Below are 42,143 nucleotides of genomic sequence, written 5' to 3' on the forward strand. Positions count from 1 at the left end.
TCACCTACGTCAACAGCGTCTATTTCGGCGGCGACCAGGCGACCTTCAACGCACGCATGGCGAGCCTGGGGCAGGCCGACAACCAGTGGCCCTACACCTTCACGCAGCAGCCTTCGCAGGTGCCGACGGTGGTGAAGACGGTGTCGCTGACGCAGCGCCCCACCGCGGTGAAGACCAGCGCGTTCGGTGGCGCGAGCCGGGCCTGGGTCGCGACGCAGGACGGCACGCTGCACATCTACGCCCTGGACGGCTACGCCAACGGCGCTTCGCCTCCGGCACCGGCGGCGAACGCCCTGACGGAGGTCGGCTCGGTCACGGGCATCGGCCGCAACCCGACCTCGATCGCCCTCTCCAAGGGCGAGCCGAGCGGCAACACGCAGACGCAGGTGCTGGTGAATTCGCGCACTGACCGCAAGGTCTCGTGGGTGCGCTTCTCGAACAACGGCAACAACAGCGGCAGCATCGTGCGCACCTTGCAGGACACGCGCCTGGCCGACCCGATCGCGGTCGAGGACGCGGACAACTTCGCCACCATGGGCTACGTGGTGAGCGTGGCCGACTACGCCGGCAGGGCACTGCGCAACTACCGCTACGGCCCGGTCGTCTTCGCCGACGGCAAGGCCTGCCCGACCACGACCAGCTGCCCGGTGACGCCGACCGGCAACGTGGCGATCGAGTACGCCGGCGCCATGGCCTACCCGGGCAAGCCGTTCCAGATCAAGACGGCCAACGTGCCCTGACCGGCAGAGCCTGCCCATCGGCAAGCACCACGAAAAACGGCCCGCTTCCAGCGGGCCGTTTTTTTTGCGAGACGCGGCCGTGTCGCGTCGCTAGCGCATCGGGAAGCGCCTCAGCATGGTGCGGCCGAGCGAGGTGATCTCGTTGACCATTGCCGGCGGCTGCGCATAGCCGTCCAGCGTGCGCATCGGCTTGGGAATCGCCGCCTTCACATGCCCGGCCATGCTGAGCACGCGCAAGGCGTCGATGTCAGCGCCGCCAGCGACGGCGACGGGCAGCTCTTCGGCTGCCAAACGATGAAGTAGGTACATGGCCACGGCCACAGTATGCCGCGTGCGCCCCGGCCGGCTGCTTAAACTCGCCCGACCCACTTCAAGCACAGCGCCATGCAGATCCAGGAAGCCGTCACCAGCCGCCAGTCCATCCGGGCCTTCCTGCCGACCCCGGTCGACAGCGACACCATCCGCCGGGTGCTGACCCTGGCCGCGCGCGCGGCATCGGGCGGCAACCTCCAGCCCTGGCACATCGACGTCCTGGCGGGCGGCGCACTGGCGGCGCTGCGGGCCACCATGCGCGAGCGGCTGGCCCAGGGCGGCGAACCCGAGCCGACCGACTACGACATCTACCCCGCTGCGCTGCGTGCGCCCTGGCGCGACCGGCGCTTCCAGGTCGGCGAGGCGATGTACGCGCGCCTGGGCATTCCGCGCGAGGACAAGGCGGCGCGCCGGCGCTGGTTCTCGCGCAACTTCGATTTCTTCGGTGCCCCGATGGCGCTGTTCTGCTCGGTTGATCGCAGCATGGGCCCGCCGCAGTGGTCGGACCTGGGCATGTACCTGCAGACCGTGATGCTGCTGCTGCGCGGCGAGGGCCTCGACAGCTGCGCCCAGGAGTGCTGGGCGATCTACCCGGCGACCGTCGCCGCCGCGATCGAACTGCCGCCCGAGCGCATGCTGTTCTGCGGCATGGCGATCGGCCACCGCGATCCGGCCCATGCCGTCAACGCCCTGGTGAGCGACCGCGCGCCGGTGGACGAATGGCTTCGCTTCAGGAGCGCCTGAGCGTTCAGCCCGCCGGCTGAACGTCGCTGAAACGCGGCGTCCGCCGCTCGACATTGGCGCGCACCGCCTCGGTCTGGTTGGGACTGCCGATCAACGCCTTCTGCTCGAGCGACTCGGCCAGCAGCAGTTCGGCCGCGCCGGCCGCCATCGCCGCATTGAGCAGCCGCTTGCCGGCGCGGATCGCGTCGGGGCTTTTCTGCGCGATCCCGTGCGCCATCGCCAGCGCCTCGGCCAGTGGATCGGCCGCCAGGCGGGTCGCGAATCCGAGGGCCAGCGCTTCCTCGCCGGAAAAGATGCGCCCGGTGAACGTCAGCTCGCGCACCACGTCGTCGCGCGCCAGTTCCCGCATCAGGACGATGCCGCCCATGTCGGGCACCAGCCCCCACTTGATCTCCATCACCGACATCTTCGTGTCCGGCGCGACCAGCCGCACGTCGGCGCCGAGCGCCACCTGGAAACCGCCGCCGAAGGCCACGCCATGCACCGCGGCGATGACCGGCACGGGCACCTGACGCCAGACCATCGCCACCTGCTGCGCCGCATTGGCGATGCCGTGGGTGCGCACCATGATGTCGGCGCTGGCGGCGCCTTCGCCGATCACGGAGGAAGCGGCGCCCTCCCCCATGCGCTCGAAGGACTTCATGTCGAGGCCGGCGCAGAAGGCCTTGCCGCGACCGGTCAACACCACCGCACGCACGTCCGGCGCGTCGCGCAGGCGCTCGCCGGCCTCGATCAAGGCGTCGAACATCGCCGGATCGAGCGCATTCATCTTGTCGGCGCGCGTCATGTGGAGTTCGACCACGCCGTCGGCGTGGCGGATGGATTCGATGCGATCGTTCACGGTGTCTCCTGGTGTTCGGTGGGAGCGAGTATCGATGCTCGGCGATGATGGCGATGTCGCCCAGTCAACAAAGAGAAAGCTCCCGCCTTGCCGCTTGCCCGCCGCCAGTTCCTCCGATCCGCAGCCACCGTCGCGGTCGTCGCCCTGATGGGCGAGACGCGCGCGCGGCCCGCCGGTGCCGACCGCCTCGGCTTCAGCGCGGTGCCGGCCACCTTGCGCGACGCGGTCACGGTGCCGCCCGGCTACGAGGCGCAGGTGCTCTATCCCTGGGGCAGTCCAACCGGCATCGCCGGCGCGATGCCGGCCTTTGCGCCGGACGCCTCGAACAGCGCCGCCGACCAGGCGGTGCAGGCTGGCATGCATCACGACGGCATGCATTTCCTGCCGCTCGACGGCAGCGCCGATCGCGGCCTGCTGGTGATGAACCACGAGTACACCGACGAGCAGCTGCTGCATCCCGACGGCGCCAGGCCCATGACCGCCGACAAGGCGCTGAAATCATTGCATGCGATGGGCGTGTCGGTGATCGAGATCGCGCTGACGCCGGCCGGCTGGCGCCAGGTGCTGCCCTCGCGCTTCGCCAGGCGCATCCATGGCCAGACGCCGATCCGCATCGCGGGCCCGGCGAGCGGCAGCCCGCTGATGCGCACCGCCGGCGACCCGGCCGGCGAGCGGGTCGCCGGGACCTTCGCCAATTGCGCGATGGGTGTCACGCCCTGGGGCACCTACCTCACTTGTGAAGAGAATTTCCATGTCTATTTCGGCGCCCCGAAGATATCGCCGACACCCGCACAGCGCCGCTACGGGCTGGGCGCCGGCGCCTGGGTCGACTACTGGCGCGTCGACGAGCGCTTCGACATCGCAAAGCACCCGAACGAATCGAACCGCTTCGGCTGGGTGGTCGAGATCGACCCCTTCGATCCCGCGTCCATGCCGGTCAAGCGCACGGCGCTCGGCCGCAAGCACCAGGAAAGCGCGACCTGCACGCTGACCCGGGACGGCCGGCTCGCGATCTACATGGGGGACGACTCGAACTTCGAATACGTCTACAAGTTCGTCAGCCGGGACAAGGTCTGGCCCGGCAATGACGCGGCGGCGCGCGCAGCCAACCGCGACCTGCTCGACGAGGGTACGCTGCACGTGGCGCGCTTCGACGCCGACGGCCGCGGGCAATGGCTCGCGCTGCGGCACGGCCACGGCGGGATCGACGCCGCCAGCGGTTTCGCCAGCCAGGCCGAGGTGCTGATCCATGCGCGGCAGGCGGCCGACATCGTGGGCGCGACCCGGATGGACCGGCCCGAATGGATCGCGGTCGATCCGGCGAGCGGCGCGGTCCATGTCGCGCTGACCCACAACAGCCTGCGCGGACAGCCGGGCATGCCGCCGGTCGACGCCGCCAACCCGCGGGCCGGCAACATCTTCGGCGGCATCCTGCGCTGGCGTGAAGACGCGGGCGACGCAGCCAGCAACGGCTTCGCCTGGGACCACTTCGTGCTGGCCGGCGGCCCCGCGGTGCCGGGGTCCGGCGCGCGCTATCCGAACGCCGAAGCCGATGCCTTCGGCTGCCCCGACGGCCTGCATTTCGACAGCGCCGGCCTGCTCTGGATCCAGACCGACATGAGCGGCAGTGCCATCGGCAAGGGACCGATGGCCGCCCTGGGCAACAACCAGATGCTCTGCGCCGATCCGGCCAGCGGCCGAATCAAGCGTTTCCTGGTCGGCCCGGGCGGCTGCGAGATCACCGGCTGCGTGCTGACCCCGGACTGCCGCAGCCTGTTCGTCAACATCCAGCATCCGGGCGAAACACGCGCCGACGGCAGCGGCTCGCCGAACAGCGCCTGGCCCGATGGCACGCTGCCCGGCAGCGCGCGGCCGCGTTCGGCCACCGTCGTCGTGCGACGGCGCGATGGCGGTATCGTCGGCACCTGACAACGACAAAAGGAGAGGAACGACACCATGGCCATTCGCATTGTTCGCCTTGGCAGCGACCGCGCACCGGGCGAGGGGCTGCGCATCGGCACCGTGCGCCGGCCGCCGCGCGGCGTCCCCAAAACCGAATTCGCGTCGCAGAACTGGTATGACGTCTGGTATCCCAACCTGGCGCCGTCGGTCGAGACGATGAAGCAGGCCCAGGCCGCCCAGGCTTCGGGCGTGCCCGCCCAATGGGCCGCCTTCGGGCGCAAGTACAAGAGCGAGATGGCCGAGGCGGACGCCAGCCGCAGCCTGGACCTGCTGGCGGCGCTGTCGCACCAGACGGCGTTGTCGATCGGCTGCTACTGCGAGGACGAGGCGCGTTGCCATCGGTCCTTCCTGCGGGCGCTGCTGTTGGAACGCGGGGCGGATGTGGCGGATTGAAGGCGTGAAGAAATCGAAAGAAGTCGCGAAGACGCCCCTCCCAAAGGCACCGGCATGGCGCACCGACCTCGTGATCACCGCGGCCCTGGCCGCCATCTTCCTGGCGTGCGTCGTCGTTTTTCGGATGCCCGACGACGACCGGATGCGCGTCTCGAATCCCCAGTCCATCCGCGACCTGAGCACGCACATCGGGCGGGTGGAAGGGCTGGCCGAGGACGCCGGCACGCTGGAGATCGTGCTGGACCAGCCGACGCCGACCTACGATGCCAGCGCCCTGACCGACCTGGCAAAGAGCGCGCTCGTGATTTCGCGCGGCTTGCAGATGTACTTTTCCGAAGGAAAGGGCACGACCATCCGATTCGTCGCCAGGATGCCGGCGACGGGCATCGAGCGGTTCGTGACCAGCGAACGCGTGCTCGCCGTGGAGTTCTGGCGCAGCGACCTCATGGGCCTCGACTATGACGGCGAGTTCGAGTTCCAGGACCTGCTCAACATCTCGAAGGGCGTGGTCTACAACCAGGCCACGGACAAGCGCTACGTGGAGGCCTTCTGCGCCGACCCGATCGCCACCACGGCGGCCGCGTTCTGCACGCGCGAACGCCGCTAGCCGGGGTTCGTGACCAGGGCCGGGCGCCGGGCCGTCCAGGCCGCCAGCCAATCGACGACCTGCTCCGCCGGCATCGGGCGGGCGATGAAATAGCCCTGGGCCAGGTGGCAGCCCACCTCCTGGAGCAGCCGCCAGTCGTCCTCCGTCTCGACGCCCTCGGCCACAGACTGCATCCCGAGGCGCCTGGCCATCTCGATGCTTCCTTCCAGGATCGGGCGAATGACCGCGTTGGTGCGCGCACCGCGCACGAAGCCGCGGTCGACCTTCAGTTCGGTGAACGGGATGTCGCGCAACTGCGCCAGCGACGAGTGCCCGGTGCCGAAGTCATCGATCGACAGCCCGAAGCGCTGCACGCGCAGCCGCACCAGATTCTCGAGCGGCGTCGTCGACGAGGCGCCCAACCGGCTCTCGGTGACCTCCAGGATAAGGTCCCCGGGCTGCATGCCCATCTCGTTGACGATCGCGATCACCCGGTTGGCGAAGTCGGGCGCGCCCAGGCTGGCCATCGACACGTTCACCGCCACCCGCGTGCCGAAGCCGGCGATGCGCCAGCGGGCGATCTGCGCCAGGGCCTCGCGCAGGGCCCACTCGGTCATGGGGTCGATCAGTCCGCTGGCCTCTGCCAGGTCGATGAAGCGGTCCGGCATCACCAGTCCCTGCGCGGGGTGCTGCCAGCGAATCAACGCCTCCAGGCTGGCCAGCGATCCATTGCCCAGGTCCACCTTGGGCTGGTAGTGCAGCACCCACTGGCCCAGCCTGTGTGCCGTTCGCAGGTCGTCCTCGGTGACGGGGGGCTGCACCCTCGCCGCCGGGCGCGAAGCGGTTCGGGATTTCCAGTCGTCAAGCAGCCCTCGCAGTCCCTCGCGGCTGGCCGGCTTCTCAAGCGCCCCGAGCAGGACCAGCCGACTCCGGCCCAGCAGGCGCTGCACGGTCTGCAGCACGCGGGTCCCCTCGCCGCTCAACAGGATCACGCCGCCGCCGAAGCCCTGCTGGTCGAGGATCCGGAGCAACTCGATGCCGTCCATGCCGGGCATGTTCAAGTCGCAGATGAGCACATCGACGGCGCCAGGATCGGAACGCATCAGGTCCAGGGCGGCCTCGGCGCTGATCGCGGTGCCGACGCGCCGATACCCCATGGCGGCCAGCAGCCGGGCCAGGGTGGCGAGCATCAGGGGATGGTCGTCGACCAGCAAGATGCCCGGCTGCCCGGCATCGACTTCGCCGCCGTCGAGCCGGCCAGGCAGGGAGTCGCCGGGATCGCCAGAATTCGTCATGACTGCCGAGGCTACTGCAAGGTCCCCAAAAGCAAAAAGGCCCCGTACAAGGATGTACGAGGCCTGAGGCCGCTGCCAGGACGACAGCGGAGGAGACATGCGGGGGCGGTCAGTTCGATTCGTCGACCACCTTCGACGTCCGGACGCCGTGAACAACCAGGGCACCGGCTGCGCCGAGAACGAACAGGAGAGTCAACATACAGGCATTCCAGGGGTCAAGAGGCCTCGATTTTGGGGTAAACCCTAGGCCTTTGCCGAAGGCCTTCCGCATAACCACGTTGGCTTCAGGTGGTGCTCAATCTTGCGCCAGACCACTGACCCGGCGCCAGCGCAGCAGCCGCCTCAGCGCATCGCCCGCGCGATCCCCCGGGCCGCCGTGCGCAGCGTGTCCAGTTGCTGCAGCGCAGCCTGAAGCGGCATCCGCACCGCCGGCGCCTGCAGGGCCACGGCGCAGCGCACCGGGCCCTGCGGCTCGTCACGCACCGGCACCGCGACGCACACCAGCCCGTCGATGAACTCCTCCGCGTCGACCGAATGGCCGTCGCGCCGGATCTGGTCGAGCTCGGCTTCCAGCGCTTCGCGCGAACGCAGGGTGTGGGCGGTGTAGCGCTGGTACTGGAGCCCGTCGAGCAGGCGCTCGCGCTGGGCCTTCGGCAGATGGGCCAGGAACAGCTTGCCGCTGGCCGAGCAGTGCAGCGGGACTCGCGAGCCGGGCCCGAGCTCGAGCCGCAGCGGGAAGGCCGTCTCGACCCGGTCGAGGTAGATCACCTCGGCGCCCGACAGCGCCGTCAGGTTGCAGGTCTCGCCCACGTCGGCCACCAGCTGGCGCAGCACCGCGTGCCGCACGCCGGTCGACGTGCTGCCGCGAAGCACGGTCTCGGCGAAGCGCATCAGGCGCGGCGTGATCGCATAGCGGCGGCCGTCGCCGCCGCGCGCCAGCAGGCCGCCGGCCTCGAGCTGCTGCAGCATCCGGTGCACCGAGGGCTTGGGCTGACCACTCAGGCGCACCACATCGACCAGGGTCTGCGGCTCGGGCGCGGCGCACACCAGCTCCAGCAACTGGAGCAGGCGGAGCCCGGGCGTCGCAGCCTGTTCGGCCTCGTCGGGCAAGGCCGGGGATTCGGAAGAACTCATCTGAAATCTCGAAAATCGAGACTAATTAAAGAATAATTCCGAGATTTTGCAGCAATTTCGATAAAGTACCCAGCAGTGACATTCCGATCTCAATGAATATTCCCCTGGACAACCTGGTCATCACGGGCGCCTGCGGCGGCCTGGGCCGCGCGTTGGCGGCCGAAGCCCTCGGCCGCGGCGCCCGGGTCGCGCTGGTCGGGCTCGACCGCGCCACGCTCGATGCGCTGGCCGCCACGGCCCCAGGCCGGTGCGCGGTCTACACCCCGGACGTCAGCGACAGCGTCGCGATGCAGGCGATGGCCGCGGACTGGACCCGCCGCTTCGGCCCGCCCGACGCCGTGATCGCCAACGCCGGCGTGGCGGGCGGCTACGACACCGCGCAGGCCTCGGACCTGGCGGTGTTTCGCCGCATCCTCGAGATCAACCTGCTCGGCGTCGCCACCACCTTCCAGCCCTTCTTGGCCGCGATGCGCGAGCGCGGCCACGGCACGCTGGCCGGCATCGCCAGCCTGGCGGGCCGCCGCGGCCTGCCCGGCAACGGCGCCTACTGCGCCAGCAAGGGCGGCCTGATCCGTTACCTCGAGAGCTTGCGCGCCGAGCTGCGCGCGAGCGGCGTGCGGGTCTGCACCGTGAGCCCGGGCTACCTGCGCACCGCGCTGACGGCAGGCAACCGATTCGCGATGCCCGGGCTGATGGCGCCCGAGGCCGCGGCCCGCGCGATCCTGCGCGCGCTCGGCCAGGGGCGCGCCCAGCTCGTGCTGCCGCGCCGCCTGGGCTGGTTGTCGAATGCGCTCGGCCTGCTGCCCGATGCATGGCACGATGCGCTGCTGCTGCGCCAGCCGCGCAAGCCGCGCGCCGGCGAGCCGGGTGCCACGCCGATTCCGGGCTTGTCCGCCAACGCAGCGCCGCGCGCGCCCGCATCCCCCACCGAACCCAGCGCCCGCTGAGCGCCTGTTTCCCATTTCGCCGGAGTCTTCTTTCGTGAGCCAACCTGTGTCCGCACCCGTGCCCTCGCACCAGCAAATCGCCCTGATCGGCGCCGGCCCCTCGGGACTGGCGGGCGCGCGCAACCTGCAGAAGCTGGGCATTCCCTTCCAGGGCTTCGAGGCCTACGACGACGTCGGCGGGCTCTGGAACATCGGCAATCCGCGCAGCACGGTGTACCAGTCGGCCCACCTGATCTCGTCCAAGCGCACCACCGAGTTCGCCGAGTTCCCGATGGCCGACAGCGTGGCCGACTATCCGAGCCATACCGAACTGAGCCGCTACTTCAGCGACTTCGCGGACCATTTCGACCTGCGCCGCCACTTCCGCTTCGGCACCCGGGTGATCCGCGTCGAGCCGGTGACCGAGAGCGCGTCGACGCTCTGGCGCGTCAGCGTGGACGCCGGCGACGGCCGCATCGAGAGCGCCGAGTACAAGGGCGTGATCATCGCCAACGGCACCCTGTCCGAGCCCAGCATGCCGCGCTTCGAAGGCCGCTTCGACGGCGACCTGCTGCACACCTCGGCCTACAAGCATGCGCGGCTGTTCGAGGACAAGCGCGTGCTGGTGGTCGGCGCCGGCAACAGCGGCTGCGACATCGCGGTCGATGCGGTGCACTACGCGAAGAGCGTCGACATCTCGGTGCGGCGCGGCTACTACTTCGTGCCCAAGTACATCTTCGGCAAGCCGGCCGACACGCTCGGCGGCAAGCGGCCGCTGCCGGCCTGGATCAAGCAGCGGCTCGACGCCAAGGTGCTCAAGTGGTTCACCGGCGACCCGGTGCGCTTCGGCTTCCCGAAGCCGGACTACCGCATGTACGAGTCGCATCCGGTGGTGAACTCGCTGGTGCTGCACCACATCGGCCATGGCGACATCGGCGTGCGCGCCGACATCGCCCGGCTCGATGGCCGCACGGTGCACTTCARGGACGGCAGCGCACGCGACTACGACCTCATCCTGTGCGCCACCGGCTACAAGCTGCACTATCCGTTCATCGACCGCACCTGGCTCAACTGGCAAGGCATGGCGCCCAAGCTCTACCTCAACATCTTCGCGCCAGGCTTCGACAACCTGGCGGTGCTCGGCATGATCGAGGCCAGCGGCATCGGATGGCAGGGCCGCTACGAGCAGGCCGAACTGGTGGCGCGCTACTTCAAGGCGCAGTCCGAAGGCCGGCCGCAGGCAGCCGCGATGAAGCAGGCCAAGGCCGGCCCGACGCCCGACCTGTCGGGCGGCTACAGCTACCTGAAGCTCGAACGCATGGCCTACTACGTCAACAAGGACGCCTATCGCCGCGCCGTGCGTGAAGCCGCCGCGGCGCTGGCCTGAGAAAGCCGCACATGCTGCCTGTCGACGAGGTCCGCCTCAACTTCAACCCGGCCTCGCTGATCGCGCTCAACGCGGTGCTCGGCTTCCTGATGTTCGGCATTGCGCTGGACACCCGCATCGCCGACTTCAAGCGCGTGGCACGGATGCCGGTGGCGATGGCGGTCGGCATCGCGGCGCAGTTCATCGTGCTGCCCGCTGTCACTTTCTGCCTGACGCTGCTGCTCAATCCGGCGCCGAGCATCGCGCTGGGCATGATCCTGGTGGCCTGCTGCCCGCCGGGCAACGTGTCGAACATCCTGACCCACCGCGCCGGCGGCAACGTGGCGCTGTCGGTGTCGATGACCGCGATCTCGAACCTGATCTCGATCGTCGTGATGCCGCTCAATTTCGCCTTCTGGGGCGGGCTGCACCCGACCGCGTCCGCGCTGCTCAAGACCATCGCGCTCGATCCGGCCGAGATGGTGCTGCACATCGTCGCCATCATCGGCGCGCCCTTCGTCATCGGGCTGGCCTGCTCGCACTACCTGCCGCGGCTCACCGAGCGCATCAAGAAGCCGGCGCGCATCCTGAGCTTCGTTTGCCTGATCGGCTTCATCCTGGCGGCGATCGCCGGCAACTGGCGCTACTTCCTCGACTACGTGAGCCTGGTGCTGCTGGCGGTGGTGCTGCATGACGCGCTGGCCTTCGCCACCGGCTATGCCTGCGCCACGGCCACCGGGCTGGCGGAGTACGACCGCCGCGCGGTCAGCTTCGAAGTGGGCATCCGCAACGCCGGCCTCGGGCTGGTGCTGATCTTCAGTTTCTTCGGCGGCCTCGGCGGCATGGCGGTGGTCGCCGGCGTCTGGGGCTTCTGGGACATCGTCGCGGGCCTCGGGCTCGCCGCCTGGTGGGCGCGCCGCCCCCTGTCTTCACCGGCCGCGCGTTCGGCCTGATTCCCATGGATGCAGTTCTGCCCATCGCGGCACGCCGCGTGCTCGTCACCGGCGCCGACGGTTTTCTCGGCCGCACGGTGGTGGCCGCCCTCGCCGCCCTGCCCGACATCGACTGCGTGGTCGCACTCGACGTCCGCGAGGTGCCGGCCATGCGCCGCGTGCCCGGCGTCACCTATGCCGTGCAGGACGTGCGCGATGCCCGGCTCGGCGCCACGCTGAAGCAGCACGCGATCGACGCCGTGGTGCACCTGGCGTCGATCGTCACGCCCGGCCCGGGCAGCACGCGCGAGTTCGAGTATTCGGTCGACGTGCTCGGCACCCGCAACGTGCTCGAGGCCTGCGTCGCGCAGGGCGTGCGCCACATCGTGGTCTCGTCGAGCGGCGCCGCCTACGGCTACCACGCCGACAACCCGGCCTGGATCGACGAGGACGACGCGCTGCGCGGCAACGCCGCCTTCGCCTACGCCGACCACAAGCGGCTGGTCGAGGAAATGCTGGCCGCCTGGCGCGTCGACCATCCGGCGCTGCAGCAGACGGTGCTGCGCATCGGCACCATCCTGGGCACGCAGGTGCACAACCAGATCACGGCCCTGTTCGAGAAGCCGCGCATCCTCGCGATCCGCGGCAGCGACAGCCCCTTCGTCTTCATCTGGGACGAGGACGTGACCGGCTGCGTGGTGCACGCGATCACCTCCGGGCGCACCGGCTGCTTCAATGTCGCGGGCGATGGTGCGCTGACCCTGCCGCAGATCGCCGCGCTGCTGCGCAAGCCGCTGCTGTCGCTGCCGGCGTCGCTGCTCAAGCTCGCGCTGACCGTGGGCTCGCGGCTGGGCATCAGCCGCTACGGCCCCGAGCAGCTCGATTTTCTGCGCTATCGCCCGGTGCTGTGCAACAAGCGGCTCAAGACCGAGTTCGGCTACGTGCCGAAGAAGACCAGCCTGGAGGCCTTCATGGCGTTCAAGGCGGCGCGTGCGGCGCGCGGCCCCAGCACGCCATGAGCAGCACGCCTGCCCTCAGCCGCGGCGACCTCGCCCGCGCCCTGTGCGTGGTGCTGATCTGGGGCCTGAATTTCGTCGCCATGAAGCTCGGGCTGCAGGACCTGAGTCCGATGCTGCTGGGTGCGCTGCGCTTCGCCGCCGCATCTTTGCCGCTGCTGCTGTTCGTGGCCCGGCCAGCGCTGCCCTGGCGCTATTTCGCGGCCTATGGGCTGGCGCAGGGCGTGGGCCAGTTCGGCCTGCTGTTCCTCGGCCTCCAGCTCGGGATGACCGCGGGCATGGCCTCGGTCGTGATGCAGACCCAGGCCTTCTTCACGCTGCTGCTGGCCGGGCCGCTGCTCGGCGAACGCGCGCGGCGCGACCAGTGGCTCGGCCTCGCCGTGGCGCTCGCGGGCCTGCTGGTGATTGCCACCGCGCACGGCAACGGTCCCGGCCAGATGACCTTGATCGGCTTCATCCTCACGCTGTCGGCCGCGTTCATGTGGGCCGCCTCCAATGTCGTGGTGCGCTTCGCGGTACGGACGACGCCGGGCTACGACCCCTTCGGCTTCATCGTCTGGAGCAGTGTGGTGCCGGTGCTGCCATTTCTCCTGCTCGCGGTGGCGATGGACGGATCGGCGCAGATTCTTCGCCAGCTCGGCGGGCTCGACTTGCGGGCGCTGCTGGCGGTGCTGTTCCTGGCCTGGTTCGCGACCCTGCTCGCCTACACGCTCTGGACGCGCCTGCTGCAGCGCCACCCGGCCGGCCGCGTGGTGCCGTTCTCGCTGCTGGTGCCGGTGGTCGGCCTCGCCGCCGCGGCGCTGGCCTTCGGCGAACGCCCGAGCCCGGCGCAATGGCTCGGTACCGCCGCGGTGCTGGCCGGGCTGGTGATCAACCAGGGCATGGCGGGGCGGCTGCGGGGCTGGTGGAAGCGGCGGCCGGCCAGCGTCTAGCGTTGCGCCTTGTCCTTCTGGTTCTGGGCCTCGATGCGTTCGCGCGCGGCCAGCCAGTCGGCGTCGCTCCACTCCCGCAGTTCGTAGAAGTTGCCGCCGGTGGCCATCGCATTGCCGCCGTCCATCATGATGCTCTGCCCCGTGAGCCAATCGCACTGCCCCCGCGCCATCAGGAAGGCCGCGAGGTTCTGCAGCTCGCTCATCATCCCGGTGCGCGCCATCGGGTTGTTGGCCTTGCTGCGGGCGCCGGGCTCCTCGCCGGGGTTGAGCCGCTTGCTCATGCCTTCGGTCGGAATCTCGCCCGGTCCGACCGCATTGAGGCGGATGCCGTAGCGCGCCCACTCGATCGCCAGCGACTTGGTCATCACCTCGATGCCGGCCTTGCTCATCGCCGACGGCACCACGTAGGGGCTGCCGTTGTCGACCCAGGTCACGATGATGCTCATGACGCTGCGGTACGGGTCGCCGGCCTTCCACTTGCCCTGCTTCGCCTCGGCCACCCAACGCTTGCCCACGGCCTGCGTGACGTAGAAGCTGCCGTGGAAGACGATGTTGGCCACCGCGTCGAAAGCGCGCGGCGACAGCGCCTCGGTCGGCGAGACGAAGTTGCCGGCCGCGTTGTTGACGAGCCCCGTCAGCCCGCCCGAATGCCACAGGCTGTCGGCCATCTCGTCCACCGCCTGCGCATTGCGGATGTCGACGCCGAAGGTGTCGATGCGGCGCTCCGGAAACCGGCTGCGCCACTGGGCCGCCGTCTCTTCGCACACGCTTTGCCGGCGGCCGCAGATCGCGACGTCGGCGCCGAGGGCGAGGAATCGCTCGGCCATCGCGCGGCCGAGTCCGGTGCCGCCGCCGGTCACGAGAATGCGCTGGCCGGCCATGAGATCGTTCTGGAACATGAAGGTCTCCTTGTCTTGTGTGAATCGGGCGGTTGCAAGGCGCATCGTAGAGCGCCTGCGCCGAGCCGGTAAGCTCTATCTCGCCGCCACTTTTCTTTTCTCAAGGACGCCCGCCGATGCCGACCTCTGTCCCCGCCGAAGCCCCCTTCATGCCGCTGGCCGGCGTGCGCATCCTGAGCCTGGCGCTCAACCTGCCCGGTCCCGCCGCGCTGATGCGCTGCCGCGCCATGGGCGCCGCCTGCCTCAAGTTCGAACCGCCGGCGGGCGACCCGATGGGCCACTACAACCGGCCGGCCTATGCCGCGCTGCACGAGGGCGTGACGGTGGAAGTGGTCGACCTGAAGGCCGACGCCGGCCGTGACAGGCTGCACGAGGCGCTGGACGCCACCGACGTGCTGCTGACCTCGTTCCGGCCCTCGGCGCTGGCCAAGCTCGGGCTCGACTGGGCGGCGCTGCAGGCCCGCCACCCGAGGCTGTCGCAGGTCGCGATCGTCGGCGCACCCGGCGAGCGCGCCGAGGAGCCCGGCCACGACCTCACCTACCTGGCGGAAAGCGGGCTGGTCACCGGCACCGCATTGCCGCCCACGCTCTTCGCCGACATGGGCGGCGCCTTGCTGGCCAGCGAAGCGGTGCTGCAGGCGGCCCTGCGCACCGGCGCTTCGCACACCGCCGGCATCTACCGCGAAGTGGCGTTGAACGCCGCCGCCGACTGGCTCGCACTGCCGCGCACCTGGGGGCTGACGCAACCGCAGGGCGCGGTCGGCGGTGCCCACGCGGGGTACCGGGTCTATCCGTGCGCCGATGGCCGGGCGGCGGTCGCGGCGCTCGAACCGCATTTCGCCATCAGGCTGTGCGAAGCGGCAGGACTGCCGGCGGGCGACATGCTGTCGCCGGCGATCCACGAGGCGCTGGCGCAATGGTTCGCCCGCCGCAGCCGGGCCGAACTCGACGCCATCGCCCGCGAGCGCGACCTGCCTCTGCTCACGCTGGCCGGCTGATCCGCGCCCCCGCGGCTACTGAGCCACCTGGACCCAGCCCACCGGGCAGGCCTGGACGGTCGGGAAATAGCCGATCGGGTTCTGGCAGTACCAGAGCGCCGGAGCGCCGCTCACCACGACCACGGGCGGCGGCCCATAGAACACCGGAACGCCGACCACCACGACACGGTGGAACGGAAAGCCGGGTCGGACCGGAAACACGGGATGAACCGGGAACGCCGGTCGTCCCGGCACGACGGCGACGCGCGCAACCCCTGGCGCCGTGCGGAACGCGCGATGGACGCCGCCGGGGCTGCCTCCTTGCATGCCGTTGCCATTGAAGGCCAGGCTCGTCGTCGCGCCGCCAGCCACGGCGGCCGTCATCGCGAGGGTCAGTGCGAATCTCTTCATGGAGCACCTCCGCCTGAAGTCGGTGTTGGACTTCGGCCGAAGGCCGGGAGTTCAGGCGCGCCGCCCGTGTCAGAGTGTCTGCACGAACGCCACCATCCGCCCGCGCTCCGCGGCATCCGGCAGCCGGCCGCGCATGGCGCCGAGGTTGTCCGCCATGTGGCCCGGATCGGAGGTGCCCGGAATCACCGCCGTGACCCGCTCGTCGCCCAGCAGGTACTTGAGGAAGAACTGCGCCCAGCTGTCGGCAAAGCCCGTCGCCCACTCGGGCAGCGGCTTGCCGCGCACCGCCCGGAACAGCCGGCCGCGGCCGAAGGGCAAGGCCGTCAGCACGCCGGCACGCATGTCGGCCGCAAGGGGCAGGATGCGCGCTTCGGCTTCGCGGTCGTCGAGCGAATAGCCGATCTGCACGAAGTCCGGTTTCTCGCGCGCCAGCACCGCCTCGATGGCCGTGTAGTCGCGATGCGAGGTCGAGGTGATCCCGGTGTAGCGGCACAGGCCCTCGGCCTTCCAGGCCTTGAACCGGGCCAGCGACTGCTGCGGGTCGCGCACGTTGTGGAGCTGGAGCAGGTCGACCCGGCGCGTGCCGAGCCGGGTCAGCGAGCGCTCGAGTTCGGCGGCGTCCGGCGCTTCGAGCTTGGTCGCGACGAAGACCCGGTTGCGGCCGCCGGCGGCCGGCATCGCCTGGCCCAGCACCCGCTCCGCATCGCCGTAGACCGAGGCGGTGTCGATCAGCCGGCCGCCGCCCTCGAGCAGGGTCCGCACGACCTGCGCCGCGGCCTCGCGGGTCCGGGCGTCGTCGCTGTCGAACACGCTGGCGGTGCCAAGGCCGACCGCCGGCAGGCGCTCGCCCGTGGCGGGAATGGCGCGCAGGATCAGGGCGCCTCCCCGGTCTTGCGCGAACACGCCGGGCGGCCACGCCACCGCGGCCGCCAGCGCGGAAAAGCTTCGCCGTGTCATCGATGTCATGGCGGATCCCCCAGCGCCCGGTCGACGGGCAAGGACGCGCGGCGCTCCTGCGTGCGTCCCAGCGTTGACGACAGGACGACCCAGGCAAGCGCCACCGGCAGCGCGCACAGCGCGATGGCGCCGATCTTGAGTCCGATCAGGTGCAGCATGTCGTAGACCCAGCCGTAGAGCGCATCGGAGCCCCGGTAGATCACGACGTCGATGAGGTTTTTCGCCTTGTATTTCTCGTCGCGCCCGACGACCGTGAAGAACACCTGCCGTGCCGGATTGGCGATCGCGAAGTTCATCCACCGCTGGACCACCTGGAACACCAGCACCACCGCGAGGGTCGGCGCCATCGCCAGGCAGAGGAAGCCGACGACATAGACCGCCGGCAGGGCCGCCGCCGCCATGCCGGTACCGAAACGCTGGAGCAGGCGCCCGGTGGCGAAGACCTGCGTCGCCAGCGTCAGCAGCCCGACCGCCAGGTCGATGCTGGCGAAGATCCGCGTCTGCGCGCCCGCGCCCTGAACCGACGCGGCCACCACGTTCGCCTGCATGAAATAGAGCATCGTCGCACCGAAGGACAGCAAGCTGACCCAGGCGCCGACGCCGAGCAGGTAAGGCGAGCGCAGAAGCCCCGACAGTCCGGAGAAGGCGCCGCCCCCCACCCGGCCCTCGATGCCGCGCCGAGGGCCGGCGCCGTTCGCGCCCGCGCTGCGCTCGAGCCGATGGGCGCAGAACACAGCGACTTCGAGGAAGACGATGGCCGCGATCAGCAGGTTGTGCGGCCCGAGCGGGACCGACAACGCAATGGTGATCACCGGCCCCAGCAGCGCGCCCGCCGTGCCGCCGGCACCGATGAAGCCGAACAGCCGCTTGCCCTGCTCGCTGGTGAACAGATCGGCCATGAACGACCAGAACACCGCGACCGCGAACAGGTTGAAGACGCTGACCCAGACGAAGAACACCCGCGCCACGATCACCGGCGCGATGCCGAGCGCCAGCAGCACCCAGAACAGCGCCAGGTTGAGGACGAAGAAATGGTAGACCGCCGGGATGAACCGGGCCCGCGGCAGCCTCGCCACCAGCGCGCCGAAGACCGGCTGCGCGGCCAGCAGCGTCACGAAGGTCGCGGTGAACAGCCACGGCAGCGCCCGAGTCCCCCCGGCGATGCCCATCTGGTCGCGCAGCGGCCGCAGCACGTAGTAGCCCGCCAGCAGCGCGAAGAAATAGCCGAAGGACCACCACGCCGCCGCCAACTCCTGCGGCGTCGCCGGAACGGCCCGCCGCAGCCAGCGCCGCAGCGCCGTCATGGCGCCAGCGACAGCTTCTGCCTGAGTTCGGCGGCGCTCACCGCCTGCCCGTAGCCGGGACCGCCGCGCTGGAAGCGCCGGGCATCGGCCAGCTTGCCGACCACCACGGGGTCGAAGCCGGCATCGCCGACCAGCCTGGCCGCGACCCGGACCGCCTCGGGATCGTCGCCGGCGATCGGGATCGCCAGCCTGGGCGCGGGCCGGTTGGCTTCCCGCGCGAAGATCGTGTAGGACATCGTGTTGAACGCCCGCACCAGCCGTGCGCCTGAAAGGTATTTCTGCGAGACGACGCCGATGCCCTCCTGCTCGACCTCGTCTGCCACGGTRCCGTCGCGCGAGGCCACCGCGTTGCAGGCATCGAGCAGGACCTTGCCCTTGAGGGCGGCTCCGTGGTCCTGGCCGATCTGGGGCAGCGCGCCATAGGGCACCGCGATGAACAGCGCATCGCCGAACGCGATCGCCTGGGCGACGGTGCCGGCACTGGCGAGCGGCCCGAGGCTGGCCACCAGGTCCTTGAGCTCTTCCGGATGGCGCGACGACAGCATCACCGGATGGCCGGCCTTGACCCACAGTCCGCCGATGGTGCCGCCGATGCGGCCGGCGCCGATGATGCCGATGCGCATGCCGGCCGCCGGCTGCGCCCGGACGCCCTGCGGGCCGAGCGCCGCGAGCACAAGCCAGCTGCCGCCCGCGGCGAGCAGGCCGCGCCGGGCGCGATCGAAGGGATGATGTTGCGGCATCGAAACCTCCTGCAGTTCCGGGCCATCATCCGCCGCCCGGCACGGCCGCGCAAGGCGCCCGGGCGCGCCCGGGCAGGGTCAGAGCTTGATGCCGGCCGCCTTCACCGTCGGGCCGAGCACCCCCACCTGTTCCTTCACGATCGCTTCGAAGCGCGCCGTGCTCTCGGGCTTGGCGACGATCCCCAGCTCGATCAGCTTCTTCTGGACCTCGGGCATCACCAGCACCTCGTTGCAGGCGTCGTGCAGGTGCACCACCATCTCGGGCGGCAGCTTGGCCGGGCCGCTGAGGCCGAAGAAGTTCTCCAGCACCAGCTTCGGCTGGCCGACTTCGACGATGGTCGGCACCTCGGGCATCAGCGGCGATCGCGCGCTGCCGGTCACGGCCAGCGGCACCAGCTGGCCGTTCTTGAAGAAGGGCACGTAGGCGGTGATGACGTCGATGCCGACCGGGATCACGTTGGCGAGCAGGTCGGTGGTCATCGGCGCGCCGCCGCGGTAGGGCACGTGCACGAGGTTGGCGCCGGTGGTCTTGCGGATCAGCTCGCCGTGGATGTGGCCGATCGATCCCGGGCCGCCGGAGCCGAAGTCCAGCCGGCCGTCCTTGCGGGCCCGCGCCTCCAGCTCGGCGAAGCTGGTGATGCCCGAGGGCTTGCTGGCCATGACCACCAGCGGGGCGGAGCCCAGGGAGACGATGTGGGTGAATGCGGCCACCGGGTCGTAGGGCTGCTTCTCGAGCGTGAACGGGCCGAGCGCGAGCGGGGTCGAGTTCGACAGCATGAAGGTGTAGCCGTCGGGCGCCGCGGCCGCCACCTGGGCGCCGCCGATGGTGCCGCCGGCGCCGGGCTTGTTGTCGACCACCACCGCCTGGCCGAGCTTCTTGCCCAGCTGCTCGGCCAGCACGCGCGCCAGGATGTCGCTCGACCCGCCGGGCGGGAAGGTGACGATGATCTTGATCGGCTTGTCAGGCCACTGCGCCAGGGCCGGCAGCGCCATGGAGGCGGCGCCGGCGGCCAGCAGTTGGAGGGCGCCGCGGCGTGTGGTGGAGGTCGGGATGGTCATGCGGTGGTGCAGCAAAAGTGATGCCCGACTGTAGGAACGCCGGCATGGCACGCCAATCGCTAGGCAGCAATCAGCGGCATAGCAAAGTGCCGCCCCGGAGCCCGCCGGCGACTGGCGCTGGTGCCTCGGGGCACCAAAGCTGTGCAGGAGACACGCATGTCACGCGCCAACGACCCATTCGACACCTACCTGCTGCGCGTCTTCAGCATCCTGATGAACGAACGCAGCGTCTCGCGCGCGGCGACGCGCCTGAACCAGTCGCAGCCCGCGGTCAGCACCGCGCTGAAGCGGCTGCGCGAGATCTTCGACGACCCGCTCCTCATCAAGGACAAGCAGCGCATGGTGCCGACCGAGCGCGCCCTGCAGCTCGAGGCCTCGGTCCGCGTGGTGCTCGGAGAGATCGACGCCCTGTTCTCGCCCGGCGACGTCTTCGACCCGGCCACCACCCGCCAGACCTTCCGCATCGGCACGCCCGACTACCTGGCGCCGCCGCTGATGGCGGCCGTGGTGCAGTACCTGCGCACCACCGCGCCCGGGGCGCGGATGCTGCTGCAGCCGCTCGGGCCCGACTACGACTACGACGGCGCCCTGGCCGACGGCGAGATCGACGTCGTGATCGGCAACTGGCCGCAGCCGCCCGAGCACCTGCGCACCACCTTGCTGCTGGAGGACGAGATCGTCTGCCTGGTCGACCGCGACCACCCCGGCGCCAGCGGCATGCGCGCCACCGACTACCTCCAGGGCTCGYACGTGGTGCCGCTGCTCTACAGCGGGCTGCAGCGCGGCGTGGTCGAGACCCACTTGGCGGCCCAGCGGCTGACGCGCACGCCGACCGTCACGGTGCCCTTCTTCTCGATGGCGCCGCACCTGCTGCCCGGCACCGACCTGATCTTCACCACCAGCCGGCATTTCGCGCTGCACTTCGCCGCGATGCTGCCGCTGGCCGTGGTGCCGGCGCCGATCGACTTCCCGCCGATGCGCTTCTACCAGCTCTGGCATGGCCGCAACCAGCATGCGCCGGGCCACATCTGGTTCCGCTCGCTGCTGTCGGCCGTGATGCGCACGGCCAGCGCGACCCGCCACCTGCGCGTCAGCGCGCCGCCTTCGGAAGTCCGCCTCGCGGCCTGAGTCGCAGGCCGCGTCGGCCGCTTGGCGTAGGCCGTCCGGAAAACGGTCGGCGGCGGGACTTTGAATCAAAATGCCGGGTTCAGACCCACACCCGGTCCCCATGCCCGCCCTGCCCCACCCGCTGCTGAACCCCGAGCACATCGCGATGATCGACAAGGGCGTCTCGACCATCGTCGCCTCGCGCAATGCCGCGCATCGGCCGAGCCTGATGCGGGCGGTCGGCGCCGCCATCGCGCCCGACGGCAGCGAGGTCACGGTCTATCTCGCGCGCAGCCGGTCGCGCCAGTTGCTGCAGGACGTCGCGGCGACCGGCCAGGTCGCGGTGGTCTTCAGCGAACCGCTGAGCCATCGCACCGTGCAGGTCAAGGCGCGCGAAGTCGAACTGCGCAGCGCCGTCGACGGCGACGCACCCGTGCTGCAGCGCTACCTGCGCTCGATGGAGCACGAGATCGGCAACGTCGGCTTGAGCGCTGACTTCGTGCAGGCGATGCTGGCCTGCCGGCTGGACGACGTGGTCGCGATCCGCTTCCGACCGAGCGAAGCCTACGACCAGACGCCCGGCCCCAAGGCCGGCAGCGCGCTGCCGGCGGCCTGACCCTTCATCATGAACGCACGCCAGCCGTCGCCGTCGCTGCACGCGATCCGCGCCTGCTTCGAGGGCGCCATCCCGGCGGTGATGGCGACCTGCTCGGAAGACGGCACGCCCAACGTCGCCTACATCTCGCAGGTCTACTACGTCGACGAGCGGCACGTGGCGCTGTCCTTCCAGTTCTTCAACAAGACCCGCAAGAACATCCTGGCCAACCCGTACGCGACCGTGCTGGTGCTGGACCCGACGGTCGCCGCCATGTACCGCATCGAGCTGCGCTACCTGCGCACCGAGACCGAAGGGCCGCGCTTCGAAGGCATGAAGGCGCAGCTGGCCGGCATCGCCTCCCACAGCGGCATGGCGGCCGTGTTCCGGCTGCTCGGCGCCGACATCTACGAGGTCGAGGCGGTCGAGGCCGTCGAAGGCGAACGGCTCGCGCCGCCGCCGCCGCGCCACGGCCTGCTGGCCGGCGTGCGCCGCTCGGCCGAGCGGCTGGCCGCCTGCTGCGCCACCGACGAGCTGCTGCAGGGCGTGCTGGCCGTGCTCAACGACCAGCTCGACATCCGCCATGCGATGGTGCTCATGCGCGACGGCGCGACCGAGCGCCTCTACACCGTGGCGAGCTGCGGCTACGCCACCTCGGGCGTCGGCTCCGAGATCGAGATCGGCCATGGCGTGATCGGGGTCGCCGCGCGCGAGCGCACACCGGTGCGCATCAGCCACATGACGAACGCGGCGAACTACAGCCACGCGGTGCGCAGCAGCATGCGCGAGATCGAGCCCGGCCTGGTGCTCGACACCGAGATCCCGTTTCCGGGGCTGGCCGAGCCGCGCAGCCAGCTGGCGGTGCCGATCGTCTCCAGCGACCGCCTGCTGGGCGCGCTGTTCGTCGAGAGTCCGATCGACATGCGCTTCGGCTTCGAGGACGAGGACGCGCTGGTCGCCATTGCCGGCCACCTCGGCGCCGCGCTGGAGCTGCTGCGCACCGGCGACGACGCGGCGGCCGCGGCCGAAGCACCTGCCCGTGCGCCGCCGCCCTCCGGCGCGCCTATCGCGGTGCGCCACTACCTCGCCAACAGCAGCATCTTCATCGGCGACAGCTACCTCATCAAGGGCGTCGCAGGCGCCATCCTCGGCAAGCTGCTGCGCGAACACACGCAGCAGGGCCGCAGCGAATTCAGCAACCGCGAGCTGCGGCTCGACCCTGCGCTGCGCCTGCCCGACCTGTCGGACAACCTGGAGGCACGGCTGGTGCTGCTCCAGCGCCGGCTGCAGGAGAACAGCCCGCACATCCGGATCGAGAAGACCGGCCGCGGGCGCTTCCTGCTGCGGGTCGAGCGGCCGGTCGCGCTGCAGGAGATTGCATAGGGCGTGTTCACCCTAGGCCGCCAACCCCAGGCTCTGGCCTAGCTTGGCCCATTCGCGCTCGCTCAGGTGCGGGCGCACCACCTCCAGCGCGGCAGCGAAGGCCGGCGCGGGTGCATGGGCGCGCATGTCACCCAGCATCGCGGCGCGCTCGATGGGGTTCATGAAGGGCACCATCCAGCGCAGCACGTACATCATCTCGTCGGGCGGGATCGACGCCACCAGCGCGTCGTGGATCGCGATCAGCTCGGCATCGGTGTAGCGCGCCCACAGCACCGCGTTGTGCGCCGTCTCCTCGACGTGCATGTGCTCGAAGTTGTGGGCGATGAACAGCGACAGCGCGCGGTACAGCGCCAACGCGGCGGCCGGGCGACCCGCCGGTTCGCATTGCAGCAGCGCCGTGGTCTGCTCCGCCAGCGCGACGATGGCATGCACGTGCTCCTCGTGCTCGTGCGCGATCTTGCCGCTGGCGCCGGGTGCGCGGGCCTCCAGCGCCGGGTGGATGAAGTCGTTCTCGTGCTGCAGGTGCGAGCGACAGAAATCGAGCAGCTCGAGCACGCGCTGCGTCACCTGCGCGCGCTCCAGCGCGTCCTCGCTGTCCATCCGGCCGACGGCCAGCAGGGTGTCGGCCATCAGCGCACGCAGCGCCTTGTGGATGCCGGCATACATGTCGACGCGGGGCGCTGCGGCCTCCGCGACAAGGCGCAGTTCGCGCTGATCGATGTTCATGGGGTCCTTCCTTCCGGGTTCAGCGGCCGGCGCACCATGCGCCCGCCTGCTGGAAAGAAGTCTAGAAATCGAAGCCCGCGCCCGCCGCTAAGAATTGCTTAAGCAATCCCTCACGGAACCTTAAATTTCAACCGCGGGCACTCGCCTCAGGAGGCGGGCAGCGTCAGTGCGGTCAGTTGCCGGTCGAAGCGCAGCAGCCACAGGCGCGTCGGCCGTTCGATGTCGCTGCCGCGCGTGAGGCGCGCGCCCACCACGCCCGCCGGGCATCCGCTCACGATCGCGCCGGCGGCGTCGACGGTGCAGTCCTCGATGCTGCCCGCCACCCGCTGGCCATTGGCGTCCAGCAGCATGGTGGACAGCCCGAAGTCGTTGTCGTTGACCAGGGCCAGCGTGTGGTCGTCCACCAGCGTCAGGCCTTCGGCCTTCTCCGCCACCCAGCCGAGTGCGTTGAGGTCGAGCAGTTCGGTCTTCTTGAGCGTGACCACGCCCGACCAGTCGGCGCCGTTCGACACCGCCTGCGTGATGCTGCTGATCTCGAGGTTGTGGTCCAGCGTCGCGATGTCGGTGGCATTGGCCGGGATCTCGACCAGCATCAGCTTGTTGAACACCTTCGCATCGCTCTTGCGCGCCCCTTGCTCGATCACGATGAAGCGGCCGTTGCCCAGGCTCACGACGTCGCCGAGCTTGGCATTGCCGGTGCGGTCCTTGTCGTACTGGCTGCCGTCGATCGGATAGGCATAGAGCTTCGAGCGCTCGGTGCCCGGATCGAACTCGAGCCAGCGCGTGAACTTGGCGATGTGCCGCACGTCGGTGTTGCTGCCGCCGGGCGGCTTGGCCTTGATCGACTTGCCGGCGCCGTCGCGCGGATCGATCGGACTCTGCAGGAAGCCATGCAGCCGGCCGCTGGCGACATCGAGCGTCAGGCCTTCCATGCCGCGGTTCGGGCGCCGCTGCGCCAGCACCGCCGGCAGGTCCGTCGCACCGGCACCCGGCGCGTACTTCTTCTCGATCACGCCGGTGTCGATGTTGATGCGCACGATGAAGGGGCCGTACTCGTCGCTGCTCCACAGCACCTTGCGCGCCTTGTCGAGCACCAGGGTCTCGGGATCGAGGCCGTTGGCGTCGAAGTTGGCCTTGGCCGCGTCGAAGACGTAGGCATCGGTCAGCGGCGTCTCCCCGGTCGCGCCGACGCCCGATTGCGGCGGAAGGCCGGTGGCCTTGCGGGTCGCGTCCACCTTGAGGGCGACGCTGTTCTGCAGCCGGGCACCGGTCTTGCCGATCGTGACCAGTCCGAAGCTCGGCGCGAACGAGGGGGCCGGGAACACCTTGCTGATGTTGGTGCCGGCGCCGCCGGGAACCGGCGCGGTCGGACCGTCGCCGTTGGGGCCGCGATCGGTGATCGCGTAGAACTCCAGCGCACCGTCGGCGGCCGTGCCCTTGAAGGCCAGGCCGGAGCCGTAGGCCGGCAGGAAGCCGTTCGGGAAGTCGGCCCGGATCTTGTCGTTGGACCCTTCGTAGGGCGCGTTGAACTTGGCGTCGGCCTGCATTTGATGGCGGGTGACGCTGACCGCGATGCTGCCCAGCGCGTTGCTCTGGGTCGCGTTCTCGGTCACCGGCGCGCCGAGCTGCGAAGCCAGCGTGTTCTCGAAATGCTCGCGTGCCAGGGCGCGTCGGCTGGCGTCGGACACCCGGGCGGCGTAGGGCGCGGGCAGCGTGGCCAGCAGCGTGCTGAGCGCCGTATCGAAGCTCGCGGCCGCTGCCGAGAAATCAAGCACGCCGGCCTTCAATGCGTTCTTCAGTGCGTCCGTGATGCGGATGCCGTTGCTCGGATCGCCGTCCTCGTCGAAGCTCTGCAGCGCCACCAGGCGATTGACCACCGCGTCGGCCTTCAGGCCGTCGGCCGTGGCCTGCTGGCCGGCGAGCGCCAGCGGCGTGATCGACGTGCCGCAGGCGGCGCTGCCGATGGCGAGCGCGCCGAGGCTGAAGCTCATGGTCTCGCCCGCCTTGCAGGCGAACTCGCCCTTGGCGGAGGTGACGGCCTTGGCGGCCGTGCCCGCGACGTAGTCCAGGCCCTCTACCGCGGCATCGAGGAAGACACCGCTCACGCCCTGGCCCGCCGCCACGCTGCCGCCGCTGCCCGTGCTGCCGCCTGTGCCGCCAGTGCTCGCGCCCCCCGCCGGCAGCGCGAACCCGCCGCCGCTCCCGCCGCCGCATGCGGCCACCACGAGGCCGGCGCCCACCGCCGCCAGCCACGTCATCCTCGATCGCTCGTTCATTGTTGGTTGTTCCTGCAGAGTGAAGCCCGCGCAACGTGCGCGAGCCCCGGCATTAGCGCGGATGTTTGTGACGGCGGCGTGAAAGCCCGGGCCCGCATAGACTGCCCGCTCGAACAACAAGGAGACATGCATGCATCGGATGACCCCCAAGCTGCGGCGCATCGCCGTGGCCGCCGCCCTCGTCGCACTGGCTGCCGGCGCCGCGGCGCAGGCCCGCATCTCGGACAACGTGGTCAGGATCGGCGTTCTGACCGACCTGTCGGGCGTGTCGAGCGACAACGCGGGCAAGGGATCGATCGTGGCGGCGCAGCTCGCCATCGACGAATTCTCGAAGGACCGCAAGGTGCTCGGCGTGCCGATCGAACTGATCTCGGCCGACTCGCAGGGCAAGACCGACATCGGCGCCACCAAGGCGCGCGAGTGGTACGACCAGAACGGCGTCGACATGATCACCGACCTGACCTACTCCAACGTCGCCCTCGCCGTCACGCGCATCGCCGACGAAAAGAAGAAGCTCGCGATGGTCACCGGCGCCGGCGCCTCCACCATCAGCGACGACCAATGCACCGCCCACAGCGTTCACTGGATGTACGACACCTATTCGCTGGCCAACAGCACCGTGCCCGCGCTGATCAGAAAGGGCATGAACAGCTGGTACTTCATCACCGCCGACTACGCCTTCGGCAACGCGCTCGAAAAAGACGCCACGGCGATCATCAACAAGTCGGGCGGCAAGGTGCTGGGCTCGTCGCGGCATCCGCTCAATTCGTCCGACCAGTCGTCCTACCTGCTGAAGGCACAGGACTCGGGCGCCCAGGTGATCGCGCTGGCCAACTCGGGCCTCGACACGCTAAACACCGTCAAGCAGGCCTCGCAGTTCGCGATGGTGCGCGGCGGCAAGCAGACCTTCACGCCTCTGCTGTCGCTGATCACCGAGATCCACGGCATGGGACTCGCAAACGCCCAGGGAATGATCCTGACCAACGGCTTCTACTGGGACTACGACGAGCGCTCGCGCGCCTTCGCGCAGCGCTTCCACGCCGTCCACCGCAAGATGCCGACCATGATGCAGGCGGCGGTCTACTCGGCGGTGCTGAGCTACCTGAAGGCCATCGAGGCCACCGGCACCGACGATGCCGATACCGTGCTCGCCAGGCTGCGCGCCAGCCGGCTCGACGATGCCGTGATCCGCAACGGCCAGTTGCGCGCCGATGGCAAGATGGTGCACGACATGCTGCTGGTCCAGGTCAAGACGCCGGCCGAATCGAAGGGTGAATGGGACCTCTACAAGGTGCTCGAGACCATCCCGGGCGACAAGGCCTTCGCGCCGCTGGCCGATTCGAAGTGCACGCTGGTGAAGCGCTGAGCCGGACGGCGAGGCTCGGGCCTTGGGGCGTCAGGCCTGGGCCGGGTCCGCCATCCAGGCGGGGACATCTCGTCGACGATGCAGCACGCGCCAGACGTCGATGTGGTCGTCGCGCTCGACGTGGAACACCAGGCAGGGATGCCGGGTCAGAGGCCAGAAGCGAACGCCCGGCAGATTCAACTCTTGGGCGTAGCGCGAGGAGCCGGTGGCTGGATGCCGGCCGATGTGCGCGTACGCACGTTCCAGCGCATCGATGAATCGCAGGGCGGCCTGCCTGGCGTGTGCGGTCCCCGGCCTAGGTGATCCCGCCTAGAACATGAGCCTTGCCTTGTAACCATGCACCGGCCGGACTAATCTGAAACCGGGGCGGGCCCCACCCGCCCGGGAGCGAGCCATGTACGAACGCATCCTCGTCGCCACCGACGGCTCGGAGTTGTCGGAGCAGGCCGTGACCGCCGCCATCGACCTCGCCTTGCTCACGCAGTCCGAACTGTTCGCCGTCAAGGTCTCCCAGCACCATTCCGCCAGCTACTTCGAGGGCTCGCTGCTGCTCAGCCAGATGGAGGTCTCGCGCCTGCGCGACGAGGCCGACGCCGAGTCCCAGCGGGTGGTCGATGCGGTCAAGGGCAAGGCCGACTCCCGGGGCGTGAAGCGCACCACCGGCATCGTCATGCGCGCCGAAGGGGTGTCGGAGGCGATCATCGAAGCGGCCCGGGTCCACCACTGCGACCTGATCGTGATGGCCTCGCACGGCCGGCGCGGCATCAAGCGCCTGCTGATGGGCAGCGAGACGCTGCACGTGCTCACGCATTCGCACACGCCGGTGCTGGTGCTGCGCTGAGGGTCGAAGGGCCGGCCTCAGCGGCCCGGGGGACCGTCGCGCTGACGGTCTTCGCGCTTGGCGGCCAGGTAGGTGGCCAGGTCGATCTCGTGCAACTGCACAGGGTAGCGCTCGACCGCCTCGAACCACCGGATCTGGCGCTTCTCGGCGCGCTCCGCCGCCGGCATCGACAGGCCGTCGAGGTAGGCCTCCAGCGCCAGGAAGTAGCGCATCGCGTTGCGCTCCACCAGGCCGCGCAGGCCGCGAATGTAGTCGGGGTCGCCATTCGGCTTCTTGCCGACCACGGTGAAGCCGACCTTCTCGCTGCCGAAGGTCGCGAGGTAGGCCATGGTGGCGAGCCGGGCCACCATGTTGTGGTCATAGGAATAGGCGAAGTGCAGGAAGGACTGGTGCTCGCCAAGCGGTATGCCCTCGACCATCACGCGATAGCCGCTGGTGCCCATCGGCCCCGAATCGGCCGTCAGGTCGATCAGCAGGTAGTCGCGCGCGGCCTGCGCGGTGCGGCGCACAAAGGACAGTTCGAAGGCCTGGTCGATCGGTTTGTCGTAGCGCGGCACCACGCTCAAGGTGAGCGTCTCGCCGGCGGCCCCCGGCGCGACCCGGCAGCGGCGGTTGTTGACATGCAGCAGCAGCATCTCGCACCACTGCGCCGATTGATCGAGCGACCGCCGCACGTCTTCCAGCGAATGGTTGACCACCGCGTAGACGTCCCCCTGGAGGCCGCTCTCGGTTTCTTGCGAGTCCAGCACGATGGGCCGCTTCAGGGGGCTGTGGACCAGGGCTTCGCCCAGCTTCTGGTGCCGCTCGCGCAGGGCCTGCGCCGAACCGGCCTCCAGCGGCGCGGCCTGGGCGGCGAAGGCCAGCAGCCAGAGCACCAGCCCGAGGCCGATGCCGATGCGAAACCACGGGGACGGAGCGGCCGGCGGTGTGTTCATGCCGACACGATACAGCGACCGCGCCAGCGGCCGCTCAGCGGCCCTTGCGGATCGGCTTGGCCGCGGCGGGCCGGGCGCGGCCGGCGCCGGTGTCACGCGGCGGAAGGCCGGTGTGCTGGGTCAGGATGCGGCCCTTGACCGGGGCCGCGGGCTTGGCCGCGACCACCGTCGAATTCTTGCGCCGGGCGCTCTGGTAGCTGCCGTCGGTCAGTGGCTGCCAGGTCGGGATCAGGTGGTGCTTGCCGTTGCCGATCAGGTCGGCGCGGCCCATCGATTTCAATGCCTCGCGCAGCAGCGGCCAATTGTTGGCGTCGTGGTAGCGCAGGAAGGCCTTGTGCAGGCGGCGGCGCTTGTCGCCGCGCACGATGTCCACCGTCTCGCTCTCGCGCGTGATCTTGCGCAGCGGGTTCTTGTTGGTGTGGTACATCGTGGTCGCGGTGGCCATCGGGGACGGATAGAAGGTCTGCACCTGGTCGGCGCGGAAGCCGTTCTTCTTGAGCCAGATGGCGAGGTTCATCATGTCCTCGTCGCTGGTGCCGGGATGCGCGGCGATGAAGTACGGGATCAGGTACTGCTTCTTGCCCGCCTCGGCCGAGTACTTCTCGAACATCTGCTTGAACTTGTCGTAGCTGCCGATGCCGGGCTTCATCATCTTCGTGAGCGGCCCCTGCTCGGTGTGCTCGGGGGCGATCTTGAGGTAGCCGCCGACGTGGTGCTGCACCAGTTCCTTGACGTACTCGGGCGACTGCACGGCCAGGTCGTAGCGCAGGCCGGAACCGATCAGGATCTTCTTGATGCCCTTGAGCGCGCGCGCCCGGCGGTAGATCTTGATCAGCGGGTCGTGATTGGTGTTGAGGTTCGGGCAGATGCCCGGATACACGCAACTGGGCTTGCGGCACGCCGATTCGATCTCGGGCGACTTGCAGCCGATGCGGTACATGTTGGCGGTCGGCCCGCCGAGGTCGGAGATGGTGCCGGTGAAGCCCTTCACGCTGTCGCGGATCGCCTCGACCTCCTTGATGATCGATTCTTCGGAGCGGCTCTGGATGATGCGGCCCTCGTGCTCGGTGATCGAGCAGAAGGTGCAGCCGCCGAAGCAGCCGCGCATGATGTTGACGCTGAAGCGGATCATCTCCCAGGCCGGGATCTTCGTCGCGCCGTCGTGGCTGCCGTTTTCGTCGGCATAGCGCGGATGCGGGCTGCGCGCATACGGCAGGTCGAACACGTGGTCCATCTCGGCCGTGGTGAGCGGGATCGGCGGCGGGTTGATCCAGACATCGCGCGCGGTCGTGCCTTCGCCGTGCGCCTGCACCAATGCACGCGCATTGCCGGGATTGGTCTCGAGGTGCAGCACCCGGTTGGCGTGGGCATAGAGCACCGGGTCGGCACGCACCTGCTCGTAGGAGGGCAGCCGGATCACCGAACGGTCGCGCGGCGGCACCTTGATTCGCTCGCGGCTTTGCAGCGCCGGATTGGGCACGAAGTTGAGCGGCTTGATCGACAGGTTGACCGAGCCCGCAGCCTCGGCGGCCTGGGCCACCGATTGCGCCTCGTCTTCCTTGGCGCAGGTCGCGCCGTTGGCCTTGGCCTGCTCCGACACCATCAGGTACGGGTTGACGTGGGCCTCGACGCGGCCGGGCTCGTCGACGCTGGTCGAGTTGATCTCGAACCAGCTCTCGGGCGTCTCCCGCCGCACGAAGGCGGTGCCCCGCACGTCGGTGATCTGGTGCACCGGCTCGCGCGCGGCGAGGCGGTGCGCGATCTCGACGATCGCGCGCTCGGCGTTGCCGTACAGCAGCAGGTCGCACTTCGAATCGACCACGATCGAGCGGCGCACCTTGTCCTGCCAGTAGTCGTAGTGCGCGATGCGTCGCAGCGAGCCTTCGATGCCGCCGAGCACGATCGGCACATCGCTCCAGGCTTCCTTGCAGCGCTGCGAATAGACGATCGCCGCCCGGTCGGGCCGCCGGCCGCCGACGTCGCCGGGCGTGTAGGCGTCATCGCTGCGCACCTTGCGGTCGGCCGTGTAGCGGTTGATCATCGAATCCATGTTGCCGGCGGTGACGCCGAAGAACAGGTTCGGGCGGCCGAGCACCTTGAACGGGTCGGCGCTCTGCCAGTCGGGCTGGGCGATGATGCCGACCCGGAAGCCCTGCGCCTCGAGCATGCGGCCGATCACGGCCATGCCGAAGCTCGGATGGTCGACATAGGCGTCGCCCGTGACCACGATGATGTCGCAGCTGTCCCAGCCGAGAGCGTCCATCTCGGCGCGTGTGGTCGGCAGGAACTTCGCCGTGCCGAAGCGGGCCGCCCAGTACTTGCGGTAGCTGGTCAGCGGCTTGGCGGCACGCGCGAAAAAGGAGACGTCAACGGGGGCGTTCATCGAGGGTATGCGACAAGGTTTGCCGCGCAGGCCTGCGGGCCGGGTGGGCCCGTGGTGGGCAACCCGCGATTTTAGGGTTTTCCATTGGATCTGTCGCCCTAAAGGGCAAAGGCAACCCAGGCCGAGGCCTTTCAAGTGATTGCTTTTGTCAATCAATTAAATGACAATGGCAACCATGTCAGCCGCCACCCTCCCCGATCCGGAGGTCGCCCAGGTCAAGGCGATCCGCCGCTTCAACCGCTTCTATACCCGCACGATCGGGATCCTCGACCCCTACCTGGGCAGCGAGATGTCCCTGACCGACGTCCGCGTGCTCTACGAACTGGCGCACCGGGCGGAGCCGGTCGCCAGCGAGATCGGCCGCGATCTGCACCTCGACGGCGGCTACCTGAGCCGGATCCTGCGCCGCTTCGAATCGCAGGGCTGGCTGCAGCGCCGGCCCCACCCGCGCGATGCGCGCCAAAGCCTGCTGGCCCTGACCGAAGCCGGCCACGCGGTTTTCGCGCCGCTGCAGCAGAAGTCGCGCGACGAGGCCCGCGCCCTGCTTGCCCCGCTGCCCCCTGCCGAGCGGCGCCAGCTGATCGACGCGATGGGCACGCTGCAGGCGCTGCTCGAGCCGGCTGCTCAGCCGCCCGCCCGGACCCAGGCCGCCGTGCTGCGCGATCCGGCGCCGGGCGACATCGGCTGGGTCGTGCAGCAGCACGGCGAGATCTACGCCCGCGAATACGGCTGGAACAGCGAGTTCGAGGCGCTGGTGGCCGATATCGCCGGCCAGTTCCTGCGCAAGTTCCAGCCCGGCTGGGAGCGTTGCTGGATCGCCGAACTGAACGGCGAGCGGGTCGGCGCGGTCTTCGTGGTGCGCAAGTCGCCCACGACCGCGCAATTGCGCATGCTGATCCTGAGCCCGAAGGCCCGCGGGCTTGGTCTGGGTGCCCGCCTGACCGATGAGTGCATCGCCTTCGCCCGCAACAAGGGCTACAAGAAGATGGTGCTGTGGACCAACAGCTGCCTCACTGCGGCACGCGGCATCTACGCGGCGCGTGGCTTCAGGCTCGTCAAGTCGGAGCCCTACGAGGGCTTCGGGCAGCAGCTGGTGGGCGAGACCTGGGAGCTCAAGCTCGCCGCGCCAACGCATTGAAGTTGTTGAAATTCGGGGCGGGCGGCCGGGGCGCGTGCCGAGGATCAACCACCGACTTGACGGCTCACGCCGATGGTGTGTTCTGCGCAGCGAAATAAAGGAGGAGGCCGCAGGCCGGGGGACATTCGCGGAGCAGAGCACGCCGTCGGCGTGAGCCCGCCCCAGCCCACAAGCCACATCGAATCGAAAAGCTCGTTGTCATCCTCAATCGGCCGTGATCTTGCGTTCGCGCACGATCCCGCCCCACTTGGCGTCCTCCTTGCGCATGAAGGCCGTGAGCTCGGCCCGCGTGGTCGGCTGCGGCGTCAGGCCATGCTTGTCGAGCGATTCCTTGACGCCCGGATCGTTCAGCACCTTCACGATCTCCAGGTTCCAGCGGTCGAGCACGGCCGCCGGCGTCTTGCCCGGTGCCACGAAGGCATACCAGTTCAAGGCCTCGAAGCCCGGGTAGCCCGACTCGGCCACCGTGGGGATGTTCGGCATGTAGGCCGGCCGGGTCGACCCGGTGGTGGCGAGCGGGATCAGGTTGCCGGCCTCGATCTGCGGCAGCGCCGTCGGCGGCGCCGAGAAATACGAGGCGACGCGCTCGCCCAGCAGGTCCTGCAGCGCCGGCGCGCCGCCCTTGTACGGCACGTGGACCATGTCGATGCCCGCGCGCTGGTTGAACAGCTCGCCCGCCAGGTGCGAGGCCGAGCCGGCGCCCGTGGATGCGAAATCGATGCTGCCGGGCTTCTTCCTCGCCAGCGCCACGAACTCCGCCAGCGTCTTCACGCCCACGCCCTTGTTCACCACCAGCACGTTAGGAAAGTTGACGCCGCCCGAGACGGCGGCCAGGTCCTTGAACGGGTCGTAGCGGACTTTCATCACATGCGGCGCGATGGTCAGCGGGCCGATCGATCCGAACAGCAGCATCGAGCCATCGGCCGGCCCGGCCGCCACCAACTGATGGGCGATGTTGCCGCCGGCACCGGCCTTGTTGTCGACCACGACTTTCTGGCCAATGTTCTCGCCCAGCTTCTTGGCAATCAGGCGCGCCGCCGCATCGGCTGCGCCGCCCGGGGCGAACCCCACCACCAGGGTCACCGGCTTGTTCGGCGGAAAGTCCTGCGCCTGGCCGAGGCCGGCCAGCAGCAGCGAAGCAGCGACCGAAGTGGTGGCGCGCAGCAGGTGTCGTTTGTTCATCGTGGTTCCCTTGCCAGTTGTCGATTCGAGTTGTTTTTCAGTCGGCACCGAGGCCGACCGGATTCGGCAGCCGCTTCTCGACCGCATGGCGCAGCAGCGCCGCAGTGCGGAAGATGCCGTGCGCGAACTTGCCGTAGGGCAGCGTGGCGAAAAGCGCCATCACCGCGCCCAGATGCAGGCACAGCAGCAGCGCCAGCGCCGGCGTTCCGCGCCCGAGCCACAGCCCCAGTCCGCTCGCGCTGGTGAGGAACAGCAAGGCGATGAAGCCCAGGTCCATCGGCTTCTGCGCCGCATCGCCCTGCAGCGGATGGCGCCGGCGATTGAGCCGCCAGAGCCCCGCCGTGCCGATCATCAGGCTGACGCCGCCGACGACACCGAGCAGCTTCGGCAGGCTCGGCAGGTCGTACGGCGCATGCCAGCCGAACAGGTAGTGGTAGAGCGTCGCGACGCTGGTGGCGGCGAAGCACAACAGGAAGCCGTAGAAGGTGAAATGATGGAAGCGCCGGCGCGACAGCGTGTACGCATCGTCCTCGTCGTGGCAGCCTTCGCCGTGGCCGCCGTCGAGGTACTTCAGGCGCAGCACGGCCTGGGTGGCTTCGGCCGCGGCAGGCGCGCTCAACGGCGCGCCGCTGGTGGCCGGCGTCAGCTCGCGCCAGAAGCGCGTGACACCCTTGCCCAGCGCGAACACCACGAACAGGAACACCGGCGCGAACAGGCCGACCAGCAAATTGTGCGGGAACAGGCGGTAGAAGTTGCCCTCCAGCCGGCCGCCCCACAGCGTGCCGTTGAGCGCCACCGCCAGCATCAGGAACAGCGCCAGCCCCGCCGCGAGCGCCACCGACAGCGTGAGGCCATTGCGCTGGTAGAGCCGCCCCAAAGCCGGCGGCCACGCATAGTCCGCATAGGTCTGCCCGCGCACCTCGGCCATCGCGCGCGGCACGTTGACCGCGAATTCGTGCGGCGGCGCGTACTGGCAGGCATGCAGGCAGGCGCCGCAGTTGTGGCACAGGTTCGCGAGGTAGTGGATGTCGGCCTGGCCGAATTCGAGCCGTCGCGTCATCGCCGGGAACACGGCGCAGAAACCCTCGCAGTAGCGGCAGGCATTGCAGATCTGCATCTGGCGGCCCACCTCGGCCTCGGGCACGCTCAGGATCGGGATCACCCGCGCCCCGCCGCCCGCCAGCGCCACGGCCTCCCGGGCCAGCGCATCAAGCTGCTGCATGGGTCGTCTCCTTCATGGCGGCCTTGGCCGCCTGGGTGCCGGCGATGCGGCCGAACGCGGTGCCGATCGCCATCCCGACGCCGGCCGTGTAGCCCTTGCCGAGCACGTTGCCGGCCATCATCTCGCCGGCCACGAACAGGTTCGGGCTCGGCCGGCCGCCGAAGTGCACGGCGGCCTGGTCGTTCACCCTCAGGCCCAGGTAGGTGAAGGTGACGCCGGGCCGCAGCGCATAGCCGTAGAACGGCGGCGCGTCGATCGGACGCGCCCAGTGGGTCTTGGCGGGCGCGAGGCCTTCGGTGTGGCAGTCATCGAGCGCCGTGTGGTCGAAGGTGCCGACCCGGCAGGCCGCGTTGTAGGCGGCGATGGTGTCGACGAAGGCTGCCTCCGGCAGGCCCAGCTTGCGCGCGAGCTCGGGCAGGCTGTCGGCCACCGTGCCCGGGAAAACCGGTGGCATGAAACGGCCGATCGCCTTGCGGTCGATGATCGACCAGCCGATCTGGCCCGGCTGCTGCGCCACCAGCCGGCCCCAGATCGCATAGCGCTTGGGCCAGAAGTCCTCGCCCTCGTCGTAGAAGCGCTGCGCATCGCGGTTGACGACGACGCCGAGCGACACGCAATCGATGCGCGTGCAGATGCCGCCGTCATAGAGCGGTGCCCTGGCATCGATCGCCACCATGTGGGCCTGCGTCGGATCGCCGATCGAATCAGCACCGGCGTCGATCATGGCCTTGAGCAGCACGCCCTCGTTGAAGCGGGTGCCGCGGATCAGGAAATTCTCGGCCGGCCGCTCGCCGCGCGCATTCACGCCCCAGGCCTCGATGAGCCACTCGCGGTTGGACTCGAAGCCGCCCGCCGCGAGGACGCAGCTTCGGGCCTCGATGCGCTCGCCGCTTGCGGTGCGTGCGGCCACGAAGCGATCGCCGTCGAGTTCGATCGCGACGATCGGCGTCTCGTAGCGGACCTGCACGCCCAGCCGCTCGGCGCTGCGGAAGTAGGCGTTGACGAGGGCCTTGCCGCCGCCCATGAAGAAGGCGTTGGTGCGCGCCACGTGCAGCGCGCCGGACAGCGGCGGCTGGAAGTGCACGCCATGCCGCCGCATCCAGTCGCGGCACGACGACGAAGCGCGGATCGCGATGCGGGCCAGGTGCTCGTCGGTCTGGCCGCCGGTCACCTTGAGCAGGTCCTGCCAGTACTCTTCCTCGGGATAGGCCTCGACCAGCACGTCCTGCGGCGCGTCGTGCATGCAGCGCAGGTTGCGGGTGTGCTGGGAGTTGCCGCCGCGCCATTCGCGCGGCGAGGCCTCGACCAGCAGCACGCTGGCGCCGGCCTCGACCGCCATCAGCGCGGCGCACAGCGCGGCATTGCCGCCGCCGACGACCAGGACATCGATCATTTCAGTAGTCTCCTCGTGAGGAGCTCGACTCTAGGCAACCATGGCGCCGCGCGAAAGCGCGCCCTGCGCAAGGGGTCTTCAGTTTTCGTGAAGGGTGGCGCCGGCCCAGCGCCCTTCGCGCACCAGCCTGCGCGCGACATCGGCCAGCACCACGCGGGCGGCCAGCGCCGCGGGCGAGAGTTCGTCGTCCGACAGGCTCGCCAGCAGGTTGCGGCGGCCGACCTGCGCATCAGCGATGCGCACCTGCACCAGGCGCTCGTCGGCCAGCCGCGCGGTCGCCGCGCCCGGCTGGATGGTGGCGCCCTGCCCGGCCCGCACCGCGTCCATCAGCATCGCCAGGCCGTCGATCTCGGCCACCACGCGCGGCGCGACCCGCGCCCGCGCGAAGGCCGCCTCCAGCGTGGCGCGCAGCCCGTGCGAGGCGCTCGGCATGATCAGCGGCAGTTCGCCCAGGCGCGCCAGGCGCACCTGGCGCCCGGTCGGCAGGCCGGGCAGGTCGGCGCGGCCGATGACGAACAGCTTTTCGTCGAGCAGCGGCAGCACGCTCCAGCGCCGCGCCACGTCGGTCTGGAACAGCACGGCCAGATCGAGCTGGCGCGCATTGAGCATCGCCCCGAGGTGCCCCGACAAGGACTCCACCAGGTGCAGCCTGACCTCCGGATAGCGCTCCCGCATGGCTTGCATCAAGGGCACGCCGAGCACCGAGGCGGTGGTCGGCGGCAGCCCGATGCTGACGTGGCCCGACAGCCGCGCCTGCTGCGCGGCCCGCACCGCTTCATCGGCATGCCGCAGCGTGAGTTGGGCCTGCTGAAGAAAGGCCAGCCCGGCGTCGGTCGGCGTCACGCCGGTCGAGCTGCGCTGCAGCAGGCGGGTCGACAGCTCGCTCTCGAGGCGGCTGATCTGCTGGCTCAGGGCCGAGGTCGCAAGATCGAGTTCGAGCGCCGCGCGCCCCATGCTGCGCAGCTCGCAGATCTTCACGAAGTAGCGCAGCTGCCTCAGCTCCATGAAGGGCTCACGCTCACTGCATGAACCAGCCGTGGCTCACCACCAGCGACTGGCCGGTCAGCGCATTGGTCGGGAAGGCGGCGAACATCAGCGCCACGCGCGCGACGTCGTCGGTGGTGGTGAACTCGCCGTCCACCGTCTCCTTGAGCATCACGTTCTTGATCACCTGCTCCTCGGTGATGCCGAGGGTCTTCGCCTGCTCGGGGATCTGCTTCTCGACCAGCGGCGTGCGCACGAAACCCGGGCAGATCACGTTGGCGCGCACGTTGTACTTGGCGCCTTCCTTGGCCACGGTCTTGGCCAGCCCGATCAGGCCGTGCTTGGCCGTGACATAGGGCGCCTTCAGCAGCGAGGCTTCCTTCGAATGCACCGAGCCCATGTAGATCACGCTGCCGCCGCGGCCCTGGGCGTACATGTGCTTGAGGCAGGCCTTGGTGGTCAGGAAGGCGCCGTCGAGGTGGATCGCCAGCATCTTCTTCCAGTCGGCGAAGCTGAACTCCTCGACCGGATGGACGATCTGGATGCCCGCGTTGCTGATCAGGATGTCGATCCCGCCGAAAGCCTTGGCCGCTTCTTCGACCGCCGCATCGACCTGCTCCTCGCTGGTGACGTCGACGCCGACCCCGATGGCCTCGGCGCCGCTGGCCTTGAGTTCCGCGGCGGTGGCGTCCGCCGCCTGCTTGTTGAGGTCGGCGATCACGATCTTCGCGCCCTCCTGGGCGAAGACGATGGCGATCTCCTTGCCGATACCGCTGGCCGAGCCGGTGATGAAAGCGACTTTGTCCTTGAGCTGCATGGGATTTCCTTGGAGTGAAGAGGATGATGGATCTGCGTGCAATCTGCGTGCCCGTGCGCCAAGCCTGCGCGGCCAGGCTTAAGGCAGCCTGATCGGGTTCAGCGCGCCGCCGGCACCTGCGGCAGCGCCATCGGATGGCGCACCCGGCGCGCATTCGGCTCGGTCAGGTCGAAAGTGGTGACGCCATTCGGCAGCGCGGCGCTCTGCAGCCATTCGGGGTGGTCCAGCGTGTTGCGGATGTCGCGCAGGCCAGCGTCCCAGTGCTCGTCCACCGAGGCGCGCGAGAATTCGTAGTCCTTCGAGTCGAGCTCGTAGGGCTTGTCGCGATAGATCAGGTGCACGATCTCGATCGGCTCGTGGTTCAGCTGGCCGCAGACGGCCTGCACGCTGGGGTCCTTCTGGAGCGCCGCGGGCAGTTTGCCGATCAGGTCGGCGATGGCCTGCTGCAGGTTCATGTTGGAGGCCAGGGCATCGGTGTTCATGCGCGTGCGGCTCGAATAGGTGATGTCCTTCTGGCGCTCCATGGTCTCGGCCAGGGTACGAGGCATCGCGCCGCGGGCACTGAACAGGTCGACCTGCAGCACCATCAGCGACTCGCTGCGCGGGTGCATGTCCAGCACGTACTGCAGCGGGGTGTTCGACACGATGCCGCCGTCCCAGTAGTCCTCGCCGTCGATGTGCACCGGCGCGAAGCCGGGCGGCAGCGCGCCGCTCGCCATGATGTGCTCGGGGCCGATGCGCTGCAGCGTGTTGTCGAAGTACAGCGAGTTGCCGGTGCGCACGTTGACCGCACCGACGCTGAAGCGGGTCTCGCAGTGGTTGATGCGGTCGAAGTCGACCAGCCGTTCGAGCGTCGACTTCAATGGCGAGGTGTCGTAGTAGCTCAGGAGCGGCGCCGAGCCGCCCAGCAGCAGCGCCGGCGTGCGGCGCGGCTCGAAGAAGCCCGGCACGCCGAACATCGCGACCGCGGCGGCGCTCCACTGGTTCAGTGCCGCGCGGTCGCCGCCCCACCAGGCCGGCAGGCGCTGGGTCGGCCCCGACGACACCAGGTCCCAGAACTCGCGCAGCCGATCGACCCGCCGCTCGGGCGGGTTGCCGGCGATCAAGGCTGCGTTGACCGCGCCGATCGAAACGCCGGCCACCCAGTCAAGCGTCTTGTGCTTCTCGAACACGCCCGCATAGACGCCGGCCTGGTAGGCGCCCAGGGCGCCCCCGCCCTGCAGCACCAAGGCCTTTTGAGCGGTCGTGATGTCGACGCGGGGACGAGCAGGAGGAGCGGCGGTGCGAGGCTTCTTGGTGGCGGTCATGGCGCCATTTGACACCAAGCGCCAGCCCTCGCAGCGTCCCGCCCGCGGACGGCTAAGTGCGCAACTCGGTCTTCCGCTCGATGATCCGCGACACCAGCCCGTAGGCCACCGCTTCCTGGGCCGACAGCCAGCGGTCGCGCTCGATGTCGACCAGCACCTCCTCCAGCGGCTTGCCGGTTTCGCGCGCGATCTCGTGGGCGATTCGCTCGCGCGCCTTGACAATCTCCTGCGCCTGGATGGCGATGTCGGTGGCCTGCCCGCCGGCGCCGCCGCTCGGCTGGTGGATCAGGAAACGGGTGTTGGGCAGGCAGACGCGGCGCTCTCGCGGCGCCGCCAGGAACAGGTGCGTGGCGGCGCTGCCGACCCATCCGGTGCCGATCATGTGGACCGGCGCACTGATGAAGCGCACGATGTCATGGATCGCGTCGCCCGATTCGAGGTGGCCGCCCGGCGAGCTCACGAGGATGTCGATCGGCGCCTGGCTGTCGGCGTCGAGCGCGATCAGCCGTCGCGTCACGTCGGCCGCCACGGCATCGGTGATCGATCCGAAGATCAGCAGCGTGCGCGACTTGAAGGCCTTTTCCTCCAGGTACGAACTGCGCAGTTCCGGCGCGGCCGGAGGCTTGGTGTCGTCGTCGGTTTCCATGAGGCGTGCAGGCTCACATCTTCGGCAGCATCTGGCCGCGGATCTCGCCACCCGGATTGGCCGCCGTGTGGACATTGGCATACCACTTGCCGGCCATCAGGTCGGCCGCCTGGGCCGGCGTCAACGTGGCCTGGCCTTCGATCGGGCTGGCCGGCGACGCGAAGGGCAGGACCACGGCGGCATTCGCGCCCGCGGTGGCCGGCCCATGGAAATGGGCCGCCGTCGCCGGGCCGCTCAAGCCTTCGTAGGTGATCTTGTACTTGAGGACGTTGGTGTCCTTGTTGAGCCAGGCTTCGGCCATGCCGCTGCCGCGCGTCATGTTGGGCGGCACTTCGCTGGCCGCGTTCATGGCACCGCTGAAGCTCGCGGTGCTGGACTTCGACATCATGCCGCAGCCGGCCAAGGCCGCGGTCGTGACGCCCGCGACGAGTGCCAGGCGCAAGAGTTGTCCGTATCGGGTCATGCTGATCTCCATCTGGTTGTGATCCACGCAGCTTAGGCAGCAACGGGGCTGCGCGCTGTCGGCCACCACCCCGACTTTGGCCCGCCTCGATGGCATCATCCGCCCCATGACCGAGCTTCCCTCCCCCGGTGCCGTCACGGCCTTCTGGCGCGCGGCCGGCCCGCGCCGCTGGTTCGCCAAGGACGACGCCTTCGATGCCGATTTCAAGACCCGCTTCGAGGCCGCGCACCACCTCGCCGCCACCGGTGGCCTCGATCACTGGGCGGCCGACGCCGAAGGCGCGCTGGCGCTGCTGGTGCTGCTGGACCAGCTGCCGCGCAACGCCTGGCGCGGCAGCGGACACATGTTTGCGACCGACGGCAAGGCGCTGGCGATCGCGCGGGCGGCGGTCCGGGCAGGCTTCGACCAGCAGGTCGAGCCGGCGCTGCGCCCGTTTTTCTACCTGCCCTTCATGCACTCCGAGGCCTTGGCCGACCAGGAACGCTCGGTCGCGCTGAACCGCTCGCTCGACGCCAACACGCAGCGCTTCGCCGTGCTGCACCGCGACATCGTGGCGCGCTTCGGTCGCTTCCCGCACCGCAACGCGGCGCTCGGGCGCATCACCACGGCCGAGGAGCAGCGCTTCCTGGACGAAGGCGGCTTCACGGGCTGAACGGAGGGCCGGGCCTTCAGTTTCGCGCCCGTCTGCCGATATTCCTCGAACGGCCAGCGTGGCCGGCAACGAGGAACGCACGTGAAACACTGGAAGATCGGCACCCGCCTGGGCCTTGGATTCGGCCTGGTGCTGGCATTGATGGCGCTGATGACGGCACTTGGCATCTGGCGCCTTCAGGCAGTGACGGCGGCCGCCGAAGCCATCACCGCCCAACCGCTGGCCAAGGAGCGGCTGATCAGCGACTGGTATCGGCTGGTGGCGGTCGGCGTACGCCGCACCACCGCCATCGCCAAGAGCGCCGACCCGTCGCTCGGCCCCTTCTTCGCCGAGGAGAGCGCGAACTCGACCAAGGAGGCGCAGGAACTGCAGAAGCAGATCGAACCGCTGCTGGTCAGCGACGAAGAGAAATCGCTCTGGGCGGGATTCCAGCAAGTCCGGACCAGCTACCTCGAAGGGCGCGACGCCGTGGTCAAGGCCAAGGCCCAGGGCACGATGGAGGAAGCCAACCGGGCGCTCGACCGCCAGTTCATGCCGGCGGCCAAGGTCTATCTCGACAACGTCCAGCACCTGCTCGAGATGCAGCGGCGCGCGATCGACGGCACGGTGGTCCGGATCGGCGACAGCTACCGGGCCAGCCGCAACCTGTTGCTCGCCCTCGGCGCGGCGGTGCTCGGCCTGGGCGGACTGTGCGCATGGCGGCTCGCCGTCGGCATCACCCGACCGCTGGGCCGCGCGGTGCAGGTGGCGCAAACGGTGGCCGGCGGCGACCTGACCAGCCGTATCGAGGCGGGCACGCGCGACGAGACCGGACAGTTGCTGCAGGCGCTCAAGGAGATGAACGACAGCCTGGTGAAGATCGTCGGCGAGGTGCACGAGGGAACCGATACGATCGCGACGGCCTCGGGCCAGATCGCCACGGGCAACCAGGACCTGTCGTCGCGCACCGAAGAGCAGGCGAGCTCGCTGGAGGAAACCGCTGCCTCGATGGAAGAACTGACTTCGACGGTGAAGCAGAACGCCGACAACGCCCGCCAGGCCAACCAACTCGCCGTCTCCGCTTCCGAAGTCGCCGTCAAGGGCGGCAGCGTGGTGAGCCAGGTGGTCGACACCATGGGTTCGATCAATGCCTCGTCGCGCAAGATCGTGGACATCATCGGCGTGATCGACGGCATCGCCTTCCAGACCAACATCCTGGCGT

At 69.4% G+C, this 42,143-nt stretch carries 41 protein-coding genes and 1 pseudogene; 19 read left to right on the forward strand and 23 right to left on the reverse strand.

The annotated features are described in order from the left end of the window. A pseudogene (locus AC1DF3_RS32455) lies at positions 1-740 on the forward strand (hypothetical protein); the annotation flags it as partial. A 90-nt stretch (positions 741-830) separates the two neighbouring features. Here AC1DF3_RS32455 and AC1DF3_RS32460 read toward each other — a convergent pair. After that, positions 831-1,049: a hypothetical protein gene (locus tag AC1DF3_RS32460; RefSeq protein ID WP_286533089.1), complete on the reverse strand. Its 219-nt coding sequence runs from the start codon at positions 1,047-1,049 to the stop codon at positions 831-833. Between the two features lie 75 nt (positions 1,050-1,124). Between AC1DF3_RS32460 and AC1DF3_RS32465 the strand changes: the two genes are divergently transcribed. Then, a complete protein-coding gene (locus tag AC1DF3_RS32465; protein ID WP_478142172.1) occupies positions 1,125-1,796 on the forward strand; it encodes a nitroreductase in 672 nt (223 codons plus the stop codon). Between the two features lie 4 nt (positions 1,797-1,800). Here AC1DF3_RS32465 and AC1DF3_RS32470 read toward each other — a convergent pair whose 3' ends face one another. Beyond that, complete coding sequence (locus AC1DF3_RS32470) at positions 1,801-2,637, reverse strand: crotonase/enoyl-CoA hydratase family protein (protein ID WP_478142173.1); 837 nt, start codon at positions 2,635-2,637, stop codon at positions 1,801-1,803. Between the two features lie 87 nt (positions 2,638-2,724). Here AC1DF3_RS32470 and AC1DF3_RS32475 point away from each other — a divergent pair, with 87 nt between their 5' ends. The 3 genes from AC1DF3_RS32475 to AC1DF3_RS32485 are packed head-to-tail and all read left to right on the forward strand — an operon-like array spanning position 2,725 to position 5,599. After that, positions 2,725-4,566: a PhoX family protein gene (locus tag AC1DF3_RS32475; RefSeq protein ID WP_478142174.1), complete on the forward strand. Its 1,842-nt coding sequence runs from the start codon at positions 2,725-2,727 to the stop codon at positions 4,564-4,566. 27 nt (positions 4,567-4,593) lie between these two features. Next, positions 4,594-4,992, forward strand: a complete 399-nt coding sequence (locus tag AC1DF3_RS32480; RefSeq protein WP_286533083.1) for a DUF488 domain-containing protein — start codon at positions 4,594-4,596, stop codon at positions 4,990-4,992. Between the two features lie 4 nt (positions 4,993-4,996). Continuing rightward, positions 4,997-5,599 (forward strand): hypothetical protein, encoded by a 603-nt coding sequence (locus tag AC1DF3_RS32485; RefSeq protein ID WP_478142175.1) that lies wholly within the window; start codon positions 4,997-4,999, stop codon positions 5,597-5,599. Here AC1DF3_RS32485 and AC1DF3_RS32490 read toward each other — a convergent pair. Continuing rightward, positions 5,596-6,873, reverse strand: coding sequence for an EAL domain-containing response regulator (locus AC1DF3_RS32490; protein WP_286533081.1), 1,278 nt, complete (start codon positions 6,871-6,873; stop codon positions 5,596-5,598). The genes AC1DF3_RS32485 and AC1DF3_RS32490 overlap by 4 nt on opposite strands. Before the next feature lie 342 nt (positions 6,874-7,215). Further along, on the reverse strand, positions 7,216-8,007 hold the full coding sequence (locus AC1DF3_RS32495; protein ID WP_478142176.1) for an IclR family transcriptional regulator: 792 nt from the start codon (positions 8,005-8,007) through the stop codon (positions 7,216-7,218). A 92-nt stretch (positions 8,008-8,099) separates the two neighbouring features. Between AC1DF3_RS32495 and AC1DF3_RS32500 the strand changes: the two genes are divergently transcribed. Genes AC1DF3_RS32500 through AC1DF3_RS32520 form a run of 5 tightly spaced genes read left to right on the forward strand, consistent with a single transcriptional unit; the run spans position 8,100 to position 13,179 of the window. After that, the gene (locus AC1DF3_RS32500; RefSeq protein WP_286533079.1) at positions 8,100-8,954 is read left to right on the forward strand and encodes an SDR family oxidoreductase; all 855 of its coding nucleotides are present in this window, start codon (positions 8,100-8,102) and stop codon (positions 8,952-8,954) included. Between the two features lie 34 nt (positions 8,955-8,988). Further along, positions 8,989-10,320, forward strand: coding sequence for a flavin-containing monooxygenase (locus tag AC1DF3_RS32505; RefSeq protein WP_478142177.1), 1,332 nt, complete (start codon positions 8,989-8,991; stop codon positions 10,318-10,320). An 11-nt stretch (positions 10,321-10,331) separates the two neighbouring features. Further along, a complete protein-coding gene (locus AC1DF3_RS32510) occupies positions 10,332-11,252 on the forward strand; it encodes a bile acid:sodium symporter family protein (RefSeq protein ID WP_286524015.1) in 921 nt (306 codons plus the stop codon). A gap of 5 nt (positions 11,253-11,257) precedes the next feature. Then, a complete protein-coding gene (locus AC1DF3_RS32515; RefSeq protein WP_286533077.1) occupies positions 11,258-12,250 on the forward strand; it encodes an SDR family oxidoreductase in 993 nt (330 codons plus the stop codon). Beyond that, complete coding sequence (locus AC1DF3_RS32520; protein ID WP_478142178.1) at positions 12,247-13,179, forward strand: EamA family transporter; 933 nt, start codon at positions 12,247-12,249, stop codon at positions 13,177-13,179. Before AC1DF3_RS32515 ends, AC1DF3_RS32520 begins: the two co-directional genes overlap by 4 nt. Here AC1DF3_RS32520 and AC1DF3_RS32525 read toward each other — a convergent pair. After that, a complete protein-coding gene (locus tag AC1DF3_RS32525; protein WP_478142179.1) occupies positions 13,176-14,078 on the reverse strand; it encodes an SDR family oxidoreductase in 903 nt (300 codons plus the stop codon). The genes AC1DF3_RS32520 and AC1DF3_RS32525 overlap by 4 nt on opposite strands. A gap of 116 nt (positions 14,079-14,194) precedes the next feature. Here AC1DF3_RS32525 and AC1DF3_RS32530 point away from each other — a divergent pair, with 116 nt between their 5' ends. Then, positions 14,195-15,076, forward strand: coding sequence for a CoA transferase (locus AC1DF3_RS32530; protein WP_286533074.1), 882 nt, complete (start codon positions 14,195-14,197; stop codon positions 15,074-15,076). Positions 15,077-15,091: 15 nt separating this feature from the next. On the opposite strand, the gene AC1DF3_RS32535 is transcribed toward AC1DF3_RS32530, so the two are convergent. From AC1DF3_RS32535 to AC1DF3_RS32555, 5 genes are all read right to left on the reverse strand, one after another. Beyond that, entirely contained in the window at positions 15,092-15,466 is a 375-nt protein-coding gene (locus AC1DF3_RS32535; protein ID WP_286533073.1) for a hypothetical protein, read from the reverse strand. Positions 15,467-15,535: 69 nt separating this feature from the next. Next, complete coding sequence (locus AC1DF3_RS32540) at positions 15,536-16,423, reverse strand: aldo/keto reductase (RefSeq protein WP_478142180.1); 888 nt, start codon at positions 16,421-16,423, stop codon at positions 15,536-15,538. Between the two features lie 5 nt (positions 16,424-16,428). Then, positions 16,429-17,727, reverse strand: a complete 1,299-nt coding sequence (locus AC1DF3_RS32545) for an NTP/NDP exchange transporter (protein WP_478142181.1) — start codon at positions 17,725-17,727, stop codon at positions 16,429-16,431. Continuing rightward, positions 17,724-18,467 carry an NADPH-dependent F420 reductase gene (locus tag AC1DF3_RS32550; protein WP_478142182.1) on the reverse strand — a complete coding sequence of 248 codons (744 nt, stop codon included), beginning with the start codon at positions 18,465-18,467 and terminating at the stop codon, positions 17,724-17,726. Before AC1DF3_RS32550 ends, AC1DF3_RS32545 begins: the two co-directional genes overlap by 4 nt. 78 nt (positions 18,468-18,545) lie before the next feature. Continuing rightward, on the reverse strand, positions 18,546-19,526 hold the full coding sequence (locus tag AC1DF3_RS32555; RefSeq protein ID WP_478142183.1) for a Bug family tripartite tricarboxylate transporter substrate binding protein: 981 nt from the start codon (positions 19,524-19,526) through the stop codon (positions 18,546-18,548). 156 nt (positions 19,527-19,682) lie between these two features. Here AC1DF3_RS32555 and AC1DF3_RS32560 point away from each other — a divergent pair, with 156 nt between their 5' ends. From AC1DF3_RS32560 to AC1DF3_RS32570, 3 genes are all read left to right on the forward strand, one after another. Continuing rightward, the gene (locus AC1DF3_RS32560) at positions 19,683-20,654 is read left to right on the forward strand and encodes a LysR family transcriptional regulator (RefSeq protein WP_478142184.1); all 972 of its coding nucleotides are present in this window, start codon (positions 19,683-19,685) and stop codon (positions 20,652-20,654) included. Positions 20,655-20,754: 100 nt separating this feature from the next. Continuing rightward, a complete protein-coding gene (locus tag AC1DF3_RS32565; protein WP_478142185.1) occupies positions 20,755-21,249 on the forward strand; it encodes a hypothetical protein in 495 nt (164 codons plus the stop codon). A gap of 9 nt (positions 21,250-21,258) precedes the next feature. Further along, the gene (locus AC1DF3_RS32570) at positions 21,259-22,611 is read left to right on the forward strand and encodes a GAF domain-containing protein (protein ID WP_478142186.1); all 1,353 of its coding nucleotides are present in this window, start codon (positions 21,259-21,261) and stop codon (positions 22,609-22,611) included. A 12-nt stretch (positions 22,612-22,623) separates the two neighbouring features. Here AC1DF3_RS32570 and AC1DF3_RS32575 read toward each other — a convergent pair whose 3' ends face one another. Together AC1DF3_RS32575 and AC1DF3_RS32580 are read right to left on the reverse strand one after the other, a co-directional pair. Further along, positions 22,624-23,337, reverse strand: coding sequence for a hemerythrin domain-containing protein (locus AC1DF3_RS32575; protein ID WP_286533058.1), 714 nt, complete (start codon positions 23,335-23,337; stop codon positions 22,624-22,626). Between the two features lie 146 nt (positions 23,338-23,483). Then, positions 23,484-25,613 (reverse strand): esterase-like activity of phytase family protein, encoded by a 2,130-nt coding sequence (locus AC1DF3_RS32580; protein ID WP_478142187.1) that lies wholly within the window; start codon positions 25,611-25,613, stop codon positions 23,484-23,486. Between the two features lie 130 nt (positions 25,614-25,743). Here AC1DF3_RS32580 and AC1DF3_RS32585 point away from each other — a divergent pair, with 130 nt between their 5' ends. Continuing rightward, positions 25,744-26,979 (forward strand): ABC transporter substrate-binding protein, encoded by a 1,236-nt coding sequence (locus AC1DF3_RS32585; RefSeq protein WP_478142188.1) that lies wholly within the window; start codon positions 25,744-25,746, stop codon positions 26,977-26,979. A 30-nt stretch (positions 26,980-27,009) separates the two neighbouring features. Here the strand turns inward: AC1DF3_RS32585 and AC1DF3_RS32590 are convergent, their stop codons facing one another. Further along, on the reverse strand, positions 27,010-27,243 hold the full coding sequence (locus AC1DF3_RS32590; RefSeq protein WP_478142196.1) for a type II toxin-antitoxin system RelE/ParE family toxin: 234 nt from the start codon (positions 27,241-27,243) through the stop codon (positions 27,010-27,012). Between the two features lie 130 nt (positions 27,244-27,373). Between AC1DF3_RS32590 and AC1DF3_RS32595 the strand changes: the two genes are divergently transcribed. Beyond that, positions 27,374-27,820, forward strand: coding sequence for a universal stress protein (locus tag AC1DF3_RS32595; RefSeq protein WP_286533054.1), 447 nt, complete (start codon positions 27,374-27,376; stop codon positions 27,818-27,820). Between the two features lie 17 nt (positions 27,821-27,837). Here the strand turns inward: AC1DF3_RS32595 and AC1DF3_RS32600 are convergent, their stop codons facing one another. Together AC1DF3_RS32600 and AC1DF3_RS32605 are read right to left on the reverse strand one after the other, a co-directional pair. After that, positions 27,838-28,755, reverse strand: a complete 918-nt coding sequence (locus AC1DF3_RS32600; RefSeq protein ID WP_478142189.1) for a hypothetical protein — start codon at positions 28,753-28,755, stop codon at positions 27,838-27,840. A 34-nt stretch (positions 28,756-28,789) separates the two neighbouring features. Then, positions 28,790-31,138, reverse strand: a complete 2,349-nt coding sequence (locus AC1DF3_RS32605) for a YgiQ family radical SAM protein (protein WP_478142190.1) — start codon at positions 31,136-31,138, stop codon at positions 28,790-28,792. A 166-nt stretch (positions 31,139-31,304) separates the two neighbouring features. On the opposite strand from AC1DF3_RS32605, the gene AC1DF3_RS32610 reads away from it, so the two are divergent. Further along, positions 31,305-32,276: a bifunctional helix-turn-helix transcriptional regulator/GNAT family N-acetyltransferase gene (locus tag AC1DF3_RS32610; protein ID WP_478142191.1), complete on the forward strand. Its 972-nt coding sequence runs from the start codon at positions 31,305-31,307 to the stop codon at positions 32,274-32,276. Positions 32,277-32,480: 204 nt separating this feature from the next. Here AC1DF3_RS32610 and AC1DF3_RS32615 read toward each other — a convergent pair whose 3' ends face one another. The 8 genes from AC1DF3_RS32615 to AC1DF3_RS32650 form a co-directional block, all read right to left on the reverse strand. Beyond that, the gene (locus tag AC1DF3_RS32615) at positions 32,481-33,458 is read right to left on the reverse strand and encodes a Bug family tripartite tricarboxylate transporter substrate binding protein (protein ID WP_478142192.1); all 978 of its coding nucleotides are present in this window, start codon (positions 33,456-33,458) and stop codon (positions 32,481-32,483) included. A gap of 37 nt (positions 33,459-33,495) precedes the next feature. Then, positions 33,496-34,680 carry a tricarballylate utilization 4Fe-4S protein TcuB gene (tcuB, locus tag AC1DF3_RS32620; RefSeq protein WP_478142193.1) on the reverse strand — a complete coding sequence of 395 codons (1,185 nt, stop codon included), beginning with the start codon at positions 34,678-34,680 and terminating at the stop codon, positions 33,496-33,498. Further along, a complete protein-coding gene (gene tcuA / locus AC1DF3_RS32625) occupies positions 34,667-36,073 on the reverse strand; it encodes an FAD-dependent tricarballylate dehydrogenase TcuA (RefSeq protein ID WP_286533046.1) in 1,407 nt (468 codons plus the stop codon). Before tcuA ends, tcuB begins: the two co-directional genes overlap by 14 nt. Before the next feature lie 78 nt (positions 36,074-36,151). After that, positions 36,152-37,078: a LysR family transcriptional regulator gene (locus tag AC1DF3_RS32630; protein WP_286533045.1), complete on the reverse strand. Its 927-nt coding sequence runs from the start codon at positions 37,076-37,078 to the stop codon at positions 36,152-36,154. Between the two features lie 13 nt (positions 37,079-37,091). Then, positions 37,092-37,874, reverse strand: a complete 783-nt coding sequence (locus AC1DF3_RS32635) for a 3-hydroxybutyrate dehydrogenase (protein ID WP_286524047.1) — start codon at positions 37,872-37,874, stop codon at positions 37,092-37,094. Positions 37,875-37,972: 98 nt separating this feature from the next. Beyond that, a complete protein-coding gene (locus tag AC1DF3_RS32640; protein WP_478142194.1) occupies positions 37,973-39,181 on the reverse strand; it encodes a patatin-like phospholipase family protein in 1,209 nt (402 codons plus the stop codon). 52 nt (positions 39,182-39,233) lie between these two features. Beyond that, complete coding sequence (locus tag AC1DF3_RS32645; protein WP_286533042.1) at positions 39,234-39,827, reverse strand: ATP-dependent Clp protease proteolytic subunit; 594 nt, start codon at positions 39,825-39,827, stop codon at positions 39,234-39,236. Positions 39,828-39,840: 13 nt separating this feature from the next. Next, entirely contained in the window at positions 39,841-40,290 is a 450-nt protein-coding gene (locus AC1DF3_RS32650) for a CHRD domain-containing protein (protein WP_286524052.1), read from the reverse strand. 106 nt (positions 40,291-40,396) lie between these two features. Between AC1DF3_RS32650 and AC1DF3_RS32655 the strand changes: the two genes are divergently transcribed. Then, positions 40,397-40,942: a DUF924 family protein gene (locus AC1DF3_RS32655; RefSeq protein ID WP_286533040.1), complete on the forward strand. Its 546-nt coding sequence runs from the start codon at positions 40,397-40,399 to the stop codon at positions 40,940-40,942. A gap of 81 nt (positions 40,943-41,023) precedes the next feature. After that, positions 41,024-42,143: methyl-accepting chemotaxis protein (locus AC1DF3_RS32660; RefSeq protein ID WP_478142195.1), on the forward strand; the 1,120-nt coding region annotated here is incomplete at its 3' end.

The organism is Variovorax sp. 10N432 (genome assembly GCF_056394465.1).

Excerpts from the sequence above, each read along its gene's own strand:
- AC1DF3_RS32605 (WP_478142190.1), bottom strand. The coding sequence starts at position 31,138 with ATGAACGCCCCCGTTGACGTCTCCTTTTTCGCGCGTGCCGCCAAGCCG.
- AC1DF3_RS32495 (WP_478142176.1), bottom strand. The coding sequence starts at position 8,007 with ATGAGTTCTTCCGAATCCCCGGCCTTGCCCGACGAGGCCGAACAGGCT.
- AC1DF3_RS32610 (WP_478142191.1), top strand. The coding sequence starts at position 31,305 with ATGGCAACCATGTCAGCCGCCACCCTCCCCGATCCGGAGGTCGCCCAG.
- AC1DF3_RS32570 (WP_478142186.1), top strand. The coding sequence starts at position 21,259 with ATGAACGCACGCCAGCCGTCGCCGTCGCTGCACGCGATCCGCGCCTGC.
- AC1DF3_RS32630 (WP_286533045.1), bottom strand. The coding sequence starts at position 37,078 with ATGGAGCTGAGGCAGCTGCGCTACTTCGTGAAGATCTGCGAGCTGCGC.
- AC1DF3_RS32555 (WP_478142183.1), bottom strand. The coding sequence starts at position 19,526 with ATGACCATCCCGACCTCCACCACACGCCGCGGCGCCCTCCAACTGCTG.
- AC1DF3_RS32640 (WP_478142194.1), bottom strand. The coding sequence starts at position 39,181 with ATGACCGCCACCAAGAAGCCTCGCACCGCCGCTCCTCCTGCTCGTCCC.
- AC1DF3_RS32585 (WP_478142188.1), top strand. The coding sequence starts at position 25,744 with ATGCATCGGATGACCCCCAAGCTGCGGCGCATCGCCGTGGCCGCCGCC.
- AC1DF3_RS32565 (WP_478142185.1), top strand. The coding sequence starts at position 20,755 with ATGCCCGCCCTGCCCCACCCGCTGCTGAACCCCGAGCACATCGCGATG.
- AC1DF3_RS32575 (WP_286533058.1), bottom strand. The coding sequence starts at position 23,337 with ATGAACATCGATCAGCGCGAACTGCGCCTTGTCGCGGAGGCCGCAGCG.
- AC1DF3_RS32515 (WP_286533077.1), top strand. The coding sequence starts at position 11,258 with ATGGATGCAGTTCTGCCCATCGCGGCACGCCGCGTGCTCGTCACCGGC.
- AC1DF3_RS32650 (WP_286524052.1), bottom strand. The coding sequence starts at position 40,290 with ATGACCCGATACGGACAACTCTTGCGCCTGGCACTCGTCGCGGGCGTC.
- AC1DF3_RS32535 (WP_286533073.1), bottom strand. The coding sequence starts at position 15,466 with ATGAAGAGATTCGCACTGACCCTCGCGATGACGGCCGCCGTGGCTGGC.
- AC1DF3_RS32530 (WP_286533074.1), top strand. The coding sequence starts at position 14,195 with ATGCCGACCTCTGTCCCCGCCGAAGCCCCCTTCATGCCGCTGGCCGGC.
- tcuA (WP_286533046.1), bottom strand. The coding sequence starts at position 36,073 with ATGATCGATGTCCTGGTCGTCGGCGGCGGCAATGCCGCGCTGTGCGCC.
- AC1DF3_RS32540 (WP_478142180.1), bottom strand. The coding sequence starts at position 16,423 with ATGACACGGCGAAGCTTTTCCGCGCTGGCGGCCGCGGTGGCGTGGCCG.
- AC1DF3_RS32600 (WP_478142189.1), bottom strand. The coding sequence starts at position 28,755 with ATGAACACACCGCCGGCCGCTCCGTCCCCGTGGTTTCGCATCGGCATC.
- AC1DF3_RS32460 (WP_286533089.1), bottom strand. The coding sequence starts at position 1,049 with ATGTACCTACTTCATCGTTTGGCAGCCGAAGAGCTGCCCGTCGCCGTC.
- AC1DF3_RS32480 (WP_286533083.1), top strand. The coding sequence starts at position 4,594 with ATGGCCATTCGCATTGTTCGCCTTGGCAGCGACCGCGCACCGGGCGAG.
- AC1DF3_RS32465 (WP_478142172.1), top strand. The coding sequence starts at position 1,125 with ATGCAGATCCAGGAAGCCGTCACCAGCCGCCAGTCCATCCGGGCCTTC.
- AC1DF3_RS32595 (WP_286533054.1), top strand. The coding sequence starts at position 27,374 with ATGTACGAACGCATCCTCGTCGCCACCGACGGCTCGGAGTTGTCGGAG.
- AC1DF3_RS32580 (WP_478142187.1), bottom strand. The coding sequence starts at position 25,613 with ATGAACGAGCGATCGAGGATGACGTGGCTGGCGGCGGTGGGCGCCGGC.
- AC1DF3_RS32510 (WP_286524015.1), top strand. The coding sequence starts at position 10,332 with ATGCTGCCTGTCGACGAGGTCCGCCTCAACTTCAACCCGGCCTCGCTG.
- AC1DF3_RS32520 (WP_478142178.1), top strand. The coding sequence starts at position 12,247 with ATGAGCAGCACGCCTGCCCTCAGCCGCGGCGACCTCGCCCGCGCCCTG.
- tcuB (WP_478142193.1), bottom strand. The coding sequence starts at position 34,680 with ATGCAGCAGCTTGATGCGCTGGCCCGGGAGGCCGTGGCGCTGGCGGGC.
- AC1DF3_RS32525 (WP_478142179.1), bottom strand. The coding sequence starts at position 14,078 with ATGTTCCAGAACGATCTCATGGCCGGCCAGCGCATTCTCGTGACCGGC.
- AC1DF3_RS32615 (WP_478142192.1), bottom strand. The coding sequence starts at position 33,458 with ATGAACAAACGACACCTGCTGCGCGCCACCACTTCGGTCGCTGCTTCG.
- AC1DF3_RS32645 (WP_286533042.1), bottom strand. The coding sequence starts at position 39,827 with ATGGAAACCGACGACGACACCAAGCCTCCGGCCGCGCCGGAACTGCGC.
- AC1DF3_RS32635 (WP_286524047.1), bottom strand. The coding sequence starts at position 37,874 with ATGCAGCTCAAGGACAAAGTCGCTTTCATCACCGGCTCGGCCAGCGGT.
- AC1DF3_RS32500 (WP_286533079.1), top strand. The coding sequence starts at position 8,100 with ATGAATATTCCCCTGGACAACCTGGTCATCACGGGCGCCTGCGGCGGC.
- AC1DF3_RS32490 (WP_286533081.1), bottom strand. The coding sequence starts at position 6,873 with ATGACGAATTCTGGCGATCCCGGCGACTCCCTGCCTGGCCGGCTCGAC.
- AC1DF3_RS32545 (WP_478142181.1), bottom strand. The coding sequence starts at position 17,727 with ATGACGGCGCTGCGGCGCTGGCTGCGGCGGGCCGTTCCGGCGACGCCG.
- AC1DF3_RS32655 (WP_286533040.1), top strand. The coding sequence starts at position 40,397 with ATGACCGAGCTTCCCTCCCCCGGTGCCGTCACGGCCTTCTGGCGCGCG.